A 57,671-nucleotide genomic window follows, 5' to 3' on the forward strand; every position below is an offset into this window, starting at 1 on the left:
AAGTCAAAAGGTAACGTCCTTGACCCTATCGACATCATCGACGGTATCGAGCTAGAAGCATTAGTAGAAAAACGCACCAGCAATATGATGAACCCTAAAGACGCGGCAAAAATTGAAAAGCAAACCCGTAAAGAGTTTCCCGAAGGCATCCCTGCCTTTGGTACGGATGCGCTGCGCTTTACCTTTACCTCGCTTGCCAGTACCGGTCGCGATATCAACTTTGATCTAAAACGTGTCGAAGGCTATCGTAATTTCTGTAATAAAATTTGGAACGCCAGCCGTTTTGTCCTCATGAACTGTGTCGATAAAGAGGGTAACGCACAAGCCATCGATCAAAGCGCCAATTCTGACGTTTGGGAATTACCAGAAAAATGGATTATGAGTCGTCTCAACTCGACCATTACCAATATTCATCAGCATTTTGACCAATATCGCCTCGATATGGTCAGTCATGATATCTATGAATTTATCTGGAATGAATACTGTGATTGGTATGTTGAGCTTGCCAAAGCCAGCCTCAATGATGACTCGGTATCAAGCGAGCGTAAAGCACAGATCCGCTACGTGCTGCTGCATGTGCTTGAGACCGCGCTGCGCTTTAGCCATCCGATCATGCCGTATCTGACCGAGCAGATCTGGCAGACCATCGCGCCGCTATTGAATCGTAAAGATACTGATAGCATCGTGATTGCCGCCTATCCACAAACCGATACTGCCCAAATCAGTGAGCAAACCGAATCGGATATGGCATGGCTACAAGAGCTGATCGCGAGCGTGCGTAATATCCGTGGTGAGATGAAACTCGGCAATGCGGTACGTCTACCAGTGCTGCTACAAAATATCTCGGCAGCGGAAGACACGCGTCTATCACGTATCAAAAATCAGTTTAAAGCGCTTGCCAAAGTTGAGAGCTTAGAGATCGTTAAAGAAGGTGATGAAGTGCCATTGTCATCATCAAGTATGATCGGGCAGCTACGGGTACTCGTACCGATGAAAGGTCTGATCGATCCTACGGCTGAGCTAGCACGTTTGGGTAAGTCATATGATAAGTTGAAAGGTCAAGCTGAAGGTATCGCGCGTAAGCTAGGCAATGAAGGCTTTGTCAGTAAAGCGCCTGTAGAAGTGGTCGATGCTGAGAAAGCGAAACTGGCTGAGCTAGAAGGCCAGTTGACGGCGATGACAGCGCAGATGGAGCAGTTAAAGGCGTTGTAAATAAAGCGTAAATATCTATAGTAATAAAAAACGCTGTCACATTTGTGATGGCGTTTTTTATTGTCTACTGGTTAGTTCTTTAACTAATCCTTAGGTCTGATAAAAACTGAATATTTGTGTGCTATTATCTTCAATTTTGATATTTATCAAGGTAAATATATATGGAAAGTGATTTTGAGCGCTGTGACAATCAGGTATCTGAAAATTTTAATAAATGTGCCTTGCAGCTTTCCAGTGAAGAGGTCAAAAATCAGGACGTAGATCTTCATATTATAAATTCTTCCGATCTATTTATCGATTATTTACTGGAAAAGGTGAGATGTCTCAATGGTTTAGAAAATGAAAAGGATTTTGATGTTTTAAAGCTCGTTACTTTAGATGATTTGAAGTTTAATAAATTTCACGATAAAGACGATATAATAAATATTATCAGCAATAGTGTGTTGTACATAGAGAACATAGAGTTCTCTAAAGTAGAAGATAATATTTTAGAAAATTTTAGCTATATAATAGATAAGTTTAAAAAAGTATATTTTACTAACTGCTCATTTAATAGCGAAATGATAAGTAATAGGCATTTTAAATACTACTCTAACTGTACTTTTGACGAAATTTTGAATTTGAAAGCAGATTTTATCTATATTGATAGAAGCGAAGTGGAAAAAAATGAGCTTAAATTGGATGTATTTGAAGATAAATATAGATACTTTAATTGTATATTTGAAAAAAATGTAAACATAAATAATGACGGTGATTATAATTATATATGCTATAACTTATTTCATGATTGTGTTTTTAATAAAGATATAAATATTGAAAAAATAAAAATCAATAGTATTTTTATAAATATATCTGACATGTTGGAAGGTTTGGATAAAAAATGCAGCGATGATAAATGTAAGAAGATATTATTAGATTATAAAAAAAGATATTATTTCAATAAGATTAGTATGTTAAATTGCGAGTTTGAAAGTAATTTCAAACTTAACTTTATGAATATAGATTATGAAAAAGAGATAGTAAATAAAAATATAGATAAGTATAATAAAGAATATATGAATTTATTAGATAATATAAAAGATATTTTTAGTATAAATATCTTGTTGATTGAAGGAACTAAATTCAATAAAAAATTTGAATTGAAAAATTGTATAATAAATGATTTTAACTTTGAAGATTCAAATGTAAAAGGAATCTTTGATGTATATAAAAGTTCATTTATAAAAGCTAGATTCTATAAAAGTATTTTTGAGGAATTCGCTGCCTTTGAGCAAGTGGTATTTGGTAATGGGAAAAATGAAAATAAGACGGAGTTTATATATACTACTTTTAAAGACTTTTCTAATTTTAGGGATACAAAATTTAATTCAGGTTTAAGTTTTTCAAAAGCAAATTTAAAGCAAGAACCTAATTTTTTGAACACTAAAATAAATACGGAAGATACTGATAGAGAGACTTTTAGAATAATAAAGCAGTCTTTTGATGATGTTGGTAATAAGCTTGAAGCAAATAAATTCTTTGCTGAGGAAATGAAGGCTTATAAGAAAGAAATTAATCACATAAAAGTCATGAAAATTCAATATCTTAGAAATATAAAAGAAAATAATAAAGACGTGAAAATTAAGAAATATAAAAAAGATAAGGTTTACGAAGAGTCCAGAAGGGCTAGATGGGTCTTCAACGTTAACAACTTTATTTCTGAATTTGGTGAGAATTATGTCAGACCAATTTCCATTTTAATTATCTCGGTTATTGTATATACAGTAATAACTTTATGGAATAAGTGGTATTTTGAGAGTCACGATTATTTTATGTCATGGAAATGGTTTGATGCGATATCAAGTTTTTTTAATGAATTTGCAGTAAATATACTTCCATTTAGATTGTTTATCAAAGATAGAAATGGAATTGAGTTCATAAGCTTATTTTTCTATATCTGGTTTGCTATATTAATTTGGCAGATAATCATAGCAGTCAAAAGAAATACCCAACGTTAAGGAACACCATGAATCATCTTACCATCGGACAACGCGCGCCTTTAAGCAACCTTGCTATTGACGATACTGCACCCATCACGCTTAAATTCACTCGTCAAAGCCCAATAGAGATGGACAGCAGCTGCTTTGCCTTAGACGCAGCGGGCAAACTGATCAATGATGATTACATGGTGTTTTACAATCAGCCAACCTCACCATGCGGGCAAATCAAGCTCACCCATTACGAATCGCAGCCAACGGCGAATAAAGGCATCCAAGCCGAGTTTGAGGTGAATTTATCCAAACTGGCGACTAATATAGACAGCTTGTTTTTTGTGTTATCAGCCGACACGCCGCTGAATCAAATTCAATCATTAGAGATTGGCATTTGGCAGCAGTCACAAAAGGTACAGGCAGAATATCAAGCAGCAGACTTTGCCCAGCAGCAAGCCAGTATGCTGATGCAGCTTTATCGTAAGAGTGGCGTTTGGCGAATATCTAATGTCGCGCAAGGCTTCAATGGTGGACTTGCCGCCATCGTGCAGCATTTCGGTGGCGATGTAGAAGAGAGTAGCCCACAAGTACTCGAGCCGACCGCAAAGCCAGTGCAAGCAAAACCATCGTTAGAAAAGGTCATGCTAGACAAAGCACCCAAATTGGTCAATCTGGCCAAAAAAGCCACGATATCGCTTGAGAAGCGTCAATTGCAGCAATTAACTGCAAAGGTAGCGTTGGTGTTAGATGCCTCAGGCTCAATGAACAGACAGTACAAAAAAGGCCGCGTGCAAGAAGTGGTCAACCGCCTATTGCCATTGGCAGTGAGCTTCGATGACGACCAAGCGTTAGACTGCTGGGCGTTTGCTCGAGATCCGCAGTATTTGGGTGAGATTGGACTGAGCAACTATGACGGTTTCATTGACAACGCTCATGGCGGCTGGCGCAAATGGGCACTTGGCCCGCGCATCAATAACGAAGCAGAGGTCATGAAAGCCGTCACTGAATTTTATCAAAAAAACGGCTTAGATGTGCCTATATACGTGCTATTTATCAGTGATGGCGGGGTGAATGACAATCGCGGTATCACGAGAGTCATGACGGAAGCGGCGAAACTACCGATATTTTGGCAGTTTGTAGGCTTGGGTGGTCGTGGTTATGGCATCCTAAAAAAACTGGACGACATGACAGGGCGCGTGATTGATAATTGCGACTTTTTTGAATTAGATGATTTGGACGATATCAGTGAAGAAGCTTTGTATGAGAATATGCTAGAAGAGTTTCCAAGCTGGCTAAAAGAAGCTCGTAAGATTGGATTGATAACATCATAACTGAGGAGTAACCGCCATGTTCACTGTGAAAACAACATCAACTACAAAAGCCCTCACTTTAAGTGCTTTGTTTTTAAGTCTAAGCGCTTGCGTTTCACTGCCTACCAATGAAAACATCTTAACAGATGCTGATCTCATTCGAGCTGCCCAGCAAAAAGAATCAGCACCAACCGAAGGCGCGCAGCAGAGAATCATCGGCGTGCATAACGGTATTGCAGTGGTCAAATCCTTTCAATGTTCAGACCTATGTCCGCAGAATACCTTGCGCGTGATTTATTATGACGTACCTACCGATGCCACTTGTAACAGTATTGGCGGTGTGACCAAATCTATATTAGTACCTATTGCCATTACAGTGATGCCAAAAAAATACTGTTTTCCAAAAGCAATCGCAGATTACTGGGAAAGCTATCCTGCTAAATGATAGTGAATGACGAGCCATATTTACCGAGCTGCTAAACAAGCTACGTGTTAATAGCACAACCATGCAGCTTCAACTTTGAACTGTATTTTTAACGCCTAACGCATTTATACTTAATCACATATATAGAGGGTCATAACTATCAATCGTTATGACCCTTTAATTTTTATCGCATAAATATATAAACAATAAGCACAACTCTTAGCGTTGCTACAATAAAGCCGCTTAGAAGAGCACTTTTTTACAAACAAAAGTAGTAGGGCTGCTAAGATAAATATAGGCGCATAACTTGCTATAAGTTTTGAGACTGTATAAAACTGTATCAATAAAAAAATAAACACAAAATATTATATCGAATCTTGTAATACACGAGATATTTTTAAATCAAGTTTCTCTAGGTTTAGGAATAATTACTATGATAAAGATAAATATGTATGTCATTTTTTGGATCGCCCTGTCGTTTTTTACCTTTCTTATTGCTATGAGTAATATAAAAGGTCATAAATTAATCCGTGATAACGGTTCTATGCCAGAAGCGCTCAGTAGTGATAGGCTCGCTATTGAATCCAGTTTTTATCGACCGGATGCAACGTGGCACGATATTATATTTTTCCATGCCTCTGCGTCGGGTGTCGCTATCGTACTTTTGGTTTTAATTATCAAGGGCGAGGCGTTGTTTCCTGGTACGGTTGTCTTTTTTGGCGCACTGTCTTCTATCGCCATATTTACCATTAGTATGGTGCTGCTGTTATTAGCCTTCTATTTTTATACCATCTCCATTTTGAAGCTTGGCAATACATTATCTACCATGCAGATTAATGGCAAAGATATCAAAACCATGTACGCGATTATGGCTGTCTTTGGCTATTTTTTGATATTTGCCTTACTAGCGTTAATATTGGTTTAGAATCTAACCACTAAGTATCATTAATTAAATAAGAAAAACCGCTCACAACTTGAACTGTGAGCGGTTTTTTTATCTGATTTATTTGTTTTAAAAATAAGAGTGCCATCACTTAAAATAGAGCGAATGCTATATTTTATTTGTCTCAACATGATATTAATTACCATGTTAAAGAAAATGGTACTTAAATAGTTGATTGTGGTTATTTACTCAATTACTAAGCAAACATACCCAGTAGAAGCAAAACCATGCAAAATCGGTCTTGAACTGAGCTATTAACTTCTTTATCTTTGATAGCTTATATAGGTAGTCCTTACTATCTAAACCTATTATCTACTTAAGCCTATTGATGATCTAAGCTTACCACCTATTGATACCACTTTTATGACTCAAATAAAAAACGCTTTTTATCATCGACCCAAGACCAATCAATCCAAAAGCCCAACAGTGCGTTGGATGCTGCTTGGCGCAGGCTGGCTGTTCTTTGCCTTGGGTATCATTGGTATATTACTGCCTGTCATGCCAACTGCGCCTTTTATCTTACTAGCCGCAGGTTGCTGGGCGCGTAGCTCACGACGGTTTCACTTTTGGCTGATTAATCATAAGTATTTTGGTAAATTTGTCCGAGATTGGGAAAATAATCATGCTGTACCGTTATATGCCAAGTTTATTGCTACTATTATGATGGCGATCTCCACGGCCATGTTATTTTTTCAACTGCCTGCCGATATAATATGGGTGGCTTGGCTGGTAGCCACCGTGTGTACTGGAGTTGCGATATATTTATTCAGGCTACCCAATGCAAAATAACGGGTAAATTATGGCTATAAAAGATGAGCTAAGTTGCAGTTAATACGATAAATAACCTGACTATTGGGCTTCTGTTACACGAAATATCAGATAAGACTTGCGATAGTAGCAGACCCCCCTTATAATGTACCCAAGCTTAAGAGCAGTTCTGCACCAAATCATTACCTCGTAGTATTAGTTATAATCCTTCGTTTTAATATTTATCGTTCAGTAGCTATTTGCAAGCGTTACCGGTCACTAGACCATTAATAAATTAGAAATTAGGGTTATCATTATGTCAGATACTATGAAAGGTACAGTTAAGTGGTTCAACGAAGCTAAAGGCTTTGGTTTTATCGCTCCAGAAAGCGGCGCAGACGTTTTTGCTCATTACAGCGAAATCACTGGTTCAGGCTTCAAAACTTTAGCTGAAGGCCAAGAAGTTGAGTTCACTGTAACTCAAGGTCAAAAAGGTCCACAAGCTCATAACATCGTTGCTATCTAATCTGTCTTTATAGACATTTAGAGCAAGATGAATAAAAAAACGAACCTTCGGGTTCGTTTTTTTATGCCTGTTATTTGATGTTTTATGCTTGTGGTGGTAAAAGTTAAAGAGGTTTTATTATCTAATCTTTAAAAGCTGATCAATCCAACTGTTTTTAACAGTCCAAATTTTCAATATTTTGAATAGCTTATAAAGACATATAACCAATCATCATATAAGCACTCAGCACTCAGTAATTAATACTCAATGCAAAAAGCCTACAATCAATTGTAGGCTTTTTTTAGTTTGGTTGGTGATATTAGTTACTAATAATAGTCAGTACACTGTTCTATATTAAGCTGATGCCAATATTAATCAGACCACCACCAACGATTAACCATACAAACATAATCGCGCCAAGTATTAGAGGTCTCACGCCTGCTTGTTTAATAGCACTTAGATGCGTGGTCAGACCAAGGGCGAACATTGCCATTGTTAGTAAGATATCATCTACCATTACCATGGCTTGCTCAAAGCCTGCGCTCATATTAAGCCAAGTATGTAGCACAACGATGAAAATAAAGATAAAGGCGAACCACGGTACTTTGACTTGCTGAACACGATTCATAAATGAAGGTTTTTCGCCATTGTCACTGCTGCCTTTGGTTAAAGCAAAAGACAAGACCAGTAAGAAAGGTGCCAGCATCATAACCCGAATCATTTTGGTAACGACAGCGGTATCGCCCACATCGGCATTGACCGCGTTACCAGCAACCACCACTTGCGCCACTTCATGAATGGTCGAGCCAGTATAGACGCCATAGTCTTGCGCGCTAAGCCATGGCTGTAACCAACCAAGATGGTACAAAAACGGATACAGTATCATCGCAATCGTACCGAATACCACCACTGTGGCGACTGCAATAGTGACTTTATGCGCTTCGGCTTTGACGATAGGGTCAGCGGCGATAACGGCAGCGGCACCGCAAATACTGGCACCGGAGCCAATTAATATTGTGGTTTGTTTATCGACCTTTAATAATTTAGTCCCTATCCAATAGGTGATCAAAAAAGTGGATGTAAGCACCAAGGCATCACTCATAACGGCGGGCATGCCCACGCTTGCAACTTGAGTTAAGGTTAATTTAAAACCATAAAACATAATGGCTAAACGCAGAATTTGCCCTTTAGCAAAGCAAACCCCTCCATTCAAGCGTTCAGCGGCATGACCATAAACCGTATTGCCCAGTATCATACCGATTAAGATTGCTAAGGTTAATGACGATAAGCCAACGATGCGCCCATTGGTCCATGCCTGTAGAGCAGTATTCAACCATAAGCAAAATAAGCTACCGATCAGCACAACAATAAGTCCGGCTAGGTGACGACTGCGCGGAATATAACTGGCAACTGCTTGGGTAAAGGCTTTCATGACTGAGTGTCCTATGAGCATGTTGAGAGATGGTGAGTGCTGATCCTTAATACGAGCTTTAACAACTTAATTTGTCAGTCAGCACTTCTTGATAATCCAGATAAGCATAAGCTTATAAATAGATATTATAAAGAAAAGCTATATATAATAAAAACAGATTAATAAGATACAACCTATCTATTTTTTAGGTTAATATTAATTAATGTATGATGGAGAAGTTTTAGGATATAAGAGCATTAGCAAAACATGGCAGCAAGGAGCTAGATGAATGAAAAAGGCAATGCAAACCTTACCGAAGATAACACTGCGGCAGCTGGCAGTATTTGTGAGTATTTATCAGACGGGCAGCACCAGCCGCGCTAGTGAAGAGCTGCATTTGTCGCAATCAGCGGTCAGTAGTGCCTTAACTGAATTAGAGTCGCGCTTACAAATGCCGTTGTTTGAGCGAGTAGGGCGCAGGCTTAATCAGCACCCAAACGCCCATCCTATTTATATCCAAGCGCAGGCAATATTAGGGCAAGCGCTGACACTGGAGCATTATCATAAGCATCAAGCCGGACAGATTCATATTGGCGCAAGTACCACCATTGGTAATTATGTCTTGCCGCCATTATTAGCCAAGCTATATGGCGTACAGCCTAAGGCAAATGTGGATTTATATATTGCCAGTACGCAAGAGGTGGTGGCGGAAGTTGAGAAGCTAAATATTGATATCGCCTTAGTCGAGGGCATGCCGCGCCCAGCCGATAGTAAGGCAATAGAGCAGCGCGCCTGGCGAACCGATACTTTGATGATATTTGCGAAGCGTGATAGTAAATGGCTGAATGGTGTAGCAGAGTATGATGCCATGGATGACTGCTATCGATTAAGCATTACCCAACTGGCAAAACTACCATTATTAGTCAGAGAAACTGGCTCAGGAACGCGGCAAATCATTGATGAGCAGCTGTTGCAGTATATGCCTGACGCTGACGTAGTGATGGCAATCCAGCAATCAGAAGCCATTAAGCATATGGTTAGTGCGGATATTGGGTTGGGTTGTTTGTCGCAGCATGTCATTCATGCTGAGTTGGCAAGCGGTAACTTGATTCAGGTCAAGGTTGCTGGGATAGATTTAGCGCGAACATGGTGGTTAGTCTGGCACAAAGCACGCCATCAAAGTCCTATTTGGCAGACCTTTATTGATATCATTAGCGAGGCTTGATCAATAATACTTTTGATCAATAATGCGTTAAAGATAAGTTATAGCTAATTTATGGCTAAAAAAATGCCGCATAGTTAATAATCTATGCGGCATTTTTTATTAATGTATTTTATTATTTTGCATTAATTATTCTGTTTGACTAAATAACTAACATGGTAGTTTTAATTATTAATAAAGTAATGCTCTGTCTACTTATTATAATGCCTATTTATTATGAACTGGTTTATCCAATCTTACGACCAAGCTATCACAAGGTACGTTTGGCAAAATATTATCAGCCGTTGCACCGCTAAGCCAAGCGGCAATACCATGACGCTCATGGCGACCAATAACCAGCAAATCAACATGATGCTTTTCACAATAGTTAATAATGCCTTCACTATTAGAGATAGCAGTAGTTACCTCAGAGTTGACATTATATAGCTGATTACGCTCTAAAAACTCCGCTAAACGTCCTCGGGCTTCTTGACAGCGCTCATCATCAATCTGATCATATAGGCTAGAGGCGGGCACCAGCTCATAGCCAAAACCAACCATGGTGTCTTTGACAATATGTAGTACTGACAGCCTTGATTCAGGGCGATTGGCAACGATATGCTTGGCGCGTTCTGCCACGATATCGGCATCGGATAACAAGTCTGTGACCAATAAAATATGTTTGTAAATCATGAGTATCCTCCTCCTATCAGATAATGCTTACTATAGCACTGGTCATGACAACTGTTCAGTAGTGCTATAGTTAACGCCAGCTATATCACCCACTGCATGACGTAATGTGTAAGGCTTTAAAGGCTTAACTTTTCTCTGTTGCCTTGACTTCTTAGCATGACCACCCCATGTATTACCGTTAGGAAAATTCTATTTAACCGTTTTGCTCATTGGCTTGACTGTACTACTAAATACGAAGAGTACCCAAATATTGATGCCATATCACTATGATATGACCATGTTATAGCCATATTAGAACTATGATTAAATCTGCCATTATCGATAATATCCTATAGCAATTACCTTTTTAATCTTCACTTTTTAACCATTATTTATCCTGCTATTAACGGTAAATACTAAGGACAACTATGACTGACACGCCATTTACTGCTGATTTAACTTTGCATCCTGCTTTTGCGCTCATTGAGCATCGTCATATCGAGGCGCTGTCGATGGATGTGCTGATCAGTCAGCATGTGCAAACCGGAGCGATGCATTATCATTTGGCACATGCCAGTGATGAAAATGCTTTTCTGGTAGGTTTTCGCACCCAGCCGATGGATTCAAAAGGCGAGGCACATATTTTAGAACACGTGGCACTCTGCGGCTCAAAAAAATTCCCCGTTCGTGATCCGTTTTTCTCGATGATTAAACGCTCATTGAATACCTTTATGAATGCGATGACAGCGGCGGATTGGACCGCATATCCGTATGCCACCCAAAATAAAAATGACTATTTTAATTTATTAGCCGTTTATCTGGATGCGTCATTTTTCCCGAATATTCACCCGCTTGATTTTGCCCAAGAAGGTATTCGCGTTGAGTTAGACGAAAATGATAAGCCGCAATTTAAGGGTATCGTCTTTAATGAGATGAAAGGCGCGATGAGTGGCGAGATTGACCAGTTGTATCATGCGGTAGCCCATCATTTATTCCCAACCACGACTTATCATTATAATTCTGGCGGTGATCCTGCTGATATTCCTGACTTAACGCATAATGAGTTGGTTGAGTTTCATCATAGCCATTATCATCCGTCGAACAGTGTGATTATGAGCTTTGGTAATATTCCGGTGGCGGAAACCCAAGCCAAAATTCATGACGATGCGCTGATTCAGTTTGAGACCGGCAAAAAGCATGTGTCACGCCCTGAAGTCCGTTTGAGTGCGCCAATCACTGCTACAGATACTTATACCGCTGATGAAGAGGGTCCCGATCAAACCCATCACGTGGTGGCTTGGTTATTGCCGTCGATTATTGATCCTAAGCAGCGTTTGGCGTTACGTTTGTTAGAGGGCGTATTGGTTGAGCATGCAGGCTCGCCATTGCGCGCGTATCTCGACAGTCATCCACTGGGTAAAGCGCCAAGTCCACTGTTGGGTCTTGATGACAGCCATTATGAAATGGTGTTTTATACCGGTCTGCGCGGCTCCAATCCTGAGCATGCCGAAGCCGTTGAGCAAGGTATTATCGATTTGCTGACCCAAGTGGCAAGCCAACCGATAGATGATGAAACGATTGAGACTATATTGCATCAAATCGAGATTGATCAGCGTCATATTGGTGGCGATAGTATGCCCTATGGTCTTAATTTGATGTTAGAAGGCTTTAGTACCGCGATTCATGACGGCAATCCGATTGATGTGTGGGAAGTTGATGAGCATTTATTATGGTTACGTGAGCAAGTGCAGGATAAAGAGTGGTTGCCGAATTTAATTAAACAGCATTTACTTGATAATCAGCATCGCGTCCGCGTGACACTCACGCCAGATAGTGAGAAATCAGCCCGTCTGGCGGCAGCTGAGCAGGTGCGCTTAGATACTATCGCCATGGATTTAACTGTCCATGATAAAGATGTTTTAAAACAGCAAGCGCTAGATTTAGCAGCGCGCCAAGCAGTACCGGATGATTTAAGCTTGTTGCCAAAAGTGGGCTTAGAAGATGTGCCGACCGATATTAGCTTTAAACAAGGCACCCAAAAGCAAATCCAGTTAAGCGGCAAAGAAAGTACCTTATTTGAATATGAAGCGGGCACTAACGGCTTGTATTATTACCAAATCATTGTGCCATTAACTGATGAGATTGGTGCGACAAATTCTAATGAGCTGCCAGCCAATGAGGTGATTAATCATCCATTATTGCCGATTTATTTAAGCTTGTTGTCAGAGCTGGGCACCGATTCGATGGATGCCTATGAGCTGCAAGCCAAGCAAGCGGCGCATTCATCAGGAGTAACGGCACGGGTCAGCCAGCGCACCAATATTGACAGCAACCAATCCATCAGCAGCTATTTTGTAGTAGCAACGCGTGCGCTCAATCGTAAGCCTGAAGCCATTGATTTGGTCAAAGAGGTGATGGAGCACAGTATCTTTACTGAGCATGATCGTATTAAAGAGATTTTGCAGCAGCGTCAATCAGGCTGGCAGTCTAACCTTGCCGGTTCTGGTCATGCTTATGCCATGCAAACGGCAAGTCGCGGTATGAGCCGTCAGTCGCAGTTAGAATATGTGCGCAGTGGTTTGCCAGCGCTCAATGCGTTAAAAGACTTCTTAACTCATGCTGCCACCGACGATACCCAGTGGGATCAGTTGGCAACCAGCTTGATGAATCTGCATCAACGTATTATTAGCTTGCCCAAGCATGCGCTGCTCATTTGCGAAGCTGAGCAAGCAGAGCGTTTGCGTGATTTAATCGTCAACAGTTGGAAGGACAGTCGTGCCGCAAAGCTTGCGACAAAAGATATTAATACTGCCGTTAATATTCCTCGTGAATTTGCGGATTTAACCATTAATCCAGCTTTGGATGGCGAAGACAATACACCGGAAATTGCCAACAATGGTGAGACAGTAGATGTTGCGGATTTAGCATGGTTGGTGGCAACCAATGTCTATCATAATGCCAGTGCTTATACCGTTCCTGCGCCTGAGCATCCTGATACCGCTGCCTTGATGGTATTAGCGCCTTACCTGCGTAATGGCTATTTACATAGTGCCATTCGTGAGCGCGGCGGTGCCTATGGTGGTGGTGCGGGTTATGATGGCAATGCATGTGCCTTTAAATTCTTTAGCTACCGCGATCCGCATTGCGCTGAAACCTTTGCCCATTTTGATGCCAGTATTGAATGGCTGCTTAATGAGCCACAAACCGCTGAGCAATTAGAGGAAGCTATTTTAGGCATTGTATCGGGTATGGATAAGCCAGGTTCGCCAGCAGGTGAAGCGGTCAAGGCATGTTTTGCCGATTTACATCATCGCGGTATTGAGTGGCAGCGTAAAATGCGCGCGGCAATTTTGGCAGTCACGATTGCTGACTTACAGCGTGTGGCTAAGCAGTATCTGCAAGGCCAAAAACACGTACGTGCTGTACTTGCGCCGTATGATAAAGAAGAGGCTGTTAAAGCATTGGGCTTTGATATTTGCAAAATTAAAAGCTAATGGTTTAATCAATAGTCTAATAATTTAATATTAATTAGTATAAAAAAACCGCCGCTTTCAATAGAAACGGCGGTTTTTATTTTTTATAGAAAATAGCTATTAATTTTAAGTGCTTACTTTTTAATTAAATAATTTGCCAGTGCGCTATAAGCAGGTAATGAGGTCGGATCAATTTTGCCGTTACCCGCTTCAGGATAAGAGGCAAAACGTACGATGACCATGTCAGCGGCTGGATCAACATAAACCGTCTGACCGTGAACACCGCGCGCAGCATAAATAGGCGTGGGGTTATTAAACAGCCACCACATGCTCTTATAGCTGCCATTTTTTAGTTGATCGTAACCCGATTTTGCAAATACTTTTTTATCGCCGCCAGCTTCGATACTATCGACTACCGCAGCAGGGAATAAGCGCTGTCCGTTAATTTCGCCTTTATTTAACATCAAGCTACCAATACGTGCCATATCGTGTAAACCAGCGCTGACACCGCCACCGGCAAAGGGCGTACCTTTGGCATCGACTGTCATATAAGCGCTTTGTTCGGCACCGATTTTTTGCCAAATGCGCTCTGATAATAGCTCATCTACTGCTTTGCCCGTGGTACGCGAGATAATCCAGCCGAGCGCATCACTATTGATGGTTCGGTAATTAAATGCTACGCCATGAGTGCCTTTTTTCTTCACGGTTTGTAGATATTCAAAATAACCATTAGGACCAGTATAGTCTTTAGCTTTGGGTAAGGGGCTTGCTGCTGCTGAATATTGCCAGATATCCGCATCAGGGTCGGCATAATCTTCGCTATAATCCAGCGCGGTGGTCATATCCATTACTTGGCGAACGGTGGCATCACCAAATCCACTGTTTTTTAGCTCAGGAATGATCGTACCGACTAAGGCTTTATCGTTCAATTTACCTTCGATAACCAAGGTTTCTGCCAACAATCCAGTGAGCGATTTGGTCATCGACATCGCGGCGTGATTGCCCAGCTCATTAAGACAGCCGTTTTGACGCTCATAAACGACCTTCCCATGATGCATGACCATAATACCGTCGGTATAGTTGGCATCAAGTGACTGCCGCCAAGTCATTTTTTGCTTACTGCCAGTTGGGGTAAAGGTAATTGCATCAATATTTTTATCAAGGGCATAGTCAAGCTTAGAGGGCGCACCGATACCACGGCTGACTTCACTGGTGGGCATTAGCTCGCGAATATGGCAAACCGTCCAGCGCAATTTTGGAAAGCTAAAAAAATCGGACTCTGGCTGTGATATAAGCTTCTCTTTTGGCGGCGGAAAGCCTTGCATCCAGCCCATAACTTGAGGGTCAGATTGTTGCGCTGTTAATGGGGTATTCTCAGCATGAGCGCTTACCGTGGCAAGCCCAAGGGCTAAGGTAAGCGGTAATAAGGCAAAAGACTGGTGTAATGGGCGCATAGTAACCTCGGCAATGGACTCAGCAATTACATGAGAAGCAATGGCTTTTTAAAGGCAATATAAACTTTAAATATAAACAATAAAAAGCCGTCGATGAGATTTGAGGATAAATCTTATCAACGGCTTTTACTACTTGCTTTTGTAAGCCCATTATTTCAGTTGAATTACCTGTACTGCTTAAATAGGTACGGCTTAAAAGCGCTTAATGCTTTGGTCTTTATCAATATAATCTTGATGCACCGGAAAATCGGCATGGTCAGAAAATTGCTTGCGATCGGCAAAAAAGTTCACCAAGGTGCGTCGTACTGCCTCAAAGGCAATCTTATCCCATGGAATATCTTCTTCGGCAAATAAAGCGCAGTCTAAACTCTCTGAGCCAATACCATATGCGCCGTCTTTTAAATCATTCAGATAAATGATATAAATTTGACCGATATGCGGCAAATCATAAATGCAGTATAAATGCGGATTGGTCACCACAGCATCAGCTTCTTCAAAGCTCTCACGCGCTGCACCTTCAGCGATGGTTTCGCCATTTTCCATAAAGCCTGCGGGCACCGTCCACAAGCCATATTGCGGCTCAATAGCACGACGGCATAACAGCACTCGACCTTTATGTACCACCAAGGAACCGCAAATTATTTTAGGGTTTTCATAATGAATATAGTGACAGTTTGGGCATACCAAACGCGGTATATTATCAGTGGCGGGAATTTTGCGTTCAGCTTCGTGACCGCATTCAAGACAATAACGCATATAAGCTGCCTTTTATCAATGAAAGGAGGGATAATCTAAACAAGCATTAATTCGAACAAAAGATAATTTTAATAAGAGTTAATTTCAATAATAGATAGTCTAAACAATAACAGGTAAAGGCGTAATGCCCTATCGTTCTTTACCTTAATCGTACCTAATCGTTAGTTTAAATTTGATTGAACATTGGTTTTAAGGAACATTGGTTTAAGATAGCACAAATTTATTCAGTAGCGCAGCCTCATCGTTGCCAATGGTCATTGCCGCTTGATGTATAACCTAATCATGACAGTCTTGAAAAACGACAGTTAAGAAGGCATCTAAGAGAATAGGTTCTATTTTGCGGTCATATACTTCTGACCATTATTCCGGATACCATCAATCTCTACCAACATTATTATAAATTAGTGACAATATTAAGTGATTAATAACCTTAAATTATTAGCAATTTTAAATGAGTGACTACAGTATCAGATCAATTGTAATGACTAAAACTAAAGGACGGATTCTATAATGGCATTCCTACCGCGTTCGCCACATTTTGATGAATTAGCAGTTGCTTTGCCTGCTGATATTCGTCAGCCTATTTTAAGGCAGCTGGCAGAGCGCATGCAGGGTGAGCTTTTAGGGTTAGAGTCATCCTTATCAGTGCAATTAGCCGTACCTTGTCCTGTAAATAATGACCAAGATGCGACTACTCAAAGCCTACGGGTTTTGAATATGTTGTATCAAACGCCGCTTGCTGATGCCTCAATTTTGGTTGCCATTACTAATGAACCACGTCCAAAATTACTACTAACACGCCGAGCCATACACATGAACAGTCATGCAGGGGAGGTGTCGTGTGCCGGCGGAAAATATGAGAGTGGCGATGGTAATAACGTCGTGACTGCGTTGCGTGAGGCATGTGAGGAAACCGCGCTACCACCTAATAAAGTACAACTGCTCGGTCAGTTGCCCATCCAAACGTCTAAAAGTGGTATGAGCGTGCGCCCTATTGTGGCATTGATTGCCCCAGATTTGGTGTTGGTGCCGGATCAAGGAGAGATATCGCGTATTTTTTGGGCGGATTTTGAGACGCTGATTACCCAACCAACGGTTGAATATCGTGTGCGCTATACCATGCAAGCTCAAACATCAACCTTGCTGACGCCCAGTTGGGAGATTGATGGCGAAACGGTATGGGGCTTAACAGGGCGCGTGCTGGCAAGTTTGTTAGAGACTGGTTTTGATCGTCAGCTTGACTGGTATTATCATATCCAAAATACGTAGCGGTAAAATTAAAAATTGGCATATTTTATATGGCATATTGTTTGTCGTTGATGATCGTTTCTAGATAGCCATTTATAAATAACTACTTATAATAGTCGTCGTTTTTCTTTAGCCACCAGTTCATGTTGTCTTGGCGTTTTGCACGAAATTGCTCAAGCTTATTAGCAACGATTTTATTGTGCTGGCGGGCGGTATCAAGAGCGAATAAAATCGGTACTGAAGACAAAACACCAAAGCGAATCTTTGACTTTGGCAGCTCTAAACCATCGCCAATATCATCACCAACTAGCGTGCGCGTCACACTGGCATTGACCATCTCAACAAAGCGCCCACGCCGATTGTCCTCGCCCATCAGTTGCCGCGGCAAATCATGCAGGGCTTTCGCTAGTGGTCGTCCCATCTTAAAATCAAGCTGCTGAATGGACAAATACGTATACAGCCACTCCCAACAGGCGGTTTCATCTTTTGGCAAACGCTGCAAATCAACGCCCATCCAGTAGCTGGCAAGATTCCATAAATGCAAGATACCTTCTGCTTCCTCATAACTGATACGTGCCCCGAGCAGGCGTAGACCGCGCATAATCAATAGCGAGAATTGCAAATGAGTGGCAATCATATCAGTCTGATTAATTGGCACACCCCAATAGTCGGTATTCCAGCTACCGTCGGGATGATGGTGTTGCGCGGCATCGGCTATGACGCCATTTGCCGCGGTTAATTTACCTTTGAGTAAATTTTGCCGCACTAGGGTATGAATCTGGCGCACCTGTATCGATTGTCGCCAGCCTTCAGAACCAATGGCTAAAACGTTAGTAATAGGCGTACGTTGTGTACTGATATCTGATTGCGCATGTTCAGATACAGCAAGAATATAAGCATAGGTACGCATCAAGCGCGGCAGGGCATCGTGCATCAAAGCACCGGTTTGAATCAGTGGCAAAGACAGCGCAGGAATACTATAGCCTGCCATCAATGCCACATTACGCAACAGCCAAATCAGCATTAACGGATAGCGACGATAAGCCACCGCGCCAATATGCGCAAGCTGTGGATTATACCAATCGGGGTGACTGCTAAACTGCTCAATGAGTGCCATAAATGCGCTATTGTCAGCAAGCTTGTCGTCCATATCCCCAGTAAGGATGGCATGTTGTAAAGGTTTGGCAAAGCGAATGCCATCTGCCGCCAGTGCATCTGCCAGCGGATCACCGATGTCATAACCTGAGACTATCTCTTCTAATAAAGCAGGAGAAATGACAAAGTCTTTTGGTAAAAGATAACGCTTAATCCGTTTTAATACTTGTAAGTCACTATGATTGTCGATGGCAGTAGTACGTCCATGCCGCAAATAATTGAGGGGTAAGCAGTTCGCGGTAGATTGAGTGGTCATGTTAGTGTGCGATGCCTCTTGATAGCTTATAGGTTTCAAGTGTAGGCTAAGGTTATAGCGAACGCTCGTACAATCGACTCAACCGTCTAAGTTCAAACTCATTTTGAGTAATGCGTTGCGAGATGCGTCGAAACTCACTGGGCAATTTGATGTAATAGGCGCGCGCGTCTTTCTCATTTTTAAAATGTAATAGCTCGCCCTCGCGTAACTTGTCAAACTCGTGCTGATATTTTTCTAATAGTTTATTATCACGCTCTATCTCACCGTTTAGCTTATACAGTGCCAGCCCTTGCTGATTACCGCGTTGTAGCTGACTTGATGTTTCAGCCGGGCAGACATTATTGATTGTTTGTCCACGTCTGCCGATATTGTAAGCATTATTCACCGTACAGTATTGTTTAAGACCGAGCACCCGTCCGCGCTCCCAGCCTTGATAATCTGGCGTCACACTTGCCTTAGCACAGGCTTTAGTATGCGAGGCTAAGCGCTCAGGGTAATGACCTAATATTCCATCATTATAGCCAATCATCTGCCAATTGCCGACCGTGCACTCTTCTTTGGTCAATGTTGCACAACTGGATAATAAAACCATGCTAGCCGTCATTGATAACGGTAATAACAAGCATCGCCATAAGCGCATAACTAACCCCTATAACGGCAAAAATTGCCTATTATTTATATTGTGAATGTTACAGACTATCTAGAGCTTTTTATTTAAAAGGCTGTTTATTCAGAATGCTGTCGGGTCAAATCAACTGAGGTCACACTTACATTGTCTTTTAGCGCCACTTTTAGCATGAGGTAACCGGCAATGCCTGACACAATGGAGCCCATAATAATACCCAAGCGCTCATCAAATAGCGGTGTCTCACCACCGAATGCCAAGCCACCGATAAACAAACTCATGGTAAAGCCTACCCCGCATAGTAATGCTGCACCGTAGATTTGCTTAAAATTCATCCCCTTTGGCATGGTTGAAACACCAAGCTTAAAGATAAGCCAGCACATGAACACCACGCCAATCTGTTTACCGATAAACAATCCAGCGGCAATCCCTAGCGGTACAGAATGAAACAGCTCAGTTAGACCTGCGCCCTTTAATGAGATACCAGAGTTGGCAAAAGCAAACAGCGGTAATATGCCGTAAGATACTGTGTCTTGTAAGTCGTGCTCCAGCTCTTCTAATGGTGAATGCTCAGGGTCAGTACGGTCAAACATAGGAATAAATAGCGCCAATACCACACCCGCAAGCGTCGCATGAATACCGGATTTCAGCACGAAAATCCACATAATGACACCGATGAGGATATAGGGCGTAATGCTGGTCACGTTGCGGCGGTTGAGTAGATATAAAAATGGTAAGCATAAACCAGCAAGTGCTAGTGAGCCTAACGATAAATCACTGGTATAAAATAAGGCAATGATTAAAATCGCCCCAATATCATCAAAAATGGCGATAGATACCAAAAATACCTTTAACGAATTGGGCACGCGGTTGCCAAGTAAGCTTAAAATACCCAATGCAAAAGCGATATCCGTTGCGGTGGGAATTGCCCAACCTTTTAAAAACTCAGGCTCATGATAGTTAAATGCCACATAAACAATGGCAGGTGCAATCATACCGCCAACGGCAGCCCCAGCAGGTAAAATAATTTGTTTTAGATTGGACAGCTCACCAACGAGTACCTCACGCTTAAGCTCAAGCCCGACTAAAAAGAAGAAAACTGCCATTAAGCCATCGTTAATCCAATGATGGGCATCTTTTGCAATGGCAAAGCTACCAATTTGAATGGCAACGGGCGCATGAATAAAAGATTCGTACCATGTATTTAGGGAGGTATTGGCAATAATCATGGCAGCAATTGCAGCGAGTGCGAGCACGATGCCGCCTGATGCTTCCAAATCAAAAAAAGCTTTCAGTCTTCTTATTGCCATATCATCCTCATTGGTTAAATAAATACTGTCTAACTGGCTGATGCGCTCAGTATTATGATGCTAATACTATAAACAATATCATGGTTGATGCACGTTATAGTCGTGTATTGATCAGCGGCAGCGAGTCACGCTTTTGACTGCGCCGTTATATAAACTATAGGACGTTAACGCTATAGTATCTTAGCCAAGCGCTATATCCTTGTTATCAAATACTCTCTAGCATGACTAACGGTAAACTTAAATCGTCTGACCTTTCTTACAAATCTAGCAGACTTTGCGACGTTTTTGGCTTTTTTTATATAAATAACCTTATAATATGTCGCTTTTCCCTATGAGCGTTATGTTTTAGGCGATGAGCCTGCTGTTTAGTACCCTCATACCAGTCAGCGCCGATTGCTAAATGCACAGAACAAAAGCGCATCGCAGCAATAAATAGGTAGCGGCATTCATTACTGTCATTTTTTATCATTTATTTTTACAAGGTCAAGGTTATGGATGTCTCGCTTACTTTAGAAGTTATTTTGATGCTGACGGCAGTGGCAGCGCTTGCCGGATTTATTGATGCAATTGCCGGCGGTGGCGGTCTGTTAACCATTCCGGCGATGCTGCTTGCCAATATTCCGCCCGTATTGACATTGGGGACGAATAAACTGCAAGCGGCATCGGGTGCATTAGCGTCGTCTATCACCATGATTCGTAATCGCGTGGTTTATCCGCAACAAATAAAAACGGCTATTATCGCTGCGTTTCTCGGCTCTATCATCGGGTCGATTGCGGTGCAGTTATCACCACCGGATTTTTTAGAAAAGCTGATTCCATTTTTGATAGCGGTAATTGGTATTTATACCTTATTTGCGCCAAAATTAGGAGCAGTAGAAACCAAACCACGTATCAGTGAAGGCAAGTGGCAAAAAGTAGCAGCGCCAATGATAGGTTTTTATGATGGCTATATGGGACCGGGTACGGGAATGTTTTTTGCCCTTGGCAATGTGGCACTGCGCGGTCGGCGTATTGTAGAAGCAACAGGCGCGGCAAAGGTGCTGAATTTATCCACCAATATTGGCTCGTTGATATTCTTTATATTGGGCGGCAATGTGCTATGGAAAGTGGGCTTAGCCATGATGGTCGGGCAGACGATAGGCGCTTATTTTGGCTCGCATATGGTCATGAAAGGCGGTAGCAAACTGATTCGTCCAATGATTGTATTAGTCTGTCTAGCGATGGTGACCAAGTATGTGTTTGGTTAATTGAATCTTCATATTTTTTGTAAAATACAAAGTATGCCTACTCATAATATATACAGTGAGCGCCCATAAAAAACCCCAGTTATCAAAGCTGGGGTTTTTATTTACGTCAATAATTGAAGGTGGTTAGCAGGTTAATCTAGCCGCGTTTATGGTCATCATATTCGCTACCGATTAAATCATCTTTAAATACAGCAGACAATTCACGCTCGCTATCGGCATCAATATGACCATCAAATATCTCTTTTACGCCTGCATTCGGGTCATTATAAACTGCCACATCCATCTCACCCTCTGACTTTGCAACGATGACTGTAACAGCTGCATCACCGCCCACGTTTACAGCAGTACGAAGCATATCCAGAATACGGTCAACACCCAAAATCAAGCCAATACCTTCAATCGGCAGACCCACTTGGGCAAATACCATTGACAGCATAATCAGCCCCACGCCCGGCACACCGGCAGTACCGATAGACGCAAGCACCGACATTAAGATAACGGTCAGGTAGCCGGAAATACCTAAATCTACGCCATACAAGTTGGCAATAAAAATCGTCGCCGTGCCTTGCATGATTGCCGTACCATCCATATTGATGGTCGCGCCAAATGGAATGGTAAAGGACGCCACTGAATTATTCACGCCCATACGCTCAGTCACCGTGCGCAAGGTAATCGGAATCGTTGCATTAGAGCTTGAGGTACTAAAGGCAAAAATCTGTACATCGCGCATTTTTGCTAAAAAGGTTTTTATTGATAAGCCAGAAGTCAGCTTCAATATCACCATCATCGTCACAAAGAAATGGAAGAAAAGGGCGCCAACCAATACCGCGACATAACCCAATAACGACCAAATTAGATCAAAACCAAGCTCTGCCATGGCTTTGGTGAGTAGTGCAAACACACCATACGGTGCGAGATTCATAATGATGGTCACCATTTTTAAGATGACTTCATTAATGAGTTCTAAGCTTTGCACCAAACCTTTGGCAGGCTTGCCCACCATCAAAATACTGATACCAATCAACATCGCAAAAAATATAATCGACAGCATATCGCCATTCGCCATCGCGCTAATGGGGTTGGATGGGATAATGTTAGAGAACACATCTATCAGCGGTGGCGCAGATTCCGCCTCAAACGTCGCCGTGCTATCGACATGCATGCCTTTGCCGATACCAAATAACGAACCAAGCCCAATAGCAGTAGTAATCGCTAGCGCGGTGGTCACCATATAGATAAAGAACGTTTTACCACCAATACGACCCAATAGCCGAATATCACCAATGCCACAGACCCCGCAAATCAGCGATATTAATACCAAGGGTACAACCAGCATTTTTAAAGAATTAACAAATAACTTACCCACAATGGCAAAAAAACCATTGGTCACATAAGTATTAATAAAGCTGCCTTCCGCATTTAAGCCAAAATAATTGATGCCTAATCCTAAGACGATACCCAGTATCATGGCGACAATAATTTTGCCGGTCAGTCCCATATTTTTCCACATAATCCTATCCTTTTTGTGCGTAAAACGTGCAGACGGTTGCTTGTAACCTCAATGTGAGGATGATAACTACCATTAGGCGCGTTATTACGTCTATCAATGTATGTCTGTCATCCGTTTACAGACTGTGCGGCACAATATAAGATAATAGTTAGGGCTACTGCAATATTTTTTTATGAATCAGTAGGCTTTATATTTGAATCCAGCTCTTTTTGGCAGGTAGGATAAGCGACAAAATCTAATAATTAGTAAAATTGAAGTTAAGTTAAGCCATAAAAAAGGCTACCCGATTGGGCAGCCTTTTCGTGATTTTGCTAATAGTTATTATCTTATTCGCGCCATGCAGCTATTTCGTTTTATAAAAGACACTGATATCACTATTGCCTATTCACTGTCATTTCCATTGATATTATCGCGGCGCAAACCATCTTCCCATTTTGCTTGTTGGCTACGATGGTTATCACTCATTCGGTGATTAAGCACTGATTCAGCATCGCGAGTGCGATGACTCAGCGCCTCGGTTCTTGGGTGAGATTGATTAAAGTTGGTTTGATTGGCATGTTCTCCAGCGCTATGCTGTTCAGCCACCATTTTCACATCACCGTCCGGCTCATACCCGTGATTTGGGTTGGTATCACCAATTTGCTGCTCAGGAGTTTGCCCATTAGCCGACAATTCGTTATCGTCTATTGAGGTGTCTTTAGCAACATAAGTACCGTTTCTGATTTGAGCCTCTTTTTTTAATTGCGCATAGTCTGTCAGTTTATCAACAGCATTTTCTAAACTGTGCGGATTGGTACGCTCTTGCACTTGCTCTAAATGCTCATCAAAGGTATCCGTTAATAGAGAATCAAAACGTAGCGCATTATAATGAATCAGCACTTCTGCTTCTTCTTCGCTAATGTCACCATTTTGACTGGCATCTACCACAAAATCTTCAAAGGTTAAGCCCTCAAAGCTGCCTTTATGCTCAGCTTTTTTAAAGCGTTGCCATAATGGCTCAACGGCTAATAATGTTTGGTAGGCATTTTCCATACGACCGGTGACATCGTCCGGCTCAGTATTGTAATAAACCATGGTTTTTAGATAATCGCGGAACGGATTGGCTTCAAAGTCATCCATAAAGGTGTCGCCAAGTTGACGCTTTAGCTCGTCGCTCGCCGGTTTAAAAATACGACCGCTTGGGAAAGTTACAAAGCTGACCACGCCTGCCGCCATGCGATTAGGAAAGTTATCAAAAAAGCTGATAAAGGCTTCTTGAATGGTAAATAAGCTGTGCTTTAATGCCACTTCTGCATGTAATTGCTCGGCTTTTGATTTACTGCCATATTGGTAAAATTGCAAAATAGCTGTGGCGATAAATAAATGCCCGTGAATATCGGCAAGACGACCCGATAGCATCTCTTTACGTTTTAAATCGCCAGCCAATAAGCCGAGCGCCATATCAGCGGTTAGCGCAAAACTGGTGCTGAGGCGGTTGATATGCTTGTAATAAGGTCGGGTAAAGCTGTCGGCAAAGAGAGGCGCATCATTACTACCGCCCATATATCCGGAGACAAATGCCTTGGCACCGCGATTAAAGGTATAGCCTAAATGCTTGAAAAATAAAACATCGAACGGTTTAAGAGCCGCTTTTTTATCCTCACTTTGCAGTAGTTGTAATTCATCAAATAAATAGGGATGGCAGCGCATTGCCCCTTGCCCAAATATCATCAGTGAGCGCGTTAAAATATTTGCGCCTTCAACCGTGATAGAGACCGGAATGGCATGATAAGGAGTGGCTAAAAAGTTGCGCGGTCCCATTTGAATGGCACGACCACCGACCACATCCATACCATGATTGACTACCACACGCATGGTTTCGGTGGCGTAGTATTTTGCCATTGCCGTCATCACTGATGGCGTACCACCTTGATTTAGACCGCAGGTAACCAAGTGGCGAAAAGCTTCTAACATATAAGTTTGGCTGGCAATATAGCTGGTAACGTCTTGCACACCTTCGAATTTACCAACGGAGATTTTAAATTGCTCACGTACCTTGGCAAATGCGCCAACTGATAAATAGGTCATTTCACTGGCTGATGTTGACAATGCTGGCAAGGAAATACCGCGTCCTACGCCCAGACATTCCATCAGCATCCGCCAACCGCGCCCTGCGTTTTCGACCCCACCGATAATATAATCAAGCGGAATAAAGACGTCAGTGCCATCAACCGTACCATTCATAAAGGGCGAGCCGCTCGGATAATGGCGCGGTCCAATAATAACGCCTTCATGGCTTGCCGGCACAAGGGCGCAAGTGATGCCATAATCGGTTTTATCACTATCGCCCAATAGCCCTTCAGGGTCATACATTTTAAACGCCAAGCCAACAACGGTTGCAATCGGTGCCAAGGTAATCCAGCGCTTGGAGAAATTCATGCGCAGACCTAGCGTATATTCGCCGTCATGAATACCGTAGCAAACCACACCCGTATCAGGAATAGCGCCTGCATCAGAACCAGCTTCTGGACCGGTTAGACCAAAGCAAGGAATCTCTTCACCTTTTGCTAAGCCCGGTAGCCAGCGCTGTTTTTGCGCGTCCGTGCCGTAATGCATTAATAGCTCACCGGGTCCCAGCGAGTTTGGTACCATACAAGTGACCGCAGCCGTTGGCGAGCGCGAGGCAATTTTACTCATGATGCGGCTTTGCGCATAAGAGCTAAAATCTAAGCCGCCATATTCTTTGGGAATAATCAGCCCTAAAAAGCCATTGGCTTTGATAAACTGCCATGCCTCTGGCGATAGCTCTTTGTCGTCATGTTGGATTTGCCATTCATCTAACATCGCGCACAGGTATTCAACTTCATTATCAATAAAGCTTTGTTCTTCGTCCGACAGTTCAGGATACGGATAATTGGCAAAGGTTTTCCAGTTTGGATTGCCCATAAACAGCTCTTTTTCCCACCAGCTGGTACCTGCATCGAGCGCTTCGCGTTCAGTGTCGCTCATGCTGGGCATCGCTTTGCCAAGCGCTTTATAAACGGGTTTGGTAATCAACGCGCGGCGAGTAGGCGCAATCAATAATATCAGGCACAGCAACGCAATAGGTACGCCCAAAATCAGTGACCACGGACTGATATAAGCGGTGACTATTACCGTGATAATCGCTACGATACTGCCGGTTAAGCGTGATAACGACTGCAAAAAGATGGCCAAAACGACGGCTAACTGAACCAATAATGCCAAAATAAATAAGCCAATCGCCATGACTGTCTCCTTAGCAAAGAGTGAATGAGGGAAGAGCAACAGCGCTATAAATTATAACCTGTCATGATAACGCGTAATAATGTAGAAAAAACAGGATTTGCCTAGAAAAGAGTAAGCATTAGTAAATACATTTTAACCCATCGTATAGAGTAGCGACACAAAGCTCGTTAACAATATGCGTGATATAGATGTAATTATCAATAATGAAACGGCTACCGTATGTGAACGCTGGTATCCGTTGTAATCTATAGCGTTGCCTCTATCTTTTAGTTAGGGCTAACAACTCTAAATTTATCCTAAATAAAATCGTTGCCAGTAACCTTTTAGGCGAAAGGATACAGCGCATTTTCAGCATACGATAAGGTATCGTTACGCCCAACAATAATATGGTCAATTAAAGATAAATCGATTAAATCGCAGGCTTTTTTTAGCTCGTCGGTTAAGCGATTGTCTGCTGCTGAAGGCTGGGCATCAGTATGCGGATGATTGTGCGCGATAATTAATTGGCTGGCAGAATGGGTAAGCGCGTGACGCAGCACATGCTTGATACAAACGGAGCAGGATGAAATACCGCCGGTAAACAGGATTTCATAATTGAGTAAATTCAGTGCATTGTCCAAACACAAAACCGCAAAAACTTCGCGTGGCTCCCGACGTAATTGTGTGCTGATATAGTCCTTGACGGCTTGCGAGCGTCCGAGTGCTTGCCCAGTTCGTAACTGACTGTCGAGATAGCGCGTACCCATTTCCAGTGATGCGAGTATCTGCGCGTATTTAGCCGGACCGATACCGTGGCAGGCAAGCACCACATCTTTAGGCGCGGATAGTAATTCAGCAAGACTGCCAAACTGAGTAATCAGGTGCCGCGCCAGCTCGATTGCCGATTGCGATTGCGTACCAGTACGTAAAAATATGGCTAATATTTCAGCGTCCGATAAATGCGCTGCCCCAAATTTTAATAGTTTTTCTCGCGGTCGATCGTCTTCGTGCCAGTCTTTGATTGCCATTGCTATTCCTTTATTATTTTTTTGAAATGGTATATTGATAAGTGTTGTATAAAATAAACATAAAATTATCGTAAGCAATTATCGATAAGTGCGGAAAATCTTACCCAATTTGGCTCATAATTGTTACTATAAGCGCCATTTTATCCTTTAATTTCCTACTGTTAATAATGCCACGCTTATGACTAATATTGTGCTCGCTATCACTGGCGGTATCGCCGCTTATAAATCTGCTCTATTCGCCCGTTTATTGATTAAATCGGGCTATCAGGTGCGCGTCATTATGACCGCTGGGGCGCAAGCCTTTATTACTCCGCTGACCTTACAAGCGTTGACGGGTAATGAGGTGCATACCTCGTTACTTGATGAACACGCTGAAGCGGGCATGGGTCATATTGAACTTGCCAGATGGGCGGATTTGGTCATTATTGCGCCTGCTTCTGCCAATACTTTGGCTAGGCTAGCGATGGGTATGGCGGATGACTTGCTTACTACCGTGTGCCTTGCAACTACCGCGCCCGTTATTATTGCCCCAGCTATGAATCAGCAAATGTGGGCACATCCTGCCGTGAATCTGAATGTTATGACGCTGCGTGATATGAACTATCATATCATTATGCCTGCCAGTGGCGAGCAAGCGTGTGGCGATGTGGGCGCAGGGCGTCTGCCAGAGCCTGAGCAATTATTGGCTGAGCTGCGGTTATTTATTGCTCAACACACCATTCCGCAGCGCTTATTTGGCAAAACCGTGGTCATTACCGCAGGTCCAACCGTAGAAGCTATTGACCCCGTGCGTTACTTATCCAATCATTCTTCAGGAAAAATGGGTTTTGCCTTGGCACGGGCCTGTGTTGAAGCTGGTGCACAGGTGATTTTAATCGCTGGCGGTAAAGTCGCCTTGCCCACACCGCTTGGGGTTACGCGCATTGATGTACTCTCTGCTGAAGAAATGCTCATTACCACGCAACAATGTGTGGCGGGTACTCATGCTGCATTGCAGTTTGAAGAAGAGCATGATCATGACCATCACCACGATCATCATCACGACCACGACCATCATCATGACCATGGGCACGATGACTGTGATTGTAGTGATGAACCTGCTGACGCTATAGCAGAAGATGATAATGCGCTCATCGCTGATATTTTTATCGCAACTGCTGCTGTTGCCGATTATCGTACTGAAGAAGCTGCACCGCAAAAAATCAAAAAGACCCAAGAGTCGATGAGTCTTAATTTGATTAAAAATCCTGATATCTTAGCGACGATTTCGCATGCCTATCCAGAATTATTTGTGGTTGGCTTTGCTGCTGAAACCCAAGAAGTAGAGCGTTACGCCCGTGGTAAACTCGTTAGTAAAGATTTGGATATGATTGCTTGCAATGATGTCTCACGCACGGATATTGGTTTTGCCAGCGATGATAATGCGATGCAAGTATTCTTTGCCCAGCGCTATGAGCAAGATGTGGTCACATTAGATAAAGCCCATAAAAATCAGATTGCTGAGCAACTTGCTGCATTGATTGGTGATACTTTAGCCCAACGTCAAGATGGCGAATAATTCTTCACTGCTCCAACAGTCGCATTGTTTATTGCCTTATTAACCACAGATATTTTAACCTTAAAGATTTGACTGCGTGAATATGTACCCCAAGCCCGCTTTTGTCAGCTTGTATTATTGATTATAACGGTGCTTGGGGTACGTATTGGTCGGCAAAAAATAATGGCATTACTGTCGTGATAAAGGGCACAACATTAGACAGTAATGATTAAAGGCAAAGAATTAATGACCGTCAGGATTTACTTCATCAAAAAATATCTGTTGCGCCAAGCGAAAAGTATTACAGTGCGCCTCAACCACATCATCAATATCTTCTGAATAGCCACCGCCCATGACGATAGCAACGGGTATATTTTCCGCTTTTGCTTGGCGTAATACGTACTCATCGCGCGCTTTGCAGCCTTCTTGCGACAATGCCAATTTACCCAGTGCATCCGTTGCCAAGACATCCACTGCCGACTGATAAAAAATCATATCGGGCACAAATTCCTGAATTAAGCGCGGCAACGTATCTGCCAGAATTTGTAAGTATTCAGCGTCACCTGTATCCGTTGCCAACTCAATATCAAGATCGGATATTTGCTTACGAAACGGATAGTTTTTGGCGCCATGCATACTAAATATAAAAACGCGTGACTCGTTTGCCATAATACTGGCATTGCCATTGCCTTGATGCACATCCAAATCAACGACTAAAATTCGCTGCGCTTGTCCACGTGCCAGTAATAGATTGCTGGCAACACACACATCATTAAACACACAAAACCCTTCACCATGATCGGCAAAGGCATGGTGCGTACCGCCTGCAACATTCATCGCTACGCCATATTGCTGCGCATAGAGCGCACATTCATATGTTGCGTGTGCAATATAACGCCCGCGCTCAACCAAAGTCGGCGTCATCTCAAAACCAATCTGACGTGCTTCTTTGGCAGTCAAGGTCTGGGTTTTTAGCTTATGCCAATATTCAGCAGTATGGGTAGTTAATACTTCTTCTTCGCTCAATTTTTTTGGCGCAAAAAAGTTATCGTTTGTAATAGTGCCTTCCGCTAATAATCGCTCCGGAATCATGGTGTATTTTTGCATGGGAAAGCGATGTTTTTCAGGGACTGAATAACGAAAAATCTCAGAATAAGCAATTTTTAGCATGGTTATTTACTGTCTATAGGTTAGATGCTGTCATAAAAAGTCGTTGAAAAAATTACGTATAAAGAATGACGTATAAAAAATATCACAAGTTAAAACAGGTATCAGGGAGGCGCTTATTGTACAAACTGGGTGGGCAAATAAAACTTGCGCGCATCGGCTTGCTGACGTAACTCAGTGAGTAACGTTGCCATGTCTTCTGCCGGATTGGCAGTATTAATCAAATCACTAAATATCTCATAAGTGACCGTAGTCATGGCAATCACACTTTGCAATAAGTGCTCCATAATATGATCGTCGATACCGACCGCTTCAATATCAATAGCATTTTTATAGCGTATTTCGCCATCGTTGATATCCATCTCCAGATTACCTATCAGCATGTCATAATTGATTTGGGTAATCAGCAGCATTGCCGCGCTTTGATGGCTTTCAGGAATCAAAAACGGCAAAATGCCATAGACCGCCAGTAGATTATTGGCTTCTTGTACCCGAAATAGATAGCCGCATTCGACTTGCTTGTTCCTCATCTGTAATGATAAATGGTGCGATTGCTGACTGTCCGATGCCCGAGGGCGATAATAGGTATAGTGCCAGTCTTTATCATAAAAATATTGCTTCAGATATTCGACGATTGACATATCATTTGGAGCATCGACTTCTTGCGCTTCATGATAATTATCATTGGTGTCATGATTTTCTAAGCTATTCTTTTCTAAACTGCTATTTTTTGAGGCACTATTTTCCGAATCTTTATTTTTTAAATTATCATTATTAATATCGTTATTAGCGGTATTTACGTCAGCATTTGTATTCTCGGACTGAGTACTTTCAATGCTGCCATGTTCAATACTGTCAGCTTTAATATTATTGGTTTCTATATTTTTATCTTCAATACTGTCATTATTAATGCTTTCAGCTGTAGTATTTTTAGCGCTAATATCTTCGGCTGGAATCGGATATTCCGGCACATTAACAGGGCTGCTGGTATCCTTGTCTGCGCTATCATCTTCAACCACGCGCAACAACGCGGCTGCCAAGCGCCGTTTGATTTTTTGCCACAAGCTACGTTTATTGATAGGACTCATAACTGATCTTTTATTAATAAGTGAAAATAAGTAAATCGCTACTGTTCAATAATATCAAGGCATTCAGCTAAGAGACGCCATTTGCTACGGTTTGCTTAATATCAGGCTGAGCATAAAAAGCATGCAGCATGGTGCGAATATGGTCAGTGAACGGCGCACTATCAATAGCATCATGGGCAAGCGGCAATAGGGCAGTGCTTAGCGTAGCAATGGCTTGCTCATCAATATGTAAACCTGCCGCCAATTGAGCAAAGGTATCAGACTGATGATTGGCATACCCAGTCTCAACGCTTGTACTTACCAAACTGCGCAAATAAGGCGATATCCGCAAACGATTATAACTTTGCTGTACATTGGCTTCAATTAGCTCAAGGCTGTTATTGTCCGGCTCATCACTGAGGTAGGCTTGTAACTGGCTAACCGGCTCGTCTTTCAAACGTGCCCAACCGGTAATCAGTAAGCGCGCCACTTCTTCATTAGACAGATGCTCTTGCGCATTGGCTTCAGCGCGTCGGGTCAAGTCTTTAATATTGCGATGCAAATATGCTTGCAGCTTATCATCAAGATTGCGATTGGTGGCTTTTTCAAACGAGCTGCGCCCAAGCTTCATGAGTTTACCCACACCGCCAGCTTTATCAAGGGTAGTTTCCATAAAGTCGTTAATCGCGTGATACAGCGTTTGGGTCAATAAATCCGCAAAAGTATCGTTACCAATGAGACTATGAATCAACATATTACGCTGCTGCTCATGGCTGCCGATATAATTGGCTAAGGTATCAATTTGGCTGTCGTCAATGAGTTCAGATAAAGGTACGTTATCATTAACGGGATGATAAATAATGGTATGCAAAATATCGCGGACATCAGTGCGCATCAACTCACTCATTGGCTGACTTAATATCCACTCGTTAAGTAAGTGCTGTAAATCCTCGCAGCTGATGTATTGCTGCATCGGCTGTGCACCAAGCCATTGCCACGCGTCCATGACTAATGGCTCAGCTTGACTGCGTAGCCATTGCTGCATAAACCTGACTTGCGCTTCGACTAAACCATCAATAGTCAAATCTGTCAAAGGCGTGCGGTCAGCTACGGACTTGCTTTTTGGCGCTGAATTTTCTAAGCTTTCCGAATTATCGACACTAGATTTTGCATGAGTATCAGAGTTTCGGATATCTTTTGACTGTGGCATAGGTTTTGAGGTCATAGTAATTAACAATTTGTTATACTGGTAAGTGGTAGTGAGCATAACGTATTTTGCCATGAACGCAATAGTGGTTTATGGTGAATATAGCTGGCTGATTAAACTGGTAATAATAAGAGGTGTCCGTGACCATCCCGTCCGTATCTATATCAGCGTCAATGCAAACAGCTCTACTAGCGCCGGTGTTAGCCTGTGATGAGCTTACCGTGCAACGTGGTGAGATTCCGCTGTGCGAAGCGGTCGAATTTACCTTGTTAGCAGGTGATATTTACCATTTAATTGGCGCAAATGGTACGGGTAAAACCACGTTCCTGATGCAACTTGCTGGATTAATACCGATATTAACTGGCATTGTACATTATCAAGGGTCGCAGATGCTGCCGATTCAGCCGCTCTATGTGTCGCATCAATTGGGCATTCACCCCAGTCTAACCGTCGCGCAGAATTTAACCTTTTTGCTCAATTTATATGGTATTACGCCAAGTCGAACTGATATCGATGCGGCACTGGCGTGGGTTGGTTTGCAAGGGTTTGAAACCATCAGCTCAAGCCATTTATCCGCAGGACAAACGCGCCGTATTACGCTGGCTCGGCTGTATTTATTGACGCCTGAGGTAACGCCATTGTGGTTACTTGATGAGCCATTTACCGCGCTTGACGTGGATATGGTCGCGCGGATGGAAGTAAGATTACGTGAATTTGCAGACGCAGGCGGCGCGATTATGATGACCAGTCATCAGCCGGTTGGTGTTGCCAATCACGTGCTTGATTTGTCAGATTATATGGTATAAAGGATAAATGATGACAAATAGCCAAGAGCAATCAGTTAATAATAATCAAAACAATAAGCACAATAATAGTCAAAATATTGCTGTACCCAACGTTATCAGCTTTGGGCAATTATGGCGGCGCGAGTGGCAGGTCAAGCAACAAGGGGCAGTACAATGGCTGTATCCTTTGGTATTGTTCTTGGTTATTATCACCTTATTCCCGTTAGCTGTTGGTAGTGAGCCGCAATTATTACAGCGTTTGGGCGTGGCTGCGGTTTGGATTGCCGCGCTGTTGTCCTTGGTAATGGGTGTTGAAGGTTTGTTTAAACCTGCTTTGGACAATGGCACGTTAGCACAATTGGTGGTCGCAAAAGCATCGTTGCCATTATGGGTGCTGATTCGTTTAGCAATTCATTGGATTTTTAGTAGCGGTATTGTGGCAGTTTTAAGCTTACTTGCCGTGCCTTTGTTTCAGTTGAGTTGGTTTGAAACGGGTATTTTGATGGCATCTATTATTGTCGGCAGTCCGATGCTGCTTATGTTATCGGCAGTGGCAAGCAGTCTGACGTTATCACTTAAAAACGGTGCGGTATTGGTGCCCCTGATTGCGCTACCGATGCAATTACCAGTATTGATTTTTGCCACCGGCGCGGTAGATTTATTTGCCACTGGTTTAAACGGGCTACCGATTTTAGCGTTACTATTAGCAGGGAGTATTATCTCTGTGTTGGTCATGCCGTGGGTTATTGCCCAAACCTTAAAAATGGCATGGTTAAATTAATATAAATGGTCATACGGATAAATATATTCTGATATTTGTTTTTACGTCTAAGCATTTAACCTTTATTTATCATTTATTTGCAAATCATAATACGCGCATTAACCCCATGGTGAATGTGGGCAAGTTTGCTATAATGCTATATGATGGCGTTTGCTAAGTCGTGAACGCTTACCGAATTGTGGATAGGGAAGTCGAACATCTTTTCTATCTGCCCCATTGATATGCTTTGCAGTAGGTTAATCCCCATGCCCAACCTAAATAATGTCTCCTCTCCAAGCCTATGGCAGCGCATTTGGCAGGTCTTTTTGACTACTGTGGGCACCAAGGAGTTTTTCCGTATTTTTTCGCCATGGGTCAAGTGGTTGGCTATCTTAGCCGGACTGTGCCTAACGATTGGTAGTATTTGGGGCTTGGCATTTGCGCCACCTGACTACTTACAAGGCAATAGTTATCGCATTATCTTTATTCATGTGCCAGCAGCCAGCCTTGCCATTTCTATTTACTTTGCTCTTGCGGTATTGGGAGTTATTTATTTAGTTTGGAAAATAAAAACGGCAAATCTGGTGGCACAAGCGCTTGCGCCATTAGGGTTTTTATTGTGCGTGGTTAGTTTGCTTACTGGTTCCATTTGGGCAAAGCCAACGTGGGGTACCTATTGGGTTTGGGATGCACGGCTAACGTCAATGCTGATTTTGGCATTTTTATACGCTGGCGTGATGGCGTTATTTGCTGCCTTTGAGCACACGGCAAACCGTGGTAAAGCCGCAGCTATTTTATCCATTGTTGGTGCGGTGAATTTGCCCATTATTAAATATTCAGTTCAATGGTGGAATACCTTGCACCAAGGTTCGACTTTTACCTTAACCGCAGCGCCCAAAATGTCGGCAGATATGTGGATGCCATTATTATTAATGATTATTGGCAGTTATTTATTGGTCGCAACCTTAGCCATTTATCGTACCAATACCCTTATTTTATACCGTGACCAAGGCAAAGCTTGGGTAAAAGAATACGTCCGTGGCCAAGGTAAATAACGCTTTATTGAGAAAGCCTTAGGGCAGTTGGGAGAACCGCATGCAACCCTATTTTTATAGTATCTCTGAATTTATTGCCATGGGTAAGCATGGCGTTTTTGTGTGGTCGTGTTGGGCAATTACCGTCGGAATGATGCTAATATTTATCTGGTATAGCCGAAAGCAACGTCAATCCTTAATTAAGGAGCTGATTATTCAACAAGCACGTCAAGCCCAGCGTGGTACAAAGGGTAATAAAGGTGCAGCCTTATAAAATAGACTTAATATCAATAGTTTAACTTGTTAGGTTTATTTTTATAACGCGTCAATATGTGGGCAATATCGCCAAAAAGCTTATTGATTTATGCAAAAAATGCTACTATATAACTATCTTAAAGGCAGCCTGTCTCATCCGGTATAAAAAGAGCATCCTGAGACTCTTTTTCTGGTGTGAACAGTAGTTAGTCATCTATGAGGTCGTGGTATGAATGCAGTTCGACGCAAAAAATTGATGTGGGTGTTTTTTACGCTGGCAGGTGCAGCAGTGGCAGTAGTATTGGTGCTTTATGCCATGCGCCAGCAAACCGATTATTATTTTGACCCAACGGCAATTGCCCAAGGTGAAGCGCCACAAGACAAGCGTATTCGTGCTGGCGGCATGGTGGTTGCAGGCAGTGTACAACGTGCGCCTAATGATCCGCTCAGTGTTGAGTTTGCCATTACAGATTTTAAATCGACCGTTCCTGTGACCTATCAAGGTATTTTGCCTGATTTATTTGCTGAAAATTCTGGCATCGTGGCGACAGGTAAAATGCAAGGCGACACCTTTGTAGCGGGTGAGGTATTGGCAAAGCATGATGAAAACTATATGCCGGCAGAAGTAGCTAAATCCCTAAAAGAAAACAACCGTGCCAGTGCTGAGAAGGTGGGCGTCAGTCCAGATTCTAACTTATACCAACCTGCTGAACCGATTAAAGATTCGCAAGTTATGACGCAATAAGTGTCATGATAATAGCGTAATTGTTAGTTAAGCACGAAATTATCATCATTTAATAATTCTCACTTAATAAAAAAGCCACTGAATATAGCAGTGGCTTTTTTATGGCTAATTTTTGATTAAGCATGGTAAAAATCGCTAGGATTGATATTAATCATCCCACTGAGGCGTATAGTCAGGATGCTCAATCTTGCGCCCATCATTACGAGCAAGCTTGCTGATTTGTGCCAATTCATCCGCGCTTAATTGTACGTTGATGGCATCTAAATTACCTTGTAAGTGTTTTGGGTTCGAGGTTTTGGGGATGGCGATACGGTTTTTATCTGACAGTATCCAAGCCAATGACACTTGCGCTGGCGTGATGCCATGCTTATCTGCAATCTGTTTGATAATCTCATTTTTAAACACATCACCACGTGCAAGCGGCGAGTAGGCTTCTAATAAAATATGGTGGTTGTTTAAAAAAGCCTGCAAGGTATCTTGTTTAATAAAGGGATGAAACTCAACCTGATTGACAACAATCGGCACATCAGCGTATTTTTCTGCTTCAATTAAGTGGGCGATATTAAAGTTAGAAACCCCAACATGGCGCGTTAGCCCTTGCTTTTGCAATTCACATAATGCAGGTATCGTTTCTGATAACGGCACGCGGTCATCAGGCCAATGCAGCAGTAACAAATCGACATAATCGGTATCTAAACTTTCTAATGAGCGTTTAGCCGCAGCGATTAATTTTTCTGGCTGGAACTTTAAGTCATCAGGAAATATCTTTGTGGTTAAGAAGAACTTATCACGAGCGATGCCCGATTGTTTGATACCTTGTCCAACTTCCTTTTCATTACTATAAGCTTGAGCCGTATCGACGTGCTCATAGCCCATCTGTAACCCTTGGCTAACCACGTCTATGCAGTCTTGCCCAGTAGATTGCCACGTTCCAAGCCCTAATACTGGGATGCCAGCGTCTCCAGCGGTGCGAATCTGATAAGTTTTCGTGCTCATATAATTATCCTTGTCGTTTGTCGTGATTCAAATTTATATTGCTAGCACAGTTGATGATTAATCATAATAAGTATGAATTTCTATGCAGCTTTAGCACTATTTTATTACTATAAAAAAAACCAGCAGACAAGGATAGGGCAGCTGACGCTTTCCTACAAAGGACACACAGGCTGTAACGTCAAATTTAATAGAGTTTCATCATAAATAAGCAAAAAAAAACGTCCATGACTTATCAATCATGGACATTTTTTTGAATTATTTTTTACAATAATAATTATTTAGCAGTAGTAGCTACTGTACCTTCAGCGCTGGCAGTACCGGCTGTTGCGGTAACAGTGGCAGGCTCAGCAGACCAGATTTTTGGATATTTGTAACCTGGGAAGCTGTCATGAGCATACTTTTTGAAGGCGTCAGAGTTATAAGCGTTGGTCACGTCTTTAACCCATTTTTTATCTTTATCGGCAGTTTTAATCGCTGACCAGTTCACATAAGCAAAGCTTGGCTCTTGGAACAAGGCTTCAGTTAGCTTAATGCCTGAGTCAGTGGCATAGTTACCATTGATAATAGCAAAGTCCACCTCATCACGAGCACGTGGCAACTGAGCAGCTTCTAACTCAACGATTTTGATATCGTATTTACTGTTATCAGCGATATCAGATTTTGATGCAGTGAGCGGATCAATATTGTCTTTTAGCGTAATCCAGCCAAGCTCATTCATCATAACTAAGGCGCGGGCAAAATTGCTTGGATCATTCGGTGCAGACACACTCATACCTTTAAAGGCATCTTCTATCTTGGTTTTTTTACCAGAATAAACGCCAAGTGGGGCGGTTGGTACTTGAAATACTTCGACCAAATCAAGATTGTTCTCTTTTTTAAAGGTATCAAGATATGGCTTATGCTGGAAGATATTGATGTCCAAATCGCCATCAGCCAAAGCAATATTTGGGCGGACATAGTCGGTAAAGGTTACCAATTCAACTTCATAACCTTGCGCTTCTAGTGAGCTTTTCACTTGGTTGCGTACCATATCAGCGAAGTCACCTTCAGTCGTACCGATGACGATTTTGCTATGTTCTGGATCAATATCGCTGGTCGCTGTGGTTTCAGTGACGGGCTCCGCAGTTGCTTCTGGCGCTGATGAATTATTACAGCCCACTAATACTAAGCTTGATACACCAACGGCGGCAAATGCGGTCGCCAACTGACGACTGATATCGGTTAATTTCATGAAACATCCTTACTCATAAATGGGCTAAAGCGAAAGAGCTAAAAATAAAACAGCCATTAAAAAAGCAGCATTAAGACTGATAAAGTAAGTCGTAATGCTGCTATATCAAATGTTGCTGGAATGCTAATTAAAGTAAACCGTTTCAGGTATAAAATCAAGCACTGTTTAAAAGCCATCTTAAATGGTATAGATGAAGACACGTACTATCTAGCGTTTATCCAAACGCGTGGCGAGTAAATTACCCAATGCTTGAATCGAGATAACCATAATCGAGAGCATAATAACGATAAAGACCATTACCTCTGTCTGATAACGATAATACCCATAACGAATGGCTAAATCGCCAAGACCGCCACCACCAATCATACCTGCCGCTGCTGAAAATGACAGTAAGCTGATACATAAGATAGTGACCGATAAGACCAGACCTGAACGCGCTTCATTAAGCAGTACTTTAATAATGGTCAATGGACGCGCGCCCATAGATTCCGTTGCTTCAATAATACCGCGCGGCACTTCGCGTAGATTTTGCTCGACCAAACGAGCAAAATAAAACGAGCCTGCAATCGCAAGTACCAATGAGGCGGCAATTGGACCGATACCCGTACCAACAATAGCCTTAGTAAAAGGGCTCATTGCAATCATCAAAATCACAAAGGGGAAGGCACGCATAAAATTGGTAATACCGCCTAGCACGGCATACAAGGTTTTATTTTGCAAAAACTGTCGATCGCTGGATAAAAATAAGAACACCCCAAATAGCCCGCCGATGATGATGGCGACTGTGGTGGATATGCCAAGCATAATAAAAGTATCGACGAACGCTTGCCAAATCTCTTTACGCAATACAAGCAGTTTATCTATCGAGGCAGATAATTCCGTACCAGTTAACATCTATTTTCTCCTGCCTCATTAATCTTCGTGTATCAAGCCTTGACCAATCGGGGTCGTTGCTTGAATCAGCCCATCGCGAATGTCTGCCACTTCTAACAGCTGACCTTGATGCAATAATGCGACGCGGTGACATAATCTGCGAATCACGCTCATCTCATGAGTAACGATAACAATGGTGACGCCAAGCTGCTCATTAATATCACGCAGGCAAGTTAGCAAGCTGCGTGTGGTTGCAGGGTCAAGCGCAGAGGTCGGCTCATCCGCCAATAAGACTTTAGGACTCGGGGCAATGGCGCGAGCAATACCAACACGCTGCTTTTGCCCACCCGATAACTGTGCCGGATAATGACTGGCGCGATCGGTTAAATCGACAATATCGAGACATTCCATCACCCGCTTGTGAATATCGCGACTCGGATAACCTGACACTATCAAATTAAACGCCACATTATCAAAAACGGTGCGATTGGACATCAAGTTAAATTGCTGAAAAATCATACCAATATTATGGCGCGCAATCCGTAAATCGCCCGCTGACAATTCCATCAAATTAACATCATCGATAATGACTTGACCACTATCTGGGCGCTCAAGTAAATTAATCAGCCGTAATAAGGTGGATTTCCCTGCGCCTGAATAGCCCATCAAGCCAAAAATCTCGCCTTGTTTAACTGACAGTGAAGTCGGCTCAACGGCAGTAAACCAATGCGGTTTGCCGTCCGCGCCTTTGACGGATCTGTCACTTAAAAAGCGTTTGGTCACGTCATTTAGAACGATCATGTCACTCATGGAATGCCCAAAATTTAATAAATACGATAACAGTCATATCGAGGTCTAAAGATTGCTGCGTTATTCACTGGCTGCAATCGACAACCCGATAATAAGGGGCGGTAATATAGCATATTTTGCAGCGTTTTGGATATGTCCATCTATGACTGGAATATTCTAGAACTCATAATAAAAGCTATATTGTGCAGTAGAATATTAAGAAATATGTTCGATACGGTTATAAAAAATCAGGTAAATCTAAATTATTAAGCATAAAAAAAAGGGCGACTAATAGGAATGACAGCAGTTATTAATACTATTTAATATCTTATCCATTTAATATCTTATGCCTTTAATAAATTATCCACGTCTATTATGGTCGCGATAATTATAATGTGGGTCATGTTTGACCGGCAGGACGATTAGAAAACGGGTATGACCATTGATGGTATCGGTGGTGATATGACCTTGATGCGCTGTGACGATTTGAGTGACCAATGACAAACCCAAACCTGAGCCTTTTTTCTTTTGCTGCAAGCGCACAAAGGGGCTAAATATCTCTTCACGCTTGTCTTCAGGGATGCCGCCGCCTTCATCAATCACCGCTAGCACCACATAATTTGGTTGCGGACGTACAGGTTCTGGTTTGACTTTTTTTAGATGTTTCTTGAATAGGTTTTCTTTACGTTGAGTAGCAGGTGGCTGATTTTCCTGTGCATCATTGGCATTTTTATTAGGAGCGGTATTATTTTGCTCTGCGTTTGATAGCTTGTTCTGTGCAAGCTTGTTCTGTGCAAGCTTGGTCTCTACACGCTTAGTCTGTGCAAGATTAGCATCTGCTATTGTATTTTCTGCCAGTTTAGGTTCAGCAACCATTCGCCAGTTGCCCTTTTTGATTCTATCAACAAGGTCAGTGGTAAATTTATTATAGTTACCGATAACAGCGTTGGTATTGATCAAAGGTACAATTTCGGTTATAGGTGATTCTACTAAATCGCTTTGATCATCATTAGATGCAGTGAGAGAACATAACGGTTCTTCAACAGTAAATAAGTGACCATTTTTATAAAGGGTTGGGGCAGGTAGTAGAGGTACTGTATCGCCCGATTTCGTTTTATTTGTCTTATCAGACGAGTCAGTTTCAGAAGAAACACTTGCTGATATATTACTCAGTTGCTTTTGTTTATCAACCGGAATATGCGCTTCATGGGTAAGAAGGGCTGCATTATTATCTGCTGTCGCAAAGCTATGACAGACCGCCGTTTGTAATAAATACTCAGGAACTATGACGGCATCTGTTTTGTTTTCAACGCCATACAGCAAAATCGTAATCGGCGGCTCACCGTGTAGCATGGCATTATTTAACAGGTTTCGAATCAAGTGGGTCAGCATCAACGGTTGACCTTCAATCACCAGACGCTCGCCAAGTAAGGTCGCTTCCGGATAATGTTGCCGCTCCTGATTAACCAAATCATAGATATCCATGCGCTCAATTTGTTGCAGCACATGTCCGGCATCCAAGCGGCTGACCAGCAGAATGCTTTCGACCAAATCATTCAGCCCAGACAAGTCGCGATTAATGGCTTGGGCGCGTTTATCAAACTTAGCCTTGGTATCCTCTGGCATTGCCCCTGCGAGCATATCCATCATCTCAATCTGCAAGCGAATACGGGTAATGGGGGTGCGCAGTTCGTGTGAGGCATGCGCAAGTAGCAAATTATTAGCATTAACTAGGTGTTCGATTTTTTGCGCTGCTTGATTAAAACCGCGTGCTAATAAGGCGATTTCATCATTACCACGAGCATTGACGCGCACGGTAAAGTCGCCATCGCCTAGCTGAGTCATTTGCCGACTCATCTGGTTGATACGCCACGTCATAGAACGCGCAATCCACCATAGCACCCCAGCCATAATTAGCAGCAATAATAAGGTGCCCGTAAATAGATTGAGCGCGGCAGAAAGCACTGGTTTCTTTGGTGGCAAACGCGATTCATACAGCAAGGTATAGCCCGTGCTACTGTAGACTTGGGCTTGCTGGGTGGGCGGCGTATCGGCAAGAGAAGGAAAAACGCGGGAAAACAATGAGGGCAGCGCTGGCAGATTAACCGGAAAGTCACTATTGTCAGTCTGCATCAGCAGATTACCTTCGTTATCATACAAGCCCATCTTTGCTTGTAACGATTCATCAAAGATGTCAAAGCTTTTTTTGACTACTGCCAGCATAAAGCGAGATTGCAGGCGATTATTATTGCTAACAGACGTATTTAGCTCATGTAAAAAAGGGTCAATTTGTCCCAAAATTTGGGTGGCAACAACCTCAGATCGAATACCTGAGTCTTTGTCATGGACAAGCTGAGTTAATAACACCATAGCCACAGCAAACAAAATTAATGCCAGCATGACGCTGGCAAATAATCGAGCAAAGACGGAATGAAAACCGAGAGTCTGCATGACATGGTCTCTAGTGTCGTAAACAATAAGGATTATACGGTAAAGGGGCAAGCAATATTTTTATCAGCAAGTAGCTGCCAGCTCAAAGAATAACTGCCAACTCAAGATTATAAAGACATGAGTTGACAGTCTAAAAAACGATTACACTTGATCGGTGGCAAATTGATAGCCTACACCGCGCACAGTAATAATGCGTTTTGGCTGACGTGGATTGTCTTCAATTAAAGCACGTAATCGTGAGATATGTACGTCAATGGCGCGGTCGATATTGTCCGAGCTGTCATCGTTTGGCATTGCCTGCCATAATTGCTCGCGATTAAGCACCTTGCCAGAATGAGTGGCAAAGTAATGAAGCAACTGAAACTGATGCGTGGTTAAGCGGACGGATTGATCATCAATTGTGACTTCATGACTGTCTGGAAAGACGCTTAAGCGACCAAAAGTTAAGCTGTCTGACTGACTGTCCGCTTGGTTTGGCTGCTCATGACGACGAATCACCGAGCGAATGCGAGCAAGCAATTCGCGCGGCTCAAATGGCTTTGACATATAGTCATCTGCGCCCATCTCAAGTCCTAATACACGATCTGTGGTGTCGCCCTTAGCCGTTAACATGACGATGGGTACTTTATTGGTAATATTGTTTTTATTGCCACGAATCTTTTGGCAAACTTGCATGCCATCCATATCGGGTAGCATTAAATCAAGCACTACCAAATCAATATCGCGCTCTTTGGTGTCCAAAATATCCAGCCCTTCTTGACCAAGACCAGCATGATGAACGTCATAATAGTTCATGGTTAAATAGTCACTGATCAACTCAGCCAAATCTGGATCGTCTTCAATTAATAAAATTTGCTTACTCATAAGATGTCCTTGGGTTAAAAGTGAAAATTCATGTGTATTTTAATTGTCATTATTATATGGTTACTGGTGATTCACTTTATCATGCTATGTTTCAATACAAGAGATCTTTCAATAAGAGATAAAAGATAAGAGCTCTCTCAATAAAAGATTGTGTCGTTATATAATTTGTCGTTCTATAAACCGTACTATTATAAAAGACCTGCTTTTATGAGAACGTCAACCTTTTATATAAACATCACTAAGGCTATTTTGCCTAATGCTACTAGCATCACACAAGATAGCCTTTGTTAATATTTCTACACAATGTAACGCACTCAGCAATATACAGCCATTTTTATTATGAAATGACTGCTTTTTTGCCTGCCGTTTCAAGAGGTAAATCCGCCAAACAAATCAGGCTGTCATTACTAACGCCGGCTATTAGATATTGTCCCGTACTTGGATCATACTCAATAACTTCGACCGCTTGGCGCGTTAAGCGTTGGTCTTGCTTAATAATCCAGACATTTGCGGTAAGCGGTGAGAGTGGTTTATAAGGCGGCTTTTTTAATTCAGCTAAATCCACATCATGTATCCCTTGTTCGGGAACGACTGTTCCTACTTCTATTTGACCATAGTCAACGCGACCGCTGACTGCCATATTAGGGCGCAATTTGCCGCGACTAACGTCATTTTTCACCACGTGTACATTAACGAGCAGCTTATTAGTTTGCTGATTAACGGTTAGCTTACTGACTTGACCTGTAAAGTTATCTGTCAAACCAGTAACAGTGAAATTGACATTTTGACCGATAGATAATTGCGATTCTGCCTGAATGGGCAAAGTGGCAATAAAGCGTAAATTCCGATCATCACTTAATTGTAATAGCACGTCGCCTGCTGACACTGTCGGCGCCTTGTCTCTATAAAGGCTTACTCGACCTGAGAAGCTGGCACGGACTGTGATGAGTGGCGCTGTATCTGTAATAGAGTTTGGAGCAGAGGTTGATGTATTAGACGTTTGTTGGTTGTCCGTATTACTGGCTGCATCATCACCTGCATTGTCATCTACATTATCATTATTTTGGTTATCATCCTGTGGTGCGGCAGAAGTAATCGTTTTGCTGTTTTTAGGCGTCGTGTCTGTGTGGCGCGCAACAATAAGTAGCGGTGTGCCTTTTTCTACCCATTAACCGTGAGTGACCAATACTTTCTGAATTTGTAGGTCATGAGTAGCAGTTAACTGAATGCTTTTGATGGCCTCGATTTGACCTTGTAGCCCCAAGCTTGGCTGGTAGCGAGTGGGCTTGATGCTCAAAATATACTCAGGCGCCATGGTGACACTATCTTCACGAATGACAATCGGCGACAACGCGTTATCCGTATTTTCAGAGGTGGCAATCGACTCTGTTGGAGAGGGCGGTTGACAGGCGGATAATGATCCGGCAATGAGTAACAGCAGTAGTATGCGACCTTGCAATCCAAAATAGGGCAGTCGAGCGATTAGCGTGTGGTTGGTTGCAAGTTTTTGACTGCTTTTGATATGCATGATGCGCCATCGCCCTCTGTGATTCAATAGATGCTAGATAGATGAAGTATAGATAAATGAAGTATAGATAAATGAAGTATAAATGGTAGTGTAGAACGCTGCTATAAGTAAAACACTTTTACGCATAAGTAATAAGAGCGTGGTGGAAAATAATCAGTGCTAATAAACATTAATAGTTGAACATTATTTTTGTGTGGTAAAACAAGTCCATTAGGCTATAATAGCAAACAAATGTTTTTAGAGCCTTTGCGTGACTTTGAGCTAGGTCTGTCGCTCTGAAAATACATTTAGCCATGAGTTTAAGCATTGCTTAGCGCTTTATGGCGTCTATTTAAACAAATATCGTGAAACCCGCTTTGCCCATCAAAATATTGCTGGAGAATGCTGCCTATTTTTGCAGTTATTTGTTACTATAAGTAACCAGACATCAGCGATTATTACTGGTACTACACACTAGGGAAAATCTCTAATTATTGCTGTGTAAATCCCTGATTTAACATGTTATAGATTTGTTTTTCTAGGTGTTTATGATACCCGTTATGATTAGGGTAAAATAGCAGAAGTCTGGACTGACGGTAAAATAATTGGTGACTTTCTGTCAAATAAGAGTACAGAGAGTTGCTAGCAGATATCTTTTTCAGAATAAACAGTCGTTCATAGGATAGAAATAATGGAAAATAGTTTTGATGGGTTAAAGGTCATGATTATTGATGACTCTAAAACCATTCGCCGTACGGCTGAAATGTTGTTACAAAAAGCAGGGTGTGAGGTAGTATCTGCCATTGATGGTTTCGATGCGTTGGCTAAAATTGTGGATAATGATCCTGATATCATCTTCGTTGATATTATGATGCCGCGATTAGATGGCTACCAAACCTGTGCCTTGATTAAAAATAACCCCAATTATGCCAATAAGCCGGTCATTATGTTGTCCTCTAAAGATGGTTTATTTGATAAAGCACGCGGACGTATTGTGGGCTCAGATGAATATCTGACCAAGCCATTCAGTAAAGACGAGCTATTTGATGCCATCAATCGTCATCGTATCTAATCCATAGTTAGGATGTAAAGAGTTAAAGCGGGTACTAGGTATTATCGGTAATATGTGTTGGTTGCAATACAAAGGTCATAGTTTTTTATAGCATGGCATCACCACTGCTAGCCTAAACAAGTATTGTATGCATCTGACTGACCATATTAGGGGTCTGTCCACCTACGTTTTAGCCGCTAAAGTAAGTAATAAAGGATATATCTATGACAACTATATTGGTGATTGATGACTCGCCATCCGAAATGGCTAAATTTCGTGACATACTGGCAAAAAATAATTTTCGCGTATTGGAGGCGGCAAATGGCGAAGAAGGTTGTGCCATGGCTATCTCTCATCTGCCCGATGTGATTTTAATGGATGTGGTTATGCCAGAGATGAATGGTTTTCAAGCCACGCGTAAGATTACCCGTGATAAAAATACCGCTCATATTCCAATAGTCATTATAAGCACCAAAAATCAAGAAACAGATAGGGTTTGGGGTAAGCGTCAAGGGGCGAAAGAGTATTTGACCAAGCCCATTAATGAGGCGGAGCTGATGCAGGTTATCCGTACTGTAATGGAGTAATTTGTGGCGTCTAGAGGATTTATAGAGCTTTTACGGCTCGCTGATTTGGCCAAAGCTCGTCAAAGTGATCGACATGGTGATCAGGATGTTGGCTGGCGCGGTGTGGTATTTGAGCTGGGTGATCAGCGACTGGTTGTGCCTCTTGGCGAGGTCTCTGAAGTGCTCTCAATGCCAGAGTACACTATGATGCCGCTAGTACAGCCTTGGTTGCTCGGCATCGCTAATGTACGCGGACGTTTATTGCCGCTTACCGACTTAGCAAAATTTTTACAAGTGAGTCGTCAGACATCACAGCTGACCCAGCGTAAGGTCATCGTTATTGACCATCAATCTTTGTTTCTTGGGCTCATTGTGGATCAGGTGCTAGGTATTGAGCAGTTTTCCTCTACGCAATATCATGCTGAATCTATCGATATAGATTCACCATTTGCTCCTTACAATCATGGTAAATTCGTCAAAGATGGGCAATCTTGGTTTATTTTTCTGCCAAGCCTATTAGTTGAAGACCCACGCTATATAGATGCTGCTATCTAGCGCTTATATAGATAAAGGTTTATATAAAAAGTCTCAAGGATTGAGCGTACGTAAGCCTATACAACTTAATGATACTAATAATAATGGATATACCTAAAAGGGTGTACTTGAAATAGAACCCTTTAAGCGTGGACTTAGATAAATAGGGCTTTAAAAAAAGGTGATGACTTAGGTGATGACCAATCCCGCCTTGATTAGGGTCAGCCTCGGTACGACTTAGACGACTGTTTGGAAGGAATAAGTACGATGAGTGACACGATAAAAAGTTTGATAAATGGTGCCTATAAAAGCGCCCCAGCTATTGATAATGCTAACCATAAAGAGAAGTTATTGTTAGGTGGGTTTGCGTTTGTCAGCATAGTCAGCTTAATTTGGCTGATTAACTCATTATCAAAGGTTAGTCAACATTTGGCTGACTTTAACCAGCTAATAATATTGCCATCAGCGGTATTTTTACTGGGGCTGCTTGGGTTGTTATATGCGCTCGCGCAGCTTTTTAAGCAGCGTGGTCGTAATGAGCGCGTCATGGTTGAAAAAGAAACCTTGCGCCGTCGTCAAGAAGCAGAAGCCGAGTCTGAGCGTGCGCGTCAAATTCAAGAAGAAAATGAGCGTAACCAAATTGCCATTTTACGCCTGCTAGATGAGCTTGGGGACTTGGCGGAGGGTGACTTAACCGTTAACGCGACAGTGTCAGAGGACTTTACAGGCGCTATTGCAGACTCAGTAAACTTTGCCATTGACCAATTGCGCCAACTGGTACTGGTTATTAATAGTACCGCCGATCGTGTCTCCCAATCCTCCGAGCAAACTCAGGTCAACGCGGTCAAACTTGCTGAAGCGTCCGAGCACCAAGCGCAAGAAATTGCTGGCGTATCGGCTGCTATTAATGAGATGGCCGTCTCTATCGACCAAGTATCTAATAACGCGACTGAATCTGCCACGGTTGCTCAGCGCTCGGTTGTTATTGCTCACAATGGTGCTGAGGTTGTTCAGCGCTCCATTGAAGGTATGAATGTCATTCGAGATCAGATTCAAGAAACCTCAAAGCGTATTAAGCGCTTAGGCGAGTCATCGCAAGAGATTGGTGATATTGTCAGCTTGATCAATGATATTGCCGATCAGACTAATATTTTGGCATTAAATGCCGCTATTCAAGCATCAATGGCAGGCGAGGCTGGTCGAGGGTTTGCGGTAGTTGCAGACGAAGTACAGCGCTTGGCTGAACGTTCAGCCAATGCCACTAAACAGATTGAAACCTTGGTAAAAACCATTCAGGCAGACACCAGTGAAGCCGTGATGTCGATGGAGTCGACTACCTCGGAGGTAGTACGCGGAGCGCGGTTGGCAAAAGATGCGGGCGAGGCTCTTGAGGAGGTGCAAAGTGTCTCTAGTACCCTTGCTGATTTGATTGAAAATATCTCCAACGCCGCGCAGCAGCAGGCAGCTTCTGCCGGTCATATCTCTAATACCATGAACGTCATTCAAGACATTACCTCACAGACATCCTCAGGGACAATGGCAACTGCACGTTCAGTAGGTGAGCTGAGTGAAATGGCAAACGCGCTGCAAGAGTCGGTGACAGGATTTAAATTATCAGATGGTAATGAGCTTGACTACGATGAACATAGCCATTTTCAAGTGGTGTAATCGTAATCCGCTATGTTAGACCAGATTATTAGTACCATGGTGATTAGTATCATTATTATTGATCTCATTACTACTGATTTCATTACTATTAATTTCGTTATTAGCTCTATTGTTAAGCGATAGCGTGATTAAAGGCATGCTAGCAACCGTCATAAAAGCTGGATATTCTGCTCATGCCAATTGACTGCCTGCTACCTTCTACCGTCACCGCGCTGCTTTCTAAATCACATGAATTGATGAGCCATAAGTTAGGATGAACCTATGAACAAACAGCCCAATGATATGGTGACGATTGAGTGGTTACTACCGCTATTTAATGAGCAGTTGGCACAGTTTGCAGATAGCTGGCAGGTAGAGGGTGATGATGGTATTTTTGCCACCTTGCAGGAGCATTATCGTCAGTTAAGTGGTGCCTTAATCATGGCAAATCTACCGCGACTGGGCGCTTTGGCTAATCAGCTGAGCGGCTTGGCTGCGGCAGGAATGCATCAGCCGTTAAGCAGGCAAGAGCAGCTGATGGGACAATTTTCTCATCAGTTGCTTTATTATGAGCTGCTACAGGGGGCGCATACTGGCAGCTATCGCGGCGCATTACTCACAAAAACGATCGAAGTATTAACCGCTAATATTGCAAAATTTTTGACAGAAAAACCTCTCAACACTGATGTACTTCACGAAACTCGTTATGATGCGTTTGATGCTAGAAAAGGCGTCAAGATTGCTGTTCCTGAAGCCGCCGCACTTCTCACTTTACAAAGTCGCCACTATCACCAACTGCTCATTGCTTGGCGTCAGCAAAGTGCTGAGCTGCTTGCTGTCAACAGCAATCAGCTATCAATATTAGGTCGACTTGCCACCGTCACTCGTTATTTGTGGCAGGTTATCGAACCCTCATTACAGCAGCAGCTATGGTATAGCGCTGAGCAATGGCTGCAGAATTTAGCACATAATGACACGCCGCGACCTGAGGATTACGCCACCTTATTAACAAGTTTAGAGCAGTTTATCCAGATTTATTACGAAAGATCCAAGCGGCAAGAGAGTCTGAGCGCGGAAAATGAGCAAGATTTGGGTACGGATGTTGACTTTACTGAGGCATTGAACGGCGGTTTGACCGCCGATGCCATCAACCGCGTGATAAATGCGCTTTATATTGAGTTGAGTAGTCTAGACACTATCAACCCTAATACGCAAGCCCTATTAAGCCACATTCCTGAACCAAATCGTGCAGCGGTTACTGAACCCTCGCTGCCGTTTTTAGCGCGGCTTTTAATTGATCTCGAAACCATTATTTTTGAGTTAGAAGATGGAGATAGTGCGCTTACATTACTACAGCAGCGTCAGCGTCAGCTTCAGGTGCGCGGCTGGGCACAATATGAGGCGCAAATCGGTCAAATTATACAGCGTCTGACGGCATATGAGTCGGCTAACGATAGTGATGTTCAAAATCTGCGTTCAATCGAGCAACAATTACAAGATTTATATAATAATATTTATGAGACGGTTCAGGCTTTAGATAATGGTAACAGCGCCTCCACTTCTCAAAATATAGCCACTTCTCAAGATATAACGTTATCGTTGGATAACGCATCTAAAACCAGTTTATCGCAATTACGTTGTGCGATTACTGCGATTCGCCAGCATTTTATGGCGTATATACAACAAAAAGACGCAAATTTATTGCCAAATGCGCACGATTTTTCTGAAATGAATGGTGCTTTTGAAGCATTCGGGCTACCTGATATACAGCAGTCTACGGATAAGGTAGCAGCGATTTTTACGCAAATTAAGGCGCATGATTTTAACGAGCTGGGTTGGCAGTTAACACAAGCCTTAGCGGACAGTTTATCGGCGATTGATTTGTTGCTAGAGCATCTGACGTTGCATATCATTGATCAGTCATTGCTGGGGCAAGCGCACACTTATATTGCCAATGCTGAGTTGCTATTAGCGGCGCTGATTGTTGATCCTATAACGGTATTAGAGCAGGACAAGCAGCGTGACAAAGACATCAATAAGATTAGCCAGCGCATAGCCAATGAGAGGGTACGTTACGATGACAGTGGTGAAATTGCTCCCTTGCAAGCAATGCGCCAGCTGCCTACTGACAGTTTTATTCAAGATGATGATCTTCGAGATATCTTTATTGAAGAAGCTGACGAGGTAATTGGTGATGTAGCGGGTTTTTTATCGATTTGGGAGGCGGATACGCAAGAGCTGTCGTCTTTGATGGAAGTGCGCCGCGGCTTTCATTTGCTAAAAGGCTCTGGGCGAATGGTTGGGGCAATGAGTGTCAGCGAGGTAGCATGGGCGATTGAAAACCTGCTGAACCATATATTAGATCATAGCCTATCAGTGACAGAACAAGTGGTAAATTTAGTACTGCACACCACCCAGCAGCTATTGATATTAGTAGCAGATTTTGCGGCTCAGTCTACCCCCAGCTGTGACCCTCTCTTGATCGTCTTACAGTGTGAAAATTTAGTTGCTGGTCGTCCATTACTTGAAGGCATACCCGCAGTAGCCTTAACCTTAAATACGGTCGCATCAAGCGTGCAAACTCATCACAGTGTGACTGATGATCGCACTTATAAAGGCAGTAATAATGACAGTGCGGATAAAAGTACGGATAAAAGTGCGATAGAGAACTACGGCATGGGTTCTAGTATGGCAGCTCATACGACTTCTAGTAATAACGCGGAAGCTGAAATAGACAGTCATAAGCAGCCTGCTTCATTAAACCTTATCACTACCAAGTCGTCTGATTTGACTATTCCAGAGTCATTAGTGCCCTTGTTAGAGGCAGCGCAGGACTTGCCCGCAGACAACCAAGATACCGACTCTGATATTAAAGAGATATATATTGAAGAAGCAGAAGAGGTGTTAGCAGAGATTACACCTTTGTATGGTCTGTGGCAGCAATCTCCCGATGAGCTGATATACCTGCCTGATATTCGCCGCGGTTTTCATACCCTTAAAGGGTCTGGTCGTATGGTAGGCGCGCTTTATACTGCTGAGCTTGCGTGGGCAATGGAAGAGATGCTCAATCGTCTACTAGACCGTACCATTGAGGTTTCGGCTGATATTTTTCTGCTCCTAGGTGAAGTATTAAGTACTTATCCTACATTGATTCAGATATTTGCTAAGCAAACTCAAAGCGTTAGTGCAGAGACAAGCTATCCGTCAATTCTTCCATTATGGGTTGCCTGCGCGCGTGCATATAGCCAACAACTTGGCAACACATTCAGTTACGCCGCGCTATCTTACCAGTATTTGCAGCAAACGGGCTTTGAGATCCCTTTAGAACCGCAACCATTAGCGTTGCCCGCTCCGATTCCTAGTCATAATGAGGCAGACACAACTTACACAGCGCATGTCGACTATATGCTCCAGACCTTCCATTCGGTCAATGAGATGATAGCCACTGCTCCAGTCGTCTTGAGCACACACAGCGAAGAAGAGCAGGATTTTTGTCAGATTTTTGTTGATGAAGCCCAAACGTTGTTAAAGACCATTAATCAGTTCATTAAGGATAATGAAGGGCAGTCGCAGATTGAGGTAATTGATGAGATTGTTCGTGCTTTTCATACCCTGCGCGCCGCTTCTGGCTCAAAAGCATTGGTTGCTATCAGTGAGGTGAGTGCCGCAATAGAGCAAAGTCTTGAACAGTTACAGCAGCAAGATATTATGATGAATGCTGAACACTTGCAGGCCTTGGCACAATCGACAGCGTTAATTGAAAGCTATTTGTTCTCCTATGAGCAGTGCATTATTCAACAAAGCCAATTATTAGCTGTAGATAATAATGATGATAGCCAGACAGATGACCTTATCGAAAATACTAATGCTATAAGAAATCAGCAAGACCTGACTGCGTTACAGGCAATGCTCGGTAAACTACAGAGTATGCCAAAAGGTATCAATAGTCAGCTGAAATTAGCCCCTCTGCTGGGTATTAATATCGATGAACTATTAGATGCCGATGCTGATTTGGTACAAGCCTTAAGTCATTCAGATATGGCACATATAGAAGCGTATATTGAACTCCAACGTGATCAAATTGCCCGCTTATCTGACCACACTAAAGAGTCGCCTAAGTTTTGTTTATTACTGGGTGCGCTAGATAATGCCTATCATTACTTATCCATCTACCCTCATAGTGCTCGCGAGAAGGCGGTACAGGCGCTCTTAGTTGCAGGGCATGCACAACTGCTGGGGTTATTCGATTCTTTAGCAGGCAGCATGTCTTTAAAGATAGATGCGCAAGTGATTGTAGATTTACAGTCGTTTATGGTTGCTGCTTTAAAAGACAATGATTCAAAAGAAACTGATTCGAAAAAAACTGATTCAGAAGAGAGTGATTCAGAAGAGACTGATTTAAAAGAAACTGATGATGTAACTGTCCTTCAAGTAGTAGAGAGTGTAGAGCCAGCGCCTTTAACAGATGGCACGGTCGCCGGCGCTACGTCTAATATCCAAAGTAAGCATATTGACCGCAAAAGTATTGACAGCCCGAGCGCAGATACCATACAGCACGCAAGCGTAGCTCCAACTGTACTGCCAAGATCAGTTATTAGTCAGCAGGAAGAAGTATTAAAGCTCGAAGAAGTGGCGACGGATATTGAGTTATTAGAGATTTTCTTAGAAGAAGTACAAGATATTGATAGTGCAGTCGCGCAGACATTCAGTAAGTGGCGTACTGACATCAATGATGTGACCACAATAAAGGTATTGCAGCGCTATCTACATACCATCAAAGGTGGTGCTCGAATGGCGGGTATTGCCAGTATTGGCAATTTGACCGCTCAAGCAGAAACGCTATACACAGCCTTTGTCGAATCACGCATTCAACCAACCTTGCAATGGTTGTCGATTATGCAAATGGTACAAGATGTGTTGTCATTGCAAATTGATTATGTCGTGCGCTATCGAGAGTCCTTTTTTGCCGAGCGGCTAATCAAGCAGCTACAGCAACTAGAAACTGCTACTGAGCTTCCCGTTACCCTCACGCTAATACTACCAGCGCTGCAGAATCATTTAAATGTCCATGGCAGTCATAATGAGAGCGCCGATAAGGGCACAGAGGTACAGCTAGAATCGGCTGATGAGCGTGATAATCTAGAGACTTTAATCGCTCAATCATGGCATGAAGGCATGCCTGACCTTGATATTCTAGAAGTGTATTTAGAAGAAGCAGATGAGTTGGTCAACAATAGCAACAAATATTTGCAACTGTTTTTAAATAACATCAGTGATGTCATGGCGCTACAAACCCTACAGCGTGATTTGCATACTATCAAAGGCGGGGCCCGAATGGTGGCGGCAAATGGTATTGCCGACCTAGCCCATGAGATGGAAACCGTTTACGAAGAGTTGGCGGTACGTCGTCGCCCAGCGACCAAAATGATTGCTAAGTTATTGACAGTATGTCATGACTGGCTTGCTGACGCTGTATTTGTACTAAAAAATCGGCTGAATCCACCCATCCCTAGCGTATTAGTCAACGCCTTGCAGCAATTTAGCAAAAACCCTGACAGTCTGAAATCTGTGCCTATTGAGTCATTACAAACTCAATTAAGCGCCATTTTTGCCGCAAAAACCAAGCGCGAAAGGGTGCGCGGTGTGGATAATATTGCAGTGATGCCGCCCATGACTGGCAATTTCACCGAGCAAGAGCAAATTAGTAGTAGCAATGAGATGATACGTATCTCAGGCAACTTGATTGAGCGCATGATTAACTTGTCTGGTGAATCTGCCATTAACCGTGCGCGTATTGATATGGGTATGAGCAGCTTGACCCTAAGTATTGAAGAGATGGGCACGACAGTACAGCGTTTGGCAGATCAGCTACGGCGAATGGAAAATGAGCTTGAACAGCAAATTTTATCGCAAATTGACGATGTCGAATTGATTGCCAATGAAGGTTTTGATCCGCTTGAGATGGACCAATACTCTTCTTTAAATCAGCTCTCCAAATCGCTATCTGAATCCGCCTCTGACTTGATTGATATTAATAGCACTTTACTTGAAAAGACCCGTGATAGCGAGAACCTGCTTTTGCAGCTATCCCGTACCCAAACTGAGCTACAAGATGGACTGATGAACTCGCGTATGGTGCCGTTTGCCCGTCTTACCCCGCGCTTAGAACGTATCGTACGTCAAACGGCTAATGAGCTGAACAAGTCGGTTGAGCTGAGCATCATTAATTCAGATGATGAGATGGATCGAACCATCCTTGAGCGCATTACCTCACCGCTTGAGCACATGCTACGTAATGCAGTAGATCATGGCATTGAAAGCCCGCAAAGCCGCCTAAATGCAGGTAAGGAGCGCAGCGGACATATCACTTTAGAGGTGTTGCGTGAGGGCAGTGAAGTGGTTATCAACTTAACTGACGATGGGCGCGGCATTAGCGTCGATGCCGTCAGGGAAAAGGCGATTGCGCAAGGCTTAATCGATGTCAATGATGATAGCTTGTCTGATCTCGATGTGATGCAATATATTTTTAATGCAGGCTTAACCACAACCAATCAAGTGACCCAGATTTCAGGTCGTGGCGTGGGTATGAACGTGGTGATCAGTGAAGTTCGGCAGTTAGGCGGCGTGGTCTCAGTCACCTCAAACTCAGGTCAGGGGTCTTGCTTTACCATGCGAGTGCCGCTGACTGTTGCCGTATCAGATGCCTTAGTCGTGCGTACCGCCGATCGCTATTATGCCATTCCTTTGGTGCAAATTGAGCGCGTCGTACGTATCAATCCGGAGAGATTGTACGACTATTATCAATCGCATGAGACAACCATGCGCATTGAGGATGCGGATTATCGAGTCCGTTACCTTAACGAGATATTGACCGGCAATAAGCTTAATGAGTTGATAGTCAATACCAATTCAAGCTTGCCAGTTATTATTATTAAAAACCGTAGCGGTCAAAAACTAGCACTACAAGTGGATCAAATCGCGGGCTCGCGTATTGAGGTAGTGGTCAAGCCGCTCGGTAAACAGCTGTCACATGTACCAGGTATTTCAGCGGCGACTATCATGGGCGATGGCTCAGTGATGATGATACTAGACCTCATTGCGCTATTACGTAATGCCCCGTCTATCAAAGACAGTCGTCCAACTATCAATGTTAAAGGGCAAAGTAACGCAGGAGCGCGGCAGCAGCCCACTGTATTGGTGGTTGATGATTCGGTCACGGTTCGAAAAGTCACCTCGCGCTTTTTGGAGCGTCAAGGCATTACGGCTGTTGTTGCGAAAGATGGCATCGATGCCATTGAGATCTTGCAAGAGCTAACCCCTGACCTTATCCTGCTCGATATTGAGATGCCAAGAATGGATGGTTTTGAGGTGGCTATGCAAGTGCGCTTTAGCCAGCGCTTACGTAATATTCCAATTATTATGATTACCTCAAGAACAGGTGAAAAACATCGTGCGCGTGCCTTTGAGATTGGCGTCAATGACTATATGGGCAAACCATTCCAAGAAAAAGAGCTGCTGCGTAACATTCAAAATCTGGTCGATATCAATTTTAAGGGTGCTTATGATGAGGCGCTATAATTGACTATTACAGCCAAAAAGTCGAGAAAAGCTCTACTGGCGTTAATTTAAAAAGTGCCGATGAGGTAATATCAGTCACTATTTTGTATCTCTATTTTATGATGGATAAGCTATGAACCAAATCCGAAAGCATGCGTTTGAGGCAATCAGCTTACTGACTGCCAGTAATGGTACGCTTGATGTCACCATTGTGCCTGCCGAAAATCAACCTGATTGGGTTATTCCAAGCGCGCTGATATTAAGTGTCGATGAGTATGCCGAGCGGATTTGGACATATCTGTGGCAGCAGCAGGAAGTGGCTGTCTTTCATCTGTTACCATCTGAGCAAACGCCCGATAAATTAATTGTGCTAGAAGGTAATACCACTGTGCATCGGTTAGCACTGCAAACGGCAGGTGAGCTACAGCAACTGAAAGTGCGTATCTCTGATGTTAAAGACATAGCGCTGCCAGAGCAGTATACTGAGATATCTGAGCCTCAAACCGATACTACCCAAGGTGAATCTAACGAACAGACTGGAAACAGCGCACGTTTTCAAGAAGATATTGTGCCGTCCTACCTGTTCCAAACCGTAACGATTGATAATGTGCCTTATTTAGTGCCTGATTTAGAAAAAATTGCTCATCAACTGGTAGATTTAGACAGTTAATTTGAGCTATTGTAAAAAATAAGCATTAACATCATTATAAAATGATAAATAATTTAACCAAGGCAACGGCACCAACTAACGATATTAAGATACAATAAGTGTCAAAATAGGTGTGGTTAAGAAGAGTGGTTATGCAAAAGGATTATCAGAACGTCCAAAAGTGGTCAGTCAGTAGCCGGATATTTCATTGGATCAGTGCTGCTTTGTTATTAGTGACGTGGCTATTGATGTTGGCTTATGGCTATAATGAGAGCAAAGTATTTCTAGGATTGCATAAAGCTTTTGGTATCAGTGTCTTATTCTGGATGATCGCGCGGGTCATTAATCGGCTATTTACCAAAGCGCCGCCACCGTTACCCATGCCAAAAATACAAGTACTGATATCGCAACTGACGCATTTTCTACTTTATGCATTATTGATTGCTATGCCGATTGCTGGGCTATTGATGTCAGTTTATGGCGGTCGACCAGTTGATATGTTTGGTTTGTTTGAAATACCTGTATTTGTCACGCCCAACCGTACTGCTGCGCGTTTTTATAACGATGTTCATGCTGATATTCTGTGGCCGATGATTATCGTATTTACCCTTGCGCATATTGGTGCGGCGTTTTTCCATCAGTGGATAAAAAAAGACAAATTAATCGATCGCATGAAATAGAAGTTATTAAATCGTAAGTCAATTATAGATAATTTTT

Annotated in this window: 45 protein-coding genes and 1 pseudogene (1 of these 46 only partly in view); 25 read left to right on the top strand and 21 right to left on the bottom strand. The window is 42.6% G+C overall.

Features of this window, described 5'->3' with window-relative positions:
• The 7 genes from AAEY78_RS02100 to AAEY78_RS02130 form a co-directional block, all read left to right on the top strand.
• Window positions 1–1,212, top strand: partial view of a valine--tRNA ligase gene (locus AAEY78_RS02100; protein ID WP_352336913.1) — the 3' portion only. Its footprint begins 1,749 nt before the window's first position; 1,212 of the gene's 2,961 nt are visible here — the last part of the coding sequence; its start codon lies beyond the left edge, outside the window; its stop codon occupies window positions 1,210–1,212.
• 161 nt (window positions 1,213–1,373) lie between these two features.
• Window positions 1,374–3,209: a hypothetical protein gene (locus AAEY78_RS02105; RefSeq protein WP_352336914.1), complete on the top strand. Its 1,836-nt coding sequence runs from the start codon at window positions 1,374–1,376 to the stop codon at window positions 3,207–3,209.
• A gap of 8 nt (window positions 3,210–3,217) precedes the next feature.
• A complete protein-coding gene (locus tag AAEY78_RS02110) occupies window positions 3,218–4,513 on the top strand; it encodes a VWA domain-containing protein (protein ID WP_352336916.1) in 1,296 nt (431 codons plus the stop codon).
• A 16-nt stretch (window positions 4,514–4,529) separates the two neighbouring features.
• On the top strand, window positions 4,530–4,937 hold the full coding sequence (locus tag AAEY78_RS02115; RefSeq protein ID WP_352336918.1) for a hypothetical protein: 408 nt from the start codon (window positions 4,530–4,532) through the stop codon (window positions 4,935–4,937).
• 412 nt (window positions 4,938–5,349) lie between these two features.
• Window positions 5,350–5,841, top strand: coding sequence for a hypothetical protein (locus tag AAEY78_RS02120; protein ID WP_352336920.1), 492 nt, complete (start codon window positions 5,350–5,352; stop codon window positions 5,839–5,841).
• 381 nt (window positions 5,842–6,222) lie between these two features.
• Window positions 6,223–6,648: a YbaN family protein gene (locus tag AAEY78_RS02125; protein WP_352336922.1), complete on the top strand. Its 426-nt coding sequence runs from the start codon at window positions 6,223–6,225 to the stop codon at window positions 6,646–6,648.
• 274 nt (window positions 6,649–6,922) lie between these two features.
• Complete coding sequence (locus tag AAEY78_RS02130) at window positions 6,923–7,132, top strand: cold-shock protein (RefSeq protein WP_062533834.1); 210 nt, start codon at window positions 6,923–6,925, stop codon at window positions 7,130–7,132.
• A 328-nt stretch (window positions 7,133–7,460) separates the two neighbouring features.
• Here AAEY78_RS02130 and AAEY78_RS02135 read toward each other — a convergent pair whose 3' ends face one another.
• Window positions 7,461–8,543: a YeiH family protein gene (locus AAEY78_RS02135; RefSeq protein WP_352336924.1), complete on the bottom strand. Its 1,083-nt coding sequence runs from the start codon at window positions 8,541–8,543 to the stop codon at window positions 7,461–7,463.
• Between the two features lie 268 nt (window positions 8,544–8,811).
• On the opposite strand from AAEY78_RS02135, the gene AAEY78_RS02140 reads away from it, so the two are divergent.
• Window positions 8,812–9,747 carry a LysR substrate-binding domain-containing protein gene (locus AAEY78_RS02140; protein WP_352336926.1) on the top strand — a complete coding sequence of 312 codons (936 nt, stop codon included), beginning with the start codon at window positions 8,812–8,814 and terminating at the stop codon, window positions 9,745–9,747.
• A gap of 204 nt (window positions 9,748–9,951) precedes the next feature.
• Here the strand turns inward: AAEY78_RS02140 and AAEY78_RS02145 are convergent, their stop codons facing one another.
• On the bottom strand, window positions 9,952–10,416 hold the full coding sequence (locus AAEY78_RS02145; RefSeq protein ID WP_352336928.1) for a universal stress protein: 465 nt from the start codon (window positions 10,414–10,416) through the stop codon (window positions 9,952–9,954).
• Window positions 10,417–10,823: 407 nt separating this feature from the next.
• Between AAEY78_RS02145 and AAEY78_RS02150 the strand changes: the two genes are divergently transcribed.
• On the top strand, window positions 10,824–13,889 hold the full coding sequence (locus AAEY78_RS02150) for an insulinase family protein (RefSeq protein WP_352336930.1): 3,066 nt from the start codon (window positions 10,824–10,826) through the stop codon (window positions 13,887–13,889).
• Between the two features lie 113 nt (window positions 13,890–14,002).
• On the opposite strand, the gene AAEY78_RS02155 is transcribed toward AAEY78_RS02150, so the two are convergent.
• Both AAEY78_RS02155 and AAEY78_RS02160 read right to left on the bottom strand, forming a co-directional pair.
• Complete coding sequence (locus tag AAEY78_RS02155; RefSeq protein WP_352336931.1) at window positions 14,003–15,322, bottom strand: serine hydrolase domain-containing protein; 1,320 nt, start codon at window positions 15,320–15,322, stop codon at window positions 14,003–14,005.
• 192 nt (window positions 15,323–15,514) lie between these two features.
• Window positions 15,515–16,078 carry an NUDIX hydrolase gene (locus AAEY78_RS02160; protein WP_352336933.1) on the bottom strand — a complete coding sequence of 188 codons (564 nt, stop codon included), beginning with the start codon at window positions 16,076–16,078 and terminating at the stop codon, window positions 15,515–15,517.
• A gap of 510 nt (window positions 16,079–16,588) precedes the next feature.
• Between AAEY78_RS02160 and AAEY78_RS02165 the strand changes: the two genes are divergently transcribed.
• Window positions 16,589–17,347, top strand: a complete 759-nt coding sequence (locus tag AAEY78_RS02165; protein ID WP_352336935.1) for an NUDIX hydrolase — start codon at window positions 16,589–16,591, stop codon at window positions 17,345–17,347.
• A gap of 82 nt (window positions 17,348–17,429) precedes the next feature.
• On the opposite strand, the gene AAEY78_RS02170 is transcribed toward AAEY78_RS02165, so the two are convergent.
• The 3 genes from AAEY78_RS02170 to nhaA form a co-directional block, all read right to left on the bottom strand.
• Complete coding sequence (locus AAEY78_RS02170; protein WP_352336937.1) at window positions 17,430–18,737, bottom strand: oxygenase MpaB family protein; 1,308 nt, start codon at window positions 18,735–18,737, stop codon at window positions 17,430–17,432.
• 52 nt (window positions 18,738–18,789) lie between these two features.
• A complete protein-coding gene (locus AAEY78_RS02175; protein WP_352336939.1) occupies window positions 18,790–19,377 on the bottom strand; it encodes a DUF2799 domain-containing protein in 588 nt (195 codons plus the stop codon).
• Window positions 19,378–19,463: 86 nt separating this feature from the next.
• Window positions 19,464–20,672, bottom strand: a complete 1,209-nt coding sequence (nhaA, locus tag AAEY78_RS02180; RefSeq protein ID WP_352336940.1) for a Na+/H+ antiporter NhaA — start codon at window positions 20,670–20,672, stop codon at window positions 19,464–19,466.
• Between the two features lie 491 nt (window positions 20,673–21,163).
• Here nhaA and AAEY78_RS02185 point away from each other — a divergent pair, with 491 nt between their 5' ends.
• On the top strand, window positions 21,164–21,919 hold the full coding sequence (locus tag AAEY78_RS02185; RefSeq protein WP_352336942.1) for a TSUP family transporter: 756 nt from the start codon (window positions 21,164–21,166) through the stop codon (window positions 21,917–21,919).
• A gap of 136 nt (window positions 21,920–22,055) precedes the next feature.
• Here the strand turns inward: AAEY78_RS02185 and AAEY78_RS02190 are convergent, their stop codons facing one another.
• The 3 genes from AAEY78_RS02190 to radC all read right to left on the bottom strand — a co-directional run bounded on the left by AAEY78_RS02190 (window position 22,056) and on the right by radC (window position 27,682).
• Window positions 22,056–23,429, bottom strand: a complete 1,374-nt coding sequence (locus AAEY78_RS02190; protein ID WP_352336944.1) for a dicarboxylate/amino acid:cation symporter — start codon at window positions 23,427–23,429, stop codon at window positions 22,056–22,058.
• A gap of 381 nt (window positions 23,430–23,810) precedes the next feature.
• Window positions 23,811–26,675, bottom strand: a complete 2,865-nt coding sequence (locus AAEY78_RS02195; protein WP_352336945.1) for an acyl-CoA dehydrogenase — start codon at window positions 26,673–26,675, stop codon at window positions 23,811–23,813.
• A 323-nt stretch (window positions 26,676–26,998) separates the two neighbouring features.
• Complete coding sequence (gene radC, locus AAEY78_RS02200) at window positions 26,999–27,682, bottom strand: RadC family protein (protein ID WP_352336947.1); 684 nt, start codon at window positions 27,680–27,682, stop codon at window positions 26,999–27,001.
• A 178-nt stretch (window positions 27,683–27,860) separates the two neighbouring features.
• Here radC and coaBC point away from each other — a divergent pair, with 178 nt between their 5' ends.
• Entirely contained in the window at window positions 27,861–29,240 is a 1,380-nt protein-coding gene (coaBC, locus tag AAEY78_RS02205; protein ID WP_352336949.1) for a bifunctional phosphopantothenoylcysteine decarboxylase/phosphopantothenate--cysteine ligase CoaBC, read from the top strand.
• Between the two features lie 222 nt (window positions 29,241–29,462).
• On the opposite strand, the gene AAEY78_RS02210 is transcribed toward coaBC, so the two are convergent.
• The 3 genes from AAEY78_RS02210 to AAEY78_RS02220 all read right to left on the bottom strand — a co-directional run bounded on the left by AAEY78_RS02210 (window position 29,463) and on the right by AAEY78_RS02220 (window position 32,678).
• Complete coding sequence (locus AAEY78_RS02210) at window positions 29,463–30,389, bottom strand: histone deacetylase family protein (protein ID WP_352336951.1); 927 nt, start codon at window positions 30,387–30,389, stop codon at window positions 29,463–29,465.
• A 113-nt stretch (window positions 30,390–30,502) separates the two neighbouring features.
• Window positions 30,503–31,474, bottom strand: coding sequence for a type III secretion system chaperone family protein (locus AAEY78_RS02215; protein WP_352336953.1), 972 nt, complete (start codon window positions 31,472–31,474; stop codon window positions 30,503–30,505).
• A 67-nt stretch (window positions 31,475–31,541) separates the two neighbouring features.
• On the bottom strand, window positions 31,542–32,678 hold the full coding sequence (locus AAEY78_RS02220; RefSeq protein ID WP_352336955.1) for a hypothetical protein: 1,137 nt from the start codon (window positions 32,676–32,678) through the stop codon (window positions 31,542–31,544).
• Window positions 32,679–32,833: 155 nt separating this feature from the next.
• On the opposite strand from AAEY78_RS02220, the gene ccmA reads away from it, so the two are divergent.
• The 5 genes from ccmA to ccmE all read left to right on the top strand — a co-directional run bounded on the left by ccmA (window position 32,834) and on the right by ccmE (window position 36,239).
• Entirely contained in the window at window positions 32,834–33,466 is a 633-nt protein-coding gene (ccmA, locus tag AAEY78_RS02225) for a heme ABC exporter ATP-binding protein CcmA (protein ID WP_352337304.1), read from the top strand.
• A gap of 10 nt (window positions 33,467–33,476) precedes the next feature.
• Complete coding sequence (locus tag AAEY78_RS02230; protein ID WP_502943613.1) at window positions 33,477–34,226, top strand: heme exporter protein CcmB; 750 nt, start codon at window positions 33,477–33,479, stop codon at window positions 34,224–34,226.
• A gap of 245 nt (window positions 34,227–34,471) precedes the next feature.
• The gene (ccmC, locus tag AAEY78_RS02235) at window positions 34,472–35,260 is read left to right on the top strand and encodes a heme ABC transporter permease CcmC (RefSeq protein ID WP_352336958.1); all 789 of its coding nucleotides are present in this window, start codon (window positions 34,472–34,474) and stop codon (window positions 35,258–35,260) included.
• 40 nt (window positions 35,261–35,300) lie between these two features.
• The gene (gene ccmD, locus AAEY78_RS02240) at window positions 35,301–35,513 is read left to right on the top strand and encodes a heme exporter protein CcmD (RefSeq protein WP_352336960.1); all 213 of its coding nucleotides are present in this window, start codon (window positions 35,301–35,303) and stop codon (window positions 35,511–35,513) included.
• A 210-nt stretch (window positions 35,514–35,723) separates the two neighbouring features.
• Complete coding sequence (gene ccmE, locus AAEY78_RS02245; RefSeq protein WP_352336961.1) at window positions 35,724–36,239, top strand: cytochrome c maturation protein CcmE; 516 nt, start codon at window positions 35,724–35,726, stop codon at window positions 36,237–36,239.
• A gap of 147 nt (window positions 36,240–36,386) precedes the next feature.
• Here the strand turns inward: ccmE and AAEY78_RS02250 are convergent, their stop codons facing one another.
• The 7 genes from AAEY78_RS02250 to AAEY78_RS02280 all read right to left on the bottom strand — a co-directional run bounded on the left by AAEY78_RS02250 (window position 36,387) and on the right by AAEY78_RS02280 (window position 44,329).
• Window positions 36,387–37,235, bottom strand: coding sequence for an aldo/keto reductase (locus AAEY78_RS02250; protein WP_352336963.1), 849 nt, complete (start codon window positions 37,233–37,235; stop codon window positions 36,387–36,389).
• A gap of 274 nt (window positions 37,236–37,509) precedes the next feature.
• Window positions 37,510–38,466 (bottom strand): MetQ/NlpA family ABC transporter substrate-binding protein, encoded by a 957-nt coding sequence (locus AAEY78_RS02255; protein WP_352336964.1) that lies wholly within the window; start codon window positions 38,464–38,466, stop codon window positions 37,510–37,512.
• Between the two features lie 207 nt (window positions 38,467–38,673).
• The gene (locus tag AAEY78_RS02260) at window positions 38,674–39,360 is read right to left on the bottom strand and encodes a methionine ABC transporter permease (RefSeq protein WP_352336966.1); all 687 of its coding nucleotides are present in this window, start codon (window positions 39,358–39,360) and stop codon (window positions 38,674–38,676) included.
• Between the two features lie 18 nt (window positions 39,361–39,378).
• Window positions 39,379–40,149, bottom strand: a complete 771-nt coding sequence (locus tag AAEY78_RS02265; protein ID WP_352336967.1) for a methionine ABC transporter ATP-binding protein — start codon at window positions 40,147–40,149, stop codon at window positions 39,379–39,381.
• A gap of 339 nt (window positions 40,150–40,488) precedes the next feature.
• Window positions 40,489–42,579 carry an ATP-binding protein gene (locus AAEY78_RS02270; protein WP_352336969.1) on the bottom strand — a complete coding sequence of 697 codons (2,091 nt, stop codon included), beginning with the start codon at window positions 42,577–42,579 and terminating at the stop codon, window positions 40,489–40,491.
• A 141-nt stretch (window positions 42,580–42,720) separates the two neighbouring features.
• The gene (locus AAEY78_RS02275; protein WP_352336970.1) at window positions 42,721–43,443 is read right to left on the bottom strand and encodes a response regulator transcription factor; all 723 of its coding nucleotides are present in this window, start codon (window positions 43,441–43,443) and stop codon (window positions 42,721–42,723) included.
• Window positions 43,444–43,780: 337 nt separating this feature from the next.
• Window positions 43,781–44,329: an efflux RND transporter periplasmic adaptor subunit gene (locus AAEY78_RS02280; RefSeq protein ID WP_502943614.1), complete on the bottom strand. Its 549-nt coding sequence runs from the start codon at window positions 44,327–44,329 to the stop codon at window positions 43,781–43,783.
• A gap of 58 nt (window positions 44,330–44,387) precedes the next feature.
• On the opposite strand from AAEY78_RS02280, the gene AAEY78_RS02285 reads away from it, so the two are divergent.
• A complete protein-coding gene (locus AAEY78_RS02285) occupies window positions 44,388–44,615 on the top strand; it encodes a hypothetical protein (RefSeq protein WP_352336971.1) in 228 nt (75 codons plus the stop codon).
• Here AAEY78_RS02285 and AAEY78_RS02290 read toward each other — a convergent pair.
• Window positions 44,612–44,971, bottom strand: a complete 360-nt coding sequence (locus AAEY78_RS02290; protein ID WP_352336973.1) for a hypothetical protein — start codon at window positions 44,969–44,971, stop codon at window positions 44,612–44,614. The genes AAEY78_RS02285 and AAEY78_RS02290 overlap by 4 nt on opposite strands.
• A gap of 670 nt (window positions 44,972–45,641) precedes the next feature.
• Here AAEY78_RS02290 and pilG point away from each other — a divergent pair.
• From pilG to AAEY78_RS02325, 7 genes and pseudogenes are all read left to right on the top strand, one after another.
• The gene (gene pilG, locus AAEY78_RS02295) at window positions 45,642–46,022 is read left to right on the top strand and encodes a twitching motility response regulator PilG (RefSeq protein ID WP_352336974.1); all 381 of its coding nucleotides are present in this window, start codon (window positions 45,642–45,644) and stop codon (window positions 46,020–46,022) included.
• 203 nt (window positions 46,023–46,225) lie between these two features.
• A complete protein-coding gene (locus tag AAEY78_RS02300) occupies window positions 46,226–46,588 on the top strand; it encodes a response regulator (protein WP_352336976.1) in 363 nt (120 codons plus the stop codon).
• A 3-nt stretch (window positions 46,589–46,591) separates the two neighbouring features.
• Window positions 46,592–47,122: a chemotaxis protein CheW gene (locus AAEY78_RS02305; protein WP_352336977.1), complete on the top strand. Its 531-nt coding sequence runs from the start codon at window positions 46,592–46,594 to the stop codon at window positions 47,120–47,122.
• Window positions 47,123–47,710: 588 nt separating this feature from the next.
• Window positions 47,711–48,769: pseudogene (locus tag AAEY78_RS02310) on the top strand (methyl-accepting chemotaxis protein); the annotation flags it as partial.
• A 261-nt stretch (window positions 48,770–49,030) separates the two neighbouring features.
• The gene (locus tag AAEY78_RS02315) at window positions 49,031–56,326 is read left to right on the top strand and encodes an Hpt domain-containing protein (RefSeq protein ID WP_352336979.1); all 7,296 of its coding nucleotides are present in this window, start codon (window positions 49,031–49,033) and stop codon (window positions 56,324–56,326) included.
• A gap of 112 nt (window positions 56,327–56,438) precedes the next feature.
• Window positions 56,439–56,975 (top strand): hypothetical protein, encoded by a 537-nt coding sequence (locus AAEY78_RS02320; RefSeq protein WP_352336981.1) that lies wholly within the window; start codon window positions 56,439–56,441, stop codon window positions 56,973–56,975.
• Between the two features lie 131 nt (window positions 56,976–57,106).
• On the top strand, window positions 57,107–57,634 hold the full coding sequence (locus AAEY78_RS02325) for a cytochrome b (RefSeq protein WP_352336983.1): 528 nt from the start codon (window positions 57,107–57,109) through the stop codon (window positions 57,632–57,634).
• Window positions 57,635–57,671: the final 37 nt, after the last annotated feature.

The sequence above is a fragment of the Psychrobacter sp. 16-MNA-CIBAN-0192 genome (genome assembly GCF_040309565.1).
Classification (GTDB): domain Bacteria; phylum Pseudomonadota; class Gammaproteobacteria; order Pseudomonadales; family Moraxellaceae; genus Psychrobacter.

Excerpts from the sequence above, each read along its gene's own strand:
- AAEY78_RS02105 (WP_352336914.1), top strand. The coding sequence starts at position 1,374 with ATGGAAAGTGATTTTGAGCGCTGTGACAATCAGGTATCTGAAAATTTT.
- AAEY78_RS02110 (WP_352336916.1), top strand. The coding sequence starts at position 3,218 with ATGAATCATCTTACCATCGGACAACGCGCGCCTTTAAGCAACCTTGCT.
- AAEY78_RS02115 (WP_352336918.1), top strand. The coding sequence starts at position 4,530 with ATGTTCACTGTGAAAACAACATCAACTACAAAAGCCCTCACTTTAAGT.
- AAEY78_RS02120 (WP_352336920.1), top strand. The coding sequence starts at position 5,350 with ATGATAAAGATAAATATGTATGTCATTTTTTGGATCGCCCTGTCGTTT.
- AAEY78_RS02125 (WP_352336922.1), top strand. The coding sequence starts at position 6,223 with ATGACTCAAATAAAAAACGCTTTTTATCATCGACCCAAGACCAATCAA.
- AAEY78_RS02130 (WP_062533834.1), top strand. The coding sequence starts at position 6,923 with ATGTCAGATACTATGAAAGGTACAGTTAAGTGGTTCAACGAAGCTAAA.
- AAEY78_RS02135 (WP_352336924.1), bottom strand. The coding sequence starts at position 8,543 with ATGAAAGCCTTTACCCAAGCAGTTGCCAGTTATATTCCGCGCAGTCGT.
- AAEY78_RS02140 (WP_352336926.1), top strand. The coding sequence starts at position 8,812 with ATGAAAAAGGCAATGCAAACCTTACCGAAGATAACACTGCGGCAGCTG.
- AAEY78_RS02145 (WP_352336928.1), bottom strand. The coding sequence starts at position 10,416 with ATGATTTACAAACATATTTTATTGGTCACAGACTTGTTATCCGATGCC.
- AAEY78_RS02150 (WP_352336930.1), top strand. The coding sequence starts at position 10,824 with ATGACTGACACGCCATTTACTGCTGATTTAACTTTGCATCCTGCTTTT.
- AAEY78_RS02155 (WP_352336931.1), bottom strand. The coding sequence starts at position 15,322 with ATGCGCCCATTACACCAGTCTTTTGCCTTATTACCGCTTACCTTAGCC.
- AAEY78_RS02160 (WP_352336933.1), bottom strand. The coding sequence starts at position 16,078 with ATGCGTTATTGTCTTGAATGCGGTCACGAAGCTGAACGCAAAATTCCC.
- AAEY78_RS02165 (WP_352336935.1), top strand. The coding sequence starts at position 16,589 with ATGGCATTCCTACCGCGTTCGCCACATTTTGATGAATTAGCAGTTGCT.
- AAEY78_RS02170 (WP_352336937.1), bottom strand. The coding sequence starts at position 18,737 with ATGACCACTCAATCTACCGCGAACTGCTTACCCCTCAATTATTTGCGG.
- AAEY78_RS02175 (WP_352336939.1), bottom strand. The coding sequence starts at position 19,377 with ATGCGCTTATGGCGATGCTTGTTATTACCGTTATCAATGACGGCTAGC.
- nhaA (WP_352336940.1), bottom strand. The coding sequence starts at position 20,672 with ATGGCAATAAGAAGACTGAAAGCTTTTTTTGATTTGGAAGCATCAGGC.
- AAEY78_RS02185 (WP_352336942.1), top strand. The coding sequence starts at position 21,164 with ATGGATGTCTCGCTTACTTTAGAAGTTATTTTGATGCTGACGGCAGTG.
- AAEY78_RS02190 (WP_352336944.1), bottom strand. The coding sequence starts at position 23,429 with ATGTGGAAAAATATGGGACTGACCGGCAAAATTATTGTCGCCATGATA.
- AAEY78_RS02195 (WP_352336945.1), bottom strand. The coding sequence starts at position 26,675 with ATGGCGATTGGCTTATTTATTTTGGCATTATTGGTTCAGTTAGCCGTC.
- radC (WP_352336947.1), bottom strand. The coding sequence starts at position 27,682 with ATGGCAATCAAAGACTGGCACGAAGACGATCGACCGCGAGAAAAACTA.
- coaBC (WP_352336949.1), top strand. The coding sequence starts at position 27,861 with ATGACTAATATTGTGCTCGCTATCACTGGCGGTATCGCCGCTTATAAA.
- AAEY78_RS02210 (WP_352336951.1), bottom strand. The coding sequence starts at position 30,389 with ATGCTAAAAATTGCTTATTCTGAGATTTTTCGTTATTCAGTCCCTGAA.
- AAEY78_RS02215 (WP_352336953.1), bottom strand. The coding sequence starts at position 31,474 with ATGAGTCCTATCAATAAACGTAGCTTGTGGCAAAAAATCAAACGGCGC.
- AAEY78_RS02220 (WP_352336955.1), bottom strand. The coding sequence starts at position 32,678 with ATGACCTCAAAACCTATGCCACAGTCAAAAGATATCCGAAACTCTGAT.
- ccmA (WP_352337304.1), top strand. The coding sequence starts at position 32,834 with ATGCAAACAGCTCTACTAGCGCCGGTGTTAGCCTGTGATGAGCTTACC.
- AAEY78_RS02230 (WP_502943613.1), top strand. The coding sequence starts at position 33,477 with ATGACAAATAGCCAAGAGCAATCAGTTAATAATAATCAAAACAATAAG.
- ccmC (WP_352336958.1), top strand. The coding sequence starts at position 34,472 with ATGCCCAACCTAAATAATGTCTCCTCTCCAAGCCTATGGCAGCGCATT.
- ccmD (WP_352336960.1), top strand. The coding sequence starts at position 35,301 with ATGCAACCCTATTTTTATAGTATCTCTGAATTTATTGCCATGGGTAAG.
- ccmE (WP_352336961.1), top strand. The coding sequence starts at position 35,724 with ATGAATGCAGTTCGACGCAAAAAATTGATGTGGGTGTTTTTTACGCTG.
- AAEY78_RS02250 (WP_352336963.1), bottom strand. The coding sequence starts at position 37,235 with ATGAGCACGAAAACTTATCAGATTCGCACCGCTGGAGACGCTGGCATC.
- AAEY78_RS02255 (WP_352336964.1), bottom strand. The coding sequence starts at position 38,466 with ATGAAATTAACCGATATCAGTCGTCAGTTGGCGACCGCATTTGCCGCC.
- AAEY78_RS02260 (WP_352336966.1), bottom strand. The coding sequence starts at position 39,360 with ATGTTAACTGGTACGGAATTATCTGCCTCGATAGATAAACTGCTTGTA.
- AAEY78_RS02265 (WP_352336967.1), bottom strand. The coding sequence starts at position 40,149 with ATGAGTGACATGATCGTTCTAAATGACGTGACCAAACGCTTTTTAAGT.
- AAEY78_RS02270 (WP_352336969.1), bottom strand. The coding sequence starts at position 42,579 with ATGCAGACTCTCGGTTTTCATTCCGTCTTTGCTCGATTATTTGCCAGC.
- AAEY78_RS02275 (WP_352336970.1), bottom strand. The coding sequence starts at position 43,443 with ATGAGTAAGCAAATTTTATTAATTGAAGACGATCCAGATTTGGCTGAG.
- AAEY78_RS02285 (WP_352336971.1), top strand. The coding sequence starts at position 44,388 with ATGAGTGGCGCTGTATCTGTAATAGAGTTTGGAGCAGAGGTTGATGTA.
- AAEY78_RS02290 (WP_352336973.1), bottom strand. The coding sequence starts at position 44,971 with ATGCATATCAAAAGCAGTCAAAAACTTGCAACCAACCACACGCTAATC.
- pilG (WP_352336974.1), top strand. The coding sequence starts at position 45,642 with ATGGAAAATAGTTTTGATGGGTTAAAGGTCATGATTATTGATGACTCT.
- AAEY78_RS02300 (WP_352336976.1), top strand. The coding sequence starts at position 46,226 with ATGACAACTATATTGGTGATTGATGACTCGCCATCCGAAATGGCTAAA.
- AAEY78_RS02315 (WP_352336979.1), top strand. The coding sequence starts at position 49,031 with ATGAACAAACAGCCCAATGATATGGTGACGATTGAGTGGTTACTACCG.
- AAEY78_RS02320 (WP_352336981.1), top strand. The coding sequence starts at position 56,439 with ATGAACCAAATCCGAAAGCATGCGTTTGAGGCAATCAGCTTACTGACT.
- AAEY78_RS02325 (WP_352336983.1), top strand. The coding sequence starts at position 57,107 with ATGCAAAAGGATTATCAGAACGTCCAAAAGTGGTCAGTCAGTAGCCGG.